Source organism: Asticcacaulis sp. P2_C5 (genome assembly GCF_056404555.1).
This window is the reverse complement of sequence record NZ_JBFUDU010000010.1, coordinates 229,708-270,729: the sequence shown is the minus strand read 5'-3', so window position 1 is coordinate 270,729 and position 41,022 is coordinate 229,708. Positions and strand designations below refer to the sequence as shown.

The window sequence follows — 41,022 nt, the reverse complement described above, 5'->3', positions numbered from 1 at the left end:
GGGTATCGTAAGCCCCCCCAGACTCGTTGGCGACATAGAGCCCGCTATAGGTTCCGCTGTTGGCGTAGGTATACAGGATCTCGGAACCGTCGGCGGCATAGCGCGTGATTGTACTGGGGTATTGATTGCGCGTTCCGCTCAACGAGCCGACATGGCGCTGATAGCTTTCCTGCCAGTCATTGGCCGTGTAGTTGCCGAGGCTGTTATAGGTATTGGTGATGACGTCGTCCGGCCCCTTGCCGAGCAGCATCTCATCCTGGCTCTGGATCACCAGATTGCCCGTCGCGGCATTGACCGTCACCCGGTTCCCCGCCTGCCCCAGCAAGGCCGTACCCAGTTGTCCCTGGGATCCCAAAAGCATGGCAGAATTACCGATAAGCCCGCGCACCGCACCCGTTACAACTGCAACCATGACAAATCCCCTCAACCCGCCGGCGCTGCGCCGGACTCTGCTCTGTTCAAAGACTCAATCGGAAGATTTTGGAATTTGTTTAGCGGGCAATTTGCGAATTTAGGCAATATTTTGTATAAATAATTGAATATATTGTATTAATTTATTTTTATTTATTTTTTTGAGATAGCCAGGCAAGCCATTTTGTGCCCCCATCATAAATGCGTTATGGCCGTTGCCCGGCGAATCCGCTTTATCTATGATACGTTCACCGGCCAGCAGCGGCCGGACCATGCACACAACCAGGGGGCCGTGCCGTGAGTTTTTTTTCCAAGCAGTTTATCGATATCCTGCAATGGCCGGATCCGGCACGCGACGTCCTGGCGGCGCGCTACCCCATGGAGGGGCAGGAAATCCAGACCGGCGCCAAGCTGGTCGTGCGCGAGACCCAGGCGGCTTTGTTCCTCAATGAAGGCCGCACGGCGGATAACCTCGAAAAGGACGGGCTGGGCGACGTCTTCACCGCCGGCACCTATACCCTGACCACCCAGACCCTGCCGATCCTCACCTACCTGATGAACTGGGACAAGGGGTTCCAGTCACCTTTCAAGTCCGACGTCTTCTTCTTCAATCTGCGCGAACAGCTGGACCAGAAATGGGGCACCACCCAGCCGGTCACCGTCCGCGACAAGGAATTCGGTCCCCTGCGCATCCGCGCCTTCGGCAGCTATGCCTACAAGATCAGCGACCCGAAACTGTTCTGGACGCGCTTCTGCGGCAGCGGCGCGCAGTTCCGCGTCGCCGATATCGAAGGCCAGCTGCGCACGGCCATACTCACCGGTATGGCCAGCAACCTGGGTTCGGCAGGCATCGCTTTTGTCGACATGGCCGCGCAGCAGGGCGAGTTCTCGAAACTGTTGCAAACCGCCCTGTCGCCGACCTTTACCGAGATGGGCCTGACCCTCACCACATTCTACGTCCAGAGCCTGTCTCTGCCGGAAGAGCTGGAACGCCACCTCGATCGCGCCAGTTCACAACGCATCGTCGGCAATCTCAACGACTATACCCGCTTCCAGGCCGCCGAAGCCCTGGGCACTGCGGCCGCCGGTGGCAATAGCGGCCTGGCCAGCGAAGGCGTCGGCCTGGGTGCCGGCCTGGCCATGGGCCAGATGATGGCCGGCGCACTGGGACAGGCACTTAATCCGGCCGCAAGCACCCAACCGGCCGTGGCCAATGCGCCCGATCCCATGGCTGTGCTCGAAAAGCTGGGTGACCTGTTCCAGAAAGGCATTTTGACCGAGGCCGAATTTACCGCCAAGAAGGCCGAAATCCTCAGCAAAATTATCTAGATGACGGACCTTGCCTGCCCTTCGTGCGGCGCGCCTGTCCGGTTCCATTCCAGCCTGTCGGTGTCCGCCGTCTGTCCCTATTGCCAGACCCTCGTCGTCCGCAAAGACGCCGATATCGAAGCCATGGGCAAGGTGGCAGCCCTGCCGCCGGACATGACCCCCTTTCAGATCGGCAGCCAGGCGCATGGTAAAACGACCATCACACTGGTCGGCCGCATCCGCATGGCCTGGGCCGACGGCTTCTGGAACGAATGGTATTTCATCGGCGATGACGGCCGCCGGGGCTGGCTGGCCGAGGCCCAGGGCACCTATGCCGTGTCCCACGAGCTGGAAACACCGCTCGCCCCCCAGACCAGCACGGCGCTCGATCGCTGGGCGGCAAGCCATGCGCAACGCCAAAGCCTGGTCGGCCAGGTCCTGACGTTCGATGACAGGCCTTACGTCTTGACCGACGTCAAGCTGGCCGATTGCGTCGGCTGCGAAGGTGAATTGCCGCTGATCAGTCCGCGCGGCCGCCGTTCGCTCAGTTTCGACTTCATGGGCGAACCCGATGAATTTGCCAGCGTCGACATCAGTGACGGCGAACGACGCGTCTTCACCGGCCGCTATGTCGAATGGAAGGACCTGGCCGCGACCAATCTGAGATCCATCGAGGGCTGGTCATGACAGGCCCCCCCACCCCTTTTGGTCAGCGCCCGGCGGTAGAGTCGGTGCGCGCCTTCGCCTGCCCCAGCTGCGGCGGCCCTATCGAGCTGCGCGCGCCGGGCATCACCGTGACGGCCATCTGCCGTCAGTGCAGCACCATAATCGACACCGCCCATCCCGACCTGCGCGTCATTCAAAAGGCGCGGACGGCAGCCTATGAAACCTTCATCACGCTGGGGTCTCGCGGCGAACTGTTTGGCCACCTGTGGGAAGTGATCGGCCATACGCGAAAGTCGGTCGTCAACACCGAATATAACTGGGGCGAATATTTGCTGTTCAACCCCTGGGAAGGATTCCGCTTCCTGTCGGCGTCGAACGGCCATTGGACCTTTTTCAAACGACTGAACCGCGACGTCGCCGGTATTGGGCAGCGTAATTCGCTTTTCATGGACGGCAGGACCTACAACGTCTTCAGTCAGGATCAGGTCCAGGTCGACGGTGTCCAGGGCGAATTCTACTGGCGTGTCAAGCAGGGCGACCTCAGCCGCGGCACCGACTATATCTGCCCACCCTACATGCTGAGCTGCGAAGAAACGAACGACGAGCGCAACATCTCGCTGGGCACCTATGTGCCCGTCGATCAAATGCGTCGGGCCTTTCCGGATGCACGCCTGCCTGTACCCAACGGCATTGGCGCCTGCCAGCCCGCGCCGATCCAGACATCAAAGATCGTCAGGTTGGCCTGGATGGCTGCGGCTGCCGCGATCGTCCTCCATATCTGCGTCACCATTGCCATGCCCAGTCAACAGATGCTCGACCTGGCCAACCAGACCATCAAGGTCAAACCCAGTGCCGAGGCCGGGCTGTCGGCTTCCAAATTGTCCAAGTCCGCTGCGCGCAAGCCTTCTACTCACAAATCCCGCGCATCCAGCTCCGCTGCCGCCCCCCAACCCGCCGGTGAGGGAACATGGAACAGCGAAAACGCGGGCCAGAACGCGGGCCAACCGGTCGTGACCGAATCCTTTACCCTGCCGCGCGCGGGCAATATCGTGATCGATATCGCGACGCGTCTCGACAACAGCTGGGCAGATTTCGACCTGACATTGGTCAACGAAGTCACCAACGCTACCTATCCGATGCAAACATCAATCAGCGAATATCACGGCTACGACGATGGCGAGAGCTGGAGCGAAGGCCACAACTCCGCCCAGACCGCCCTGGCCAGCGTACCGGCCGGCCGCTACCATCTGTTGATCGACGCCGAATCCGAGGTGCTTGGCAAGACCGGCGCCCTGCCCTTCTCGCTCACTCTGCGCCGTCAGGTGACGGAACTGACAAACCTGCTCTTCGCCCTGTTCCTGCTGCCCTTTTACCCCTTCTACGCCATCTACCGGCGCTGGTCGTTTGAATCGGCGCGCTGGGCCAATTCCGATTATTCACCTGGCAATGGAAAGTCCGACTCATGAAAAATTTTCCCGCCGGTTTTTCCCTGTTCTGCCTGGCCGTCCTGGGCGGTCTCGCGGCTGCCGACATCATGGGCTACGGAATGGCCAGTTCGGCCGGCACGGCCAGCGCGCGCCAGGCCTCGCATCAGGCTTCGCATTTTGCCACTCATTACCACAAATAGGATCCCGACATGTCGAACCTGATTGATATGCATTATGTCGTCGCCGCCGTTGTTTTCGCCGTCATCGGGCTGGTCGTCTTTGGCGTCGCCTTCCTGTTGCTGGAAGTTCTGACGCCCAAGGTCGCCGTGTGGAAGGAAATCGTCGAGAAGCAGAACATGGCGCTGGCCGTGCTGGTCGGCGCCTTTGCGCTGGGCATCGCCTACATCATCGGCTCCGCTATTCACGGTTAGTTTTGGACACGGCTAGAATCAGTTGCAACGCCTGTTACTTATCTCCGTCTTCGTCATTGCGACGTGCGGCCTGATCTACGAACTGATTGCCGGCACCCTGGCCAGCTACCTGCTGGGCGATTCGATTACCCAGTTTTCGACCATCATCGGCTGTTACCTGTTCGCCATGGGCATAGGTTCGTGGGCGTCGGCGCGCGTGGACAAGAACCTGCTGGCCTTCTTCGTGCGCATCGAAATCCTGGTCGGCCTGGTCGGTGGCTCGTCGGCGGCCCTGCTGTTCCTGCTGTTCGACCAGGTCGCGTCATTCCGTTTCCTGCTCTATTTCATCGTTACAATCATCGGCATACTGGTCGGGATCGAAATTCCCATCCTGCTGCGCATCCTGAAGGACAGGCTGGAATTCAAGGACCTGATCTCGAAGGTCTTCACCTTCGACTATATCGGCGCCCTGTTCGCCTCGATCCTGTTTCCACTGGTCCTGGTGCCGCATCTCGGCCTGATCCGCTCCAGCTTTATGTTTGGCATTTTCAACGTCCTGGTCGCCCTGTGGCTGCTCTATTCGCTGAAGGAGCCCATGCCGTGGGCGCGCCTGCACAAGGCCGCGGCGATCGTCGTCCTGATCTTCCTGACCCTGGGCTTCGCTGCGTCCGACAAGATCACCAGCCTGGCCGAGTCCAACAGTTTTGCTGGCCACGTCGTCTTCGCCAAATCGACGCCGTACCAGCGCATCATCATTACCCGCCAGCAGGACGATATCCGCCTGTACCTGAATTCCAACCTGCAATTCTCGTCGCAGGACGAATACCGCTATCACGAAGCCCTGGTCCATCCGGTAATGAGCGCGCTGAAGGCCCCGAAACAGATACTGATCATCGGCGGCGGCGATGGCCTGGCCCTGCGCGAAATCCTCAAATATAGCAGCGTCCAGCACGTCACCCTGGTCGATCTCGACCCCGCCATGACGCGGCTGTTTAGCAAGAGCCCGATGCTGCGCCAGTTGAACGACGACTCGCTGCATTCACCCAAACTGACCGTGATCAATGCCGATGCCTTTATGTGGCTGAAAGCGCAACGCAGTAAACCACCGCATTTCGACGCTATCTTTATCGACCTGCCCGACCCGTCGAACTTCTCGATTGGCAAACTGTACAGCACGTCCTTCTACGGCCTGCTGCATTCGGTCATGGGGCCGGACAGTCTGGCCGTGGTCCAGAGCACCTCGCCCTTCGTGGCGCGCAAATCTTTCTGGTGCGTCAACAATACCCTCCAGGCCAGCGGCTTTGTCACCGCGCCCTATCACGCCCTGGTGCCAGCCTTCGGCGACTGGGGCTATGTCATTGCCGCCAACCGCCCCTACACCGTGCCCACGCAGTACCCTGCCGGCCTGCGCTTTATCGATGCCGCAACCGCGCGCGACATGTTCAGCTTCCCGCCCGACATGGGGCCGGTCGCCACCAAGATCCAGCGCCTCGACGACCAGGCCCTCATCCATTATTTCGATGAGGAATGGGCGAAGTACCTGATCTATTGATGACACCGACACGCCGCCAGTTGCTGTACGGATCGGGCGCGGCGGCCCTTGGGCTGGCTGCCGTCTCGCCGTTTCTGTGGGATGCCATAAAGCCGAAAAAGGCGATCCCGGGCGGGATTGTCGGCGCCAATGCAGCGCGCGGCCATCGGCTGCGTCAGAGCGCCTTCCCACGGTCGCAAGACGCCGGCCACCACGACGTGGTCATCATCGGATCGGGCATTGCGGGCCTCACCGCGGCCTATCATCTCAATAAAATGAGCGTGACGGATTTCCGCCTTCTCGAACTGGAAGACCACAGCGGTGGCAATGCCCATAGCGGTCAAAACGCCGTCAGCGCCTATCCGTGGGGCGCGCACTATGTGCCCCTTCTGAGCAGCGAGTGCGACCACATCAAGGACCTGTTTCGCGACTTCGGCATCATCACCGGCGAACAGGACGGCCTGCCGATCTATAACGAAGACTATATCCTCAACGATCCGGATGAGCGCCTGTTCCTCGAAGGGCGTTGGCAGGAAGGCCTGTTGCCGACTCTCGGCGTCAAGGACGACGACCTAGCGCAGTACAAGCGCTTCCTGGCCCAGATGGACGCCTTCAAAGTCAAGCGCGGTGGTGACGGCAAACGCTGGTTCGCCATTCCGATCGACGACAGCAGCGATGACGCCGAGGCCCGCGCGCTGGACAGTCTCACCATGAAGGTGTGGATGCTGGCCCAGGGCTATGCGTCCGACCCCCTGCACGCCTTCGTCAACTACGGCTGCCGTGACGATTTCGGCGTCTGTCACGACCAGATCTCGGCCTATGCCGGTATCCATTATTTCGCCGGCCGCGACGGCAAGGCCGCCAATACGACACCGGATGCGGTGATTACCTGGCCGGAAGGCAATGGCTTCCTGGCCCACAGGCTCGCCGAGCCTGTGGGCGACCGCATCGTCACCAACGCTTTGGTCCACAATATCGCCGAGACAGCGGACGGCGTCACGGTCGACTACTGGGACGGCGAGATCAGCCATCGCCTGACGGCACGCGCCGCTATCATCGCCACACCACGCTTTATCGCCGGGCGTTTGATGCCGGCGCTGGCCAGCGGGGAGTTCACCTATGCGCCGTGGGTGGTCGCCAACCTGACCCTCGATAAACTACCCGAAGGTCCAGGCGCCGATCTCGCCTGGGACAATGTCATCAAGGACAGCCAGACCCTGGGCTATGTCGTGGCGACGCATCAGATTCCGCAGATGCAGCCGCTGAAAACCGTCATCACCTATTACTGGCCGCTGACCCACACCACACCCGTGGAAGCGCGCAAGGAGGCCCTGGCGCGATCCTATAGCGACTGGCAAAAGCTCTTCCTGACCGAGCTCTACCGCCTTCATCCCGAACTGGTTGGCCAGGTGGCTCACATGGATGTCTGGCTGTGGGGCCATGCCATGGTCCGGCCCGTGCCCGGCCTTATCTGGGGCCCGGCGCGCGCTGCTGCCCTGAAACAGACCCCGCCGGTCTTTACCGCTCATTCCGACATGAGCGGTATTTCGATTTTCGAGGAGGCCTATACCCATGGCCTGAAGACGGCGCAGGCGGTAAAGGCCTATCTCGCATGAGCCAGCCCTATATCGCCAATGCCCGTTTCGACCTCGCCTTCATCATCGGCCCTGCCTTCGTCGTGACCGCGGTGGCGGTGCTGGCCGCGCCTTGGGCGAAAAGCCTGGCCGAGTTTCCGGTCTGGCTGTGGATTGCACTGATCCTGTGCGTCGATGTCAGCCACGTCTATGCCAGCCTGTTCCGCACCTATCTCGATCGCGACGAACTGCGTCTGCGCCCACGCCTGTATCAGCTGACGCCCCTGCTGCTGTGGGTCATCGGCGCCATACTGTACAGTTTCGACGCCATGGTCTTCTGGCGCGGCCTGGCCTATCTCGCCATCTTCCATTTCGTCCGCCAGCAATACGGCTTCATGCTGATCTACAGCCGGCGGGAAACCGGCAAAAAATGGCTAGACAAGGCGGCCATCTACGGCGCCACGATCGTGCCGCTGGTCTACTGGCTGAGCCATGCGCGCACCTTCAACTGGTTCGTCGACGGTGACGTGATCAGCCTGCCTTTGCCCTTGTTGTTCGCGGCCGCCGCCATCGTTTACGGCCTGATCCTGCTGGCCTATCTGTGGCAGGAGGTGCAGCGGTGGCGCGCCACGCGTGAAATCAACTGGCCGAAAAACCTGTTGCTGCTGGGGACCGGCCTGTCATGGGGCGTCGGGATTGTCGCGTTTAACAACGATATCGTCTTTACCGCCACCAATGTCGTGGCGCACGGCGTTCCCTATCTGGCGCTCAACTGGCTGTACGGCGAAAATCAAAAGACGGTTCGACCGGGCAACACCTATGTCTGGCCGACCATAGCCTGGCTGTTCCGCCCGGTCATGATCCCTGTCTATGTCGTGATCCTGATCGTCCTGGCCTTTGTCGAGGAGGGTCTGTGGGATGGCCTGGTGTGGCGCGAACATACCGGACTGTTCGCCGCCTTCTCGCATCTGCCCGCCATAACCGATCCGCTGCTGCTTATTTGCCTTGTGCCCTTGCTCAGCCTGCCGCAATCAACCCATTATGTGCTCGACGCCTTTATCTGGCGAAAGGATGGCAATGTCCCTGATTTCAGCCGCATCCTGTTTGGCGCCCGCCATGACTGAGGTGGTTCCGCCCGGCCTGCACCTGCTGATCGATTTTCGCGGCGCGCGCCATTATCGCGACGCGGCGCGCATCGAAACCGCCATGCGCGAAGCCGCCGAGGCCTGCGGTGCCACGGTGCTGAAGGTCATGCTGCACGGTTTCGGTGACGACGCCGGCATCACGGGCGTCGCGCTATTGGCCGAATCCCATATCAGCATTCACACCTGGCCCGAACTTGACTATATGGCGCTCGACGTCTTTGTCTGCGGCGGTTGCGATCCCTATCTGGCGCTCGATGTGCTGCGCCGGCATTTCGAACCGGCCGGTGAGACCGTGACAGCCCAAACGCGCGGCCGATAAGGAGGCGGCGGTAATGTGTGAACTGCTGGCCATGAGCGCCAATGTCCCGACCGATATCCGCTTCAGTTTCGCGGCGCTGTCGCAGCGCGGCGGCGCGACCGGACCACATACCGACGGCTGGGGGATCAGCTTCTACGAAGACAAGGGCTGCCGCACCATTCACGACCCGAACCCCAGCGCCCAATCGGAACTGGCGCGTTTTGTCCGCGCCTATCCGATCAAGAGCCGCCTGGTCATCGCTCACGTCCGCAAAGCCAATCGCGGCCGCACCTCGCTGGAAAATACCCATCCCTTTACCCGCGAGCTGTGGGGCCGGCGCTGGAGTTTTGCCCATAATGGCCAGTTGAAGAGCGTCAAGAAACGCGAATTGACCCACTGCGCGCCGATCGGAACGACGGACAGCGAACACGCCTTCTGCTGGATCATGGATCGATTGCGCAGCCTGTATCCGCAACGTCCGTCGGAATCGGTCCTGGCCCGGACGATTGCCGAACTGTTCGGCGATCTGCGAAAACTGGGCGTGTTCAACGCCCTGCTCGGCGATGGTCGGTCGCTTTATGCCAGTTGCTCAACAAAACTATGCTATATCGAACGCCGCGCCCCGTTCGGCCAGGCCAGCCTGATCGACGAGGATTTGGAGGTCGACTTCGCCCAGGAAACCACGCCCGACGACCGTGTCACCATCGTCGCCACGCGGCCATTGACACGCAACGAAACCTGGACTCTGGTCAGGGAGAACACGACTCTGGTGCTGCAGGCAGGCCAGGTTGTCAGGACGTTCGAGCCGCCAAAGGCACAAATCTTGCAGCGCAGCAAATTAACCTAAACTTAACTCAAAACAGGCCGAAAACACCATGTCAGGCGGAAATGTCATCGCGATAGCCAATGAAAAAGGCGGCGTTGGTAAATCCACCCTGGCGGCGCATATCGCCGTGCAGTTGCTGCATGACGGCAAGCGCGTCGCCTGGCTCGATCTCGACCGGCGGCAAGCATCGCTGCGGGTGTTTTTCCATAACCGCCGCAAAAGCGGTTTCGCCGTGGCCCAGGCCGATGAACTGGATTTCGAACCGCCAACTGGTGATTCCGCTGGCGGACAGGCCATGCTCGAAGCGTTGCTGAACACGGCGCGCGGCAGGTTCGACCACGTTATGGTGGACACGCCGGGCCAGGCTAACAACCTGCACAAGACCTTGCTCAGGCACGCCGATGTCGTGGTTACACCGGTCAATGACAGCTTTATCGATCTCAGCGCCCTGACCCAGGCGGACACGGGCTCCACACCCTATGCCAGCGTCATCATGCGCTACCGCCGCGAACGCCAGCAGGCGGGGGGTGGCGATCTGGCGTGGTCGATCGTCCGCAATCGCCTGTCGTCAGCCGAACCGCGCAACCGCAAACGTTTCGACGCCGAATTGCAGGCCTTTGCTGCCAAGGCCGACTGCCGGATACTGCCGGGCCTGCGCGAACGGGTCATCTTCCGTGAACTGTTTCCCCTCGGGTTGACGGTGACCGATCTCAGCCGTGAGGTCCGCCCGCTGCCAGTTAGCCTGTCGCATATCGCCGCCCGAGCCGAAATCGCCCGGCTGGTTGCGGATCTGCATCTTGTGACGCAAAGCCGAACCGCTTTTTGACGCAATTCAGGCCGTTTGTTACGCCCTTGCAGCGTCGTGTCACGGCGGTAAAAACCGCGACTTATTAGCGCCAGTCTCGTTTCCCATGGTCCCGCCATCGCGATCCAACCGGAAACAGACTCAATGCGCACACATGCCCGCCTCACCGCCACGGCCATCGGCCTCGTTCTCGGCGGGATGACGGCCACCGCCCACGCCGCCACATCCGTCACCTCAGCCACCACCGTGCCGCTGGCCACCAGCACGGCCGGCGATGTCTCCGTCACCTCAGACGGCAGCATCACCCTGACCAGCGGCACCGCAATCACGGTCGACAGCGACAATAGCCTCAATTTCGACGGCACCATCACCATGACGGCTTCGGACTCGGGATCGACCGGCATCCTGATCGGCGACGTCGCTAACCGCACCCAGGCCCTGACCCTGTCGGGCGTCATCACCGTCACTGACGACTATACGACGGCCGACACCAATGACGACGACGTCATCGATGCGCCGTGGGCGGAAGGCTCCGGCCGCTATGGCATCCGATCCGCGGGGACAAATCCATTCGTCGGCGATGTATCGATCGACAGCACGATCAGCGTGCAAGGCAATCAATCGTGGGGTGTCCGGTTCGAGAACCTGATCGACGGCGACTTCACCTTTGACGGCTCATCGACCGTGATCGGTGATGAATCGACCGCCATCGCACTGGACAGCGGCGTCACCGGCAATGTCTATCTGTCCGGATCGGCTAGTGTCCTGGGCAAGAACAGCCGGGTCGTCACGCTGAACGGCGACATCGGCGGATCGCTGATCATCGACGGCAGTTATGCAGGCACAGGCTATTCGACGACCTATTCGATGGATGCCGATACCTTGGCCGGGCTCGATCCGGCACTGAACCTGCTACAGGCGGGACCGACCGTCACCTTGTCGGGCAATATCGCCCATGGCGTCCTATTCGGATCGGCAGTGACCAGCACGGACGACGACAATACGGACGAGGACGGCGACGGCGTGACCGACTCGACCCAAACCACAGCCAGCATTACACAATATGGCGGCGCCCCGGCCCTTCTGGTGGGTTCTTCAACCGAAGACATCACCCTGGGCGGCCTGACCTATGGTTCGACGGCGATCGATCCACCCACCGTAGCCTATGGCCTGCTTAATCGCGGCACGATCAGCGCGTCGGGCATCTATTCCGGTGTCGACACGACCGCCATCCAGTTGGGCGGGCTGGGTCACGCCGTGACCATCGACAACGGCATCGGCATAGCCGGCACCGTCTCGGCCACCGCCTACGGCGCCAATTCGACGGCCATCAATCTGCTGGACGGCGCCAACACACCGCGCCTCGATGTCACCGGCTATATCACGGCGTCAACCACAACGGCGACGACCTCGACCACCACGGACAGCGTCACCACCTACACGACAGTCGGCGCCGGCACCACGGCGCGGGCGGTCGACATCGCCGCCGGGGCCAGCCTGGGCACGATTTCGGTCGCCGAGAGTTCCAGCCTGACCGCCTCCGCCATCGGGTCGACGGCCAATGCCACGGCCATCCGTGACCGCTCCAATACCCTGACCCAGATCACGAACAGCAGCACGATCAGCGCCACCGTCACGGCCAGCGACGATGACGGCGACGACGTGGCCGACACCATCACCGGCTCGGCGATCGCCATCGACGCCAGCACCAACACGGCCGGCCTGACCCTGACCCAGACTGACTCTGCGCCCGACGACGATGATATCTCGGCGCCCTATATCTATGGCCAGATCCGGCTGGGGTCGGGCGACGACCATATCACGTCCTCCGGCGGCTATATCTACGGCGCCATCGACTATGGCACCGGCCTGGGCAGTTTCACCCTGACCGACGACGCCGTCTTTGCCGGCCAGATAACCTCGACCGGCGATATCGCCATGGATATCGACAGCGGGGCCAATGCCTATCTGCTGGCCGGCAGTTCGGTCAAGCTGAGCACGCTGCACGTCGGCGCCGACAGCAAACTGGCCCTGACCCTGGACGTCGACGACCCCACGACCCCGGTCCTTTTCGGTTCGGGTTCGGCCGTCTTCGATGACGGCGCCGAGCTGGACCTGGCGCTCAGCCGGATCGTCACCAGTCCGGTGTCGTTTACGGTGATGACGGCGGCCAATATCAGCCTGGGCGATATCACCACCTCGACGCGCGACGGCTATATCCCGTATCTCTACCATGCCGATCTGGAGACCGACGACGCCAAGACCGCGCTCTACGCCAATTTCCGCCTGAAAACCCAGGCCGAGGCCGGCTATTCCAGCAACCAGTATGCCGCCCTCTTGCCCGTCCTGGTGGTCGTCGCCCAGGAGTCGGGCGCCCAGTCATCCTTGCTGGGAGCGACGGACAAGGCGGGCTTCGATGCCGTCTATAACCAATATCTGCCCGACTATTCCGGCGAAAATCTGCTGACACTGTCGCACGGCGCACAATCCCTGACCCGGTCGCTGGGCAATTTGACCTTCATTCCGACCGGTGACGGCGGCCAGTACTGGCTGCAGGAATATGGCTACGGTACGACGCGTGAGACCGGCGACGTGGCGGGATTTACCTCAACCGGATTCAGTTTTGCCGGCGGCCGCGAGCGTCAGGTCTATGGTAACCAGATGCTGGGTGTCTATGCCAGTCTGACCACAGCCTCTCCGCAGGACAAATTCGCCAGCGGAACGGAGACCTCGTCGGTGACGGAATACAGCCTGGGCGGCTACTGGCGGCTGAACAGCGGCGCCTTCAAGACTTGGGCCCATGCCGGGGCAGGCTATGTCTCGCTCAACACGTCGCGCAGCATCCTGACGGCCTATGTCGCCCACACCTCCGAAGCCAAATGGAGTGGCTATTCGCTGAGCGCCGGCGCCGGCGCGTCGGTTGATTACCGTGTCGGTAAGCTGTCGCTGATCCCTGAGGTCACGGCCGACTACTACCGGCTCAACGAAGCCAGGCACAGCGAGAGCGGCGGCGGGGATTATTTCGACCTAAGTGTGGGTCAGCGTTCGGGCCATCTGCTCAGTTCGGCGGCCATCCTGCGGGCGCGCTACAACGCGTCGTTTATTCGCCCCGAACTGTGGATCGGCTATCGGCAGAACCTTTCGGTGCAATTGCCCGATACGGTGGCCAGCTTTGCCGGTGGTGATGCCTTTACGCTCACCGCCGGCACGGTCGAGGGCGGCGGACCTGTGGCCGGCTTCCGTTTCTCATTGGATAATGACTACAGCTATCTGGCGCTGGAAGGCGAATATGAAAAGGTGGGAGAGACAACGGGGAGCAGTTTGAGCCTGCGGACGCGATTCCAGTTTTGACGGGACGGCGAATGTAGCTTCTTCTTTGCTCGTGGTCTCCTGAACGGGGAGTGGCGGATAAGGCTGTCAAGGCGGTGTGTTGACAGGGTTTTCGTTAACGTGCTCAATGGAGCGCTAACGGCTCGAGGGGGCTTTTCGATGTATTTCATTATCTGGCGCGGCTGGGGCATTCTGGTAATTCCCCTAACCTTTCTCGGGGCACTTCCCGGCATTGCGGCGGCAATGGGCCTGAAGGCGATCGGCGCGCCAGAGTCGTGGACCTTGGTCATTGCCGCTCTTGTTGCGACCTGCGGCAGCGCCGCCGCCATCTGGTATACGGCGAAGGCCCTATCCAGCGGGCCGGTGCGGCGACTGGTCGATCAGAACACCGGCGAGCAGTTCGAGATCCGGCGCGACGCCGGCAGCCTGTTCTTTATTCCGACGCGCTACTGGGCCTATATGGTGCTGTTCGTGGGTTTGCTGGGCACCGCTTTCCTGACGGTCGGCGCCTTTGCGCCGCACAGTTCAGCGACGGTCGAGACGCAGTCGGAGACGGCGGAGTCGTTGTAGGCGGCGGCGGAGGCAGGGGTTTGTCGTGAGAAGGCTATTGTTGGTCATTACGCGCCATTGAGGCGACCACATGGGACTGCGCCAAATAGTTTGTGCAATTGATAAGGTGTCCATTAATTTGTCACCTTAATTCAGCGTTCATTTGCGGAGTTGGCATGGAACGAAGGAGAATGTCTTTAACCTGTGCCTGACAGGGTTCTCGGGCACAACTACGGTTAATTGCTTTTAATAAATAATTATGGTTGTATTGCTCAGCGCAACTGAATGGGGTGTGTCATGGGTTTGCACGAATATGTGGCGGCGTGGTGTGACGAGGCCTTAAAGCAAGTACTTGTGGGGCGCAAAATACTGCACAATTTCAACAAGCGGCGCGACGATGACATTTCTACTTTGAAGGCATTAGTCGCGCGTGCAAAAACTGATCCTGTTTTCGCCGATAGGGGCCTTGTCCGCCAAGGCGTTGCGGCTACTTTAGGAGAGTTCGAGCAATCAGTCCGGGGTTGCTTGGCGTATGAAAATTTCAAGGAGCACGCACAATTTCAAAAAACCCAAGATGCTTTTGGTACCCGTGTAAGTGGAAGAATTTATAATTCGTCCTCCCCAGGGAAACTCCTGGTCGGAGCAAACCAAGGCGAGTACCGATTTGGTTATGAAGTAACTCAAAGTTTAGTAACTTCTGAAAAACTTATTTCTTATTTTGATAGCCTGGCAGATGAAATTCGCAACACTCGCGAAATCATTCGGGATGCGTCAGAGGATAAAATTACGCAACTTCAGCAAACAAGCTTACCCGAATTGCTGGATATGGTGAAGGGCGCCGCAGCAACTCCCCCAGCGACGCAGGTAGAAAGGCCATCACTCTATGTTCCAGAGGCAAAACGGGGTAAGCGAGTAGGCACGGCACTTTGGACATTGGGAATATTGTTCGTCGCCGCTCTAATATTTCATTTGATTGGTTGGTTTGTATTTGCCGGTGCCTTATTATTTTTTGTCGTATCAGCAGTTGTTACCTCGAACACAGATTTAGAAGAGGAAAATTCGAGGGTAGAGCGAGCGAACAGAGATAAAGCGCTAAAGGATAATATTGAGAAATTGGATTTGCGCGCTCGTGAGTTAATGTCTGGTACTCTCGCGGAGATAATCGATCGCCTCAATGGGGCTTCAGAAGTCGCGACTGATCTTGGCAGGGTATTGCGAGGAATTGCATCGGAGACGGTTCAAACAAAGCCTCCTACCGCAGACGTTGTTTTTGGTGAATGTACGATCTCTCCTTTGATTGACCACGTAACAAGAAAAGAAGGTAATCCCGATTTCGCAGATTACGCTGACCCAGAATTCTATCTCAAATGCGTTCAAGAAAGGCCGCACGTTATAGAGGATTGTCTGGCGCACATGCCTTTGGGCGAGTGCGACGAGATTGACGTAGTTGTTGCTCAAGATGACAGCCAATATGAGGTTGGTCGCTATCTCACTTCTGCAATTCTTATGGCTTCTCAGCCAGGGCAAGCTCGCTTTATGTTTGTCGAACCTGGGCGATTGGCAGAGGCTTACCGTGTCTTTGGCGCACTTAATGAGTCGGCCGCCACGCGCCTAGCGGACCGCCTATATATTACCCAACTCAATGAATTGGCTACGGCTGTTGATTCCTTGCGAACCTTTGTTGGCAGAACAAAGGAGGCGATGACACGGCAGGCTGATGCCAATCGAAGGATCACAGATCAAGAAGTGGGCAACAAGGGCACTATCCTACTTCAGCGCGCTATTGTCGTTTTGGATGAGACGCAACGGTCACATTGGCCGCAAAAAGATCAACGCCGCGTGTTGGAATATTACGATGAGATAAAAGCCCTAAGCCAGGTTGGAGCACGGGAAGGTAGCGTACTCTTAATTCGATTGCGCCAGCCAGTGGGAACTCCAGAAGCTGATTTACCTGTGACCTCAGAACGCACAATCCGCGTTAATGCCAGCAGTTCTTGTTTCACATTCTCAGGCGATATCAGGGCCGCGTTCAATGACGCTGAAAGCGCCGCTTCGATTGCGACCGCATGTGACTTGTGGGCCAAGGCTGCTAAAAAAGCCGACTCTACTTTGCATCAGACCGGGGCCACACTTGACTGGTCAGATAAAGAATTGTCCGATAGTCGTTATGGCTTGGAAATCGACATCGGTCGGCACGGCGCAGATCGTTCCGCTCAATTCATTCTTGGTCGTGAAGGCGCGCACCATGCGATTTGCATAGGTCGAACCGGGTCAGGCAAGACCAATCTATTTCATGTGATTATCAGTAACCTCGTGCGTCGTTATTCGCCAGACGAACTTGAACTTTACTTGTTGGATTTTAAGGAGGGGGTAGAATTCGCCGTTTACGCAGACCTAGCTCTCCCACATTGTCGAGCCGTTGCTATCGATGCTGATCGCGGATTTGGCCTAAGCGTATTGACTCACTTAAAACGCGAACTGAATCGGCGCGCGAACATATTCAAAGCAGCCGGGGTCGGTATTGCGAGTCTTGAGCGATATGAGGAAGCCACCGGCAACAACATGCCTCGCATAGTCCTTCTCATAGATGAGTTCCAAGTTCTCTTGCAAGCAGGGGAACGTACACCAGGAGCAGCATCAGGGGCAGCCGCAGCAGCCTTGGAAGACCTCGTTCGCCGGGGGCGCTCGTTTGGTCTACATGTGATCCTTGGCTCGCAAACCCTGGCGGGGCGCGAATTAACAGCGGCAACGCTCGGCCAGTTGGCAATGCGGATCGTACTTCCCTGCAGCGCTCCTGATGCGGCCATGTTGCTAGGAGATCAACCGATTTCAAATCAATTGCGGGCCCCCGGAGATGCCATAATTTGGCGAGCCGGCCAAGGTGAGGTTTCAGATTCTCATTTGGCAAAGATTTTCGCCGCCGACCTAGATGATTTGCCTAAGTTGGCGGCTACAAGCCGTGACCACGCGTCAGCAGATGGCCGAACACCACCCGTTCCATTTGTTTTTCGCGGAAGCGGTCAAAACGAATTGACCGAAATGATGCCGCACTTAAAGGCAGTGAAGGCGGAGCAGCGTGATGCTAATGCCGGTATCTTCGCATTGGGCGCACCAACCACATTCGGTGATCGGCCTTTTGGCGCGTTACGTAACACTAGAGCGCGCAATGTTTTGTTTGTTCACCGCTCGGATGACACTCGATCCGGATTTTTTTATTCAGCAGTCGAATCATTATTAGCGCTTCAATCTGATTGCCAAGCTGTCATTTGCGATCTGGAGCAATCAACTGATTTCAGCAATGTACCACTCGTAGAGAGTCTAGCAAAGGCGTTCAATGGTCGGGTTCGAGTCGTCCAGCCGACAGAACTCGAAGCGGAAATAGAAAAGCTAATTGTTAATCTCTCGGCACCGCACACTGGCCTGCGGACGGTGTTTGGCATTGCGGGTGCTGGTCGAACTAATCTCGTCCGTTCGGCTGCCTTTTCAAAACTCCTCAAGGAAGGATCGGAATTCGGCCTTCATGTGATCGCCACATGCGACGGTGTGAAGAATATGGAACGTCTCATAGAACGCTCAACAATAACGGAATTCGGCATACGCGGGCTAGGCTCGTGTTCCGCTTCAGATTCCCAAAAACTCTTAGACACCAATGATGCCGAATCACTGAGCGCCGAGCATCAATATTTGATATTGGATGATATGGTTCCGGGCCGCCTTATGCGGTTGCAAGTTCTAACGCCATCGCTTCAATCGGATACAGTGGCAATTGTCAGCGAATCGGAGGCCGCTAATGCCTAGCTTAGTTCACGGTGACTTAGACTCGATGATGCGGCTCAAAGTCGGGCTCGTCACATCCGCCAATAAATATGCAAGCGAAGCTAGTCTGCTACGCAGCGCCGCGAACGGGTTGGAACAAGCATCTGAAACCAACACGCATGACCTAGCCGTCGAGCAGGCACTTGAGATGGCCAGTCGGTTGGAAACTCTGGGAGCCGCGATTGATGCAATAGCGGATGGCCTGACTCCAGAAATAGAGCGCTTATCAGCACTTGTAGAACTTACTCGAAAGGTTTGACCTGTGAGCGAAATCCATTTTAATGTCGAAGCTGTTGAAGAGTTTTGCGGTAAGCTCACGGCAAGACGTGAAGCGCTAGCTGAGCGTCTGGGAGATGAACGTGTGTTGTACGAAGCAGTCTTTGATAGCTGGCGGGACCACCGTGCTCAAGGGATTCAGGGCCGCCTTGAAGAACTCAAGCGAGTCACAGAAACTATTGCTTCCGATATGGACGATCTGACGGCCGCACTACGTCGTCAGGTACGTGCTGCGCAGGAATATTTAGGCGGTTCCGAAACTTGGTAAATGGTACAAAATGTCAGGCCCTTCTAAAAGACTTTGAATAACTTACTTCTTTCGGACGGCTGTCCTCGAAGCGATAGGTCACCTCGGGCGGGCCACCGCTAACCTGAATGTCGATAGGGCTGACGATGCCACCTTCCCCACTCTCGGGGGAGTATAAAAATTGTATAAATACGTTCTCCTAAAATTCAGGCTTGCCAAGCCTTCTGCTGGCGCAACTGCACTGCACGATGACCTTCTACTTGCCGGCGGCATCAAGCGCAGGAATAAGGGAAACGGGAGCAATATTCTCGCTTTTATCCGAGCGTTCTGATTGGGATTCCGCCGTGCAGTGTCGACACGTTGGGCAGTACTCCTCCTACCCCCTACCCCGTTTCCTTGGACGCCAGGATTGTCAGCCCTGGAAGATATGATGCCTGCCGCGCAAATCGCCTGACAGGCAGACGTGCCGATTGCGGATCATGAGAGATGATTTGCAACAGAGCTCGATAATCTCCATGACTTTTCCGCTGAAACAGTCTAGCCATATGTCAGACAAATAAGATCTGCAAAACCTGGCAGGGAAGATGCTCAAACGTACACTGGGCTGCTCGGTAATGGGGACGCGACATGACGCAGTATGAGGGGCGGATCGATCGCCGGCGCCTGTTGGGCTGTGCGGCCGCTAGCGGGATGGCAGCGATGAGCGGTATTGCCTGGGCCCGGGCAAAGTCCGCACCAGATGACCGGCTGCCGGACGGCACGGCCTTCGCGCTCTGGGAACAGCCGCTCAGCTTCTCGAAGACCTATTATGTCGATAGCAGCTCGGCCGCCGCCGACGATAGCGGGCCGGGCGACCAGGCGCGGCCCTTCCGCACGATCAACCAGGCGGCGCAGGTGCTTCAGCCGGGTGAACGCGTCGTTATTGCTACCGGCACCTACCGCGAATGCGTGCGGCCGGCGCGCGGCGGCGACGATCCCTCGCGGATGATCAGCTATGAGGCTGCCCCGGGCGCCAAGGTCCTTATCAAGGGCTCGGAAATCCTGAGCGATGGCTGGCACCAGGAAACCGTCACGGTCGGTTTCCGCCCGCCTGGCGCCCCCTCCCCAACCGAAGGCGGCGTGACCACCTGGCGCCACGTGCTGGACGGCGCGCTGTTTCCCGACGCCTACAACCCCTTTGCCCTGCCGAGCCTTATGGGCCAATGGAACTGGCTGGACCCGACCAAGGTCGATATGGGCCCCTATCTGCGTCGCCGCGGCCTGGTGTTTGTCGACGGAAAGCCACTGGAGCCCGTAGAGCAGCTTCGCGAACTGGCGGCGCCGGCCCTGACACCCTTTCCGGATTTCACCAAGCCGGCTGCGCCGCAGAACGGGCTGCCCGGACGACGGCGCGGCGGCCCGATCATGCAGGAGGTCGGCGGCGTGCCCGATGCCCGGGTCTGGGTGGACCCGTCCGGCACGGCGATCCAGATCCGCCTGACGTCGGGTACCCCTGCCGACCATGTGATCGAGGTGACGACACGCCAGCACGCTTTCATTCCGGCGAGCAGCGGGCTGGGCTATATCCGCGTCAAAGGTCTGACCTTTCAGCAGGTCAGTAATGCCTATCCCTTTCCCCAGTACGGTATGGTTTCACTGGCCGGCGGCGACCACTGGATCCTGGAGGACAACACCCTAGAATGGGCCAATGGTCTCGGCCTCGACATCGGCTTCGACGGTAATAGCGCGGGCGCGCTCAAGGCCGGAGTCTCGCAAGTCGTGCGCGGGAACACGATCCGCTATTGCGGCGTCAGCGGCATTGGCGGCATGGGCACGACCGATACCTTGATCGAGGACAACCTGATCGAATGGTGCGGCTGGGCCGACGCCGAACGCGGCTGGGAGGCGGCCGGCGCCAAGTTTCACCGCGCCAGAAACATGATGTTCCGACGCAATGTCATTCGCCATATGCGCCATGCCAATGCCGCATGGTGGGACAGCCAGGACGCCAATTGCCGCATCACCGGGAATATCTTCGCCGATGTCCTGACCGTCAGCGCCGCTGTGCATATGGAGATGAACCGGGAAGCGAACCAGATCGACAACAATATCATCTGGGACGTGCGCAATGCCGAGCCGGGAACGCCCGGCCAGAGGGGTTGTGCGGGATCGGGTCTGTTTATCAACGCCACCGACAAGTTAATCGTGGCGCAGAACCTGATCGGGGCTTGTGACAATTCGGGGATATTCGCCATCACGCGCCCGGACCGTACCGGCGCGGGACAGGCGCGCGACAACACCATCGCCAACAATATCTTCGCCCGGTGCGGTGCTTCGGCCATCGTCTTTCTCGACCCGAAGAACACGGCCGACGGAAATGTTTATGTCGATATGCCGGCGCAGTACCTCGGTTATTACGAAGGCGATGCGAAATCCTATCTCGACCTGGCGGCCTGGCGCACCGCCCACGGTTGGGACCGGACGTCTGTCGAGGCCGATTTGCATGTCGAGTTCGACCCCGCTACGCTAAATCTGACACTATCGAGTACCCGGCCCTTGCCAAAGGTGGCCTCCGTCAATGGCATTCAAGGCGACCTTCTGGGTGCACGGACAGGGGAGACGCGGGTCGCCGGACCGCTGGCTAATCCGTCCGCAAGGGAAACCTGGATGGTTGATCCTCGACGCAAAACAAGCATCTAGCGGGGTGTTGCGAACCGTGGCTCCTGCACAGTCTTTCACTCACAGCCATTGCCCTCGAATTTGGCGGATTTAACCACACCATCCTTGATCGTAAAGGTGGCCACACAATCCGACGAAAGGATCTTTGTCGGATCATAGCTGGTTTCATCGTAAGGAACCTGACGCGTCATGGTTACGCCATTCACGACATAAGATTCCGTACGTTCTTTTCTGGTCGTCGTCGCTGGTGCCTGATCGCCTATAGTGGCTTGCTTTGTCGTGCGATACGTCCAGACCTCGGAGCCGTCGCTCATCATCGCCTTATTTTCCGAGACTCCCCATTCCTGGATTACGGATGCGGCCTCCTTTCCTTCCCACTGGGTGTTTTTCTGGCTCAGGCCTTCATCGGTCGTCGCGCATCCCGAAAGTACAATGGCGGCAATTGTTACCAAGCCAAGAGCGACTTTATTTACAATCTTGGGAGTCATCAGCAACCCACCCCTTCCATGAATTTGTATCACCGCAATATACCGCAGAACCAGCACAAAGCCTTCACAAATAAAATTGAATTTTACATGTGAGTTGTCAACAGATAATAGAAGTGGTGCGTGCTCGACCTTGCCGACCGGCAACCGGACATTGACGGGCGATAAAGTACCCTATGGTACCCAGGGCCTCGGGCGTCGCAGGCAGCGAAACCTTTTAGCTGCGAGACATAATAAAAAGGGCCTGTTCTGGCCTGACTTTCGGCCGGACCTCGTCTCTGCGGTTCAATCGCTAAATACCTAACCTACGACAGGATAGCGCACTTCCCATGCTGAAAGACCTCGACATCACCCGTGTGGATGAACGCTCGGACGTCACCGCAGAAAGCTTCGCCCGCGATATCATGACAGCGGCGCGTCCTGTGCTGCTCAAGGGTTTGGTGGCGGACTGGCCGGCTGTCGGTCACGCCCGGAAATCCCTGCATGCGGTGACTGACTATCTCAAGGCGATGGACACGGGGCATCCGGCAAGCGTTCTGGAAGCCGACAGTGATGTCAAAGGCAGATTCGCCTATGGGCCCAATGTGCCCGACTTCAATTTCAACCGTCAGCGAAAATCGGTGTCGGCAAGCATCGATCAGCTCGTAGCTCTGGCCGATCACCCAAACCCGACCTCGCTCTATGTCCAGTCAACACCGACAGCCCAATACCTGCCCCGCTTCGCCGCAGAAAATCCGAACCCCTTGCTGTCATCACAGATCGCGCCGCGCATCTGGATCAGCAACCGGACGACGACGCCAACGCACAACGACAATGACTACAATATTGCCTGCGTCGTCGCCGGCCGCAGGCGCTTTACGCTCTTTCCACCCGACCAGGTGACCAATCTATACATCGGTCCTCTTGAACACACGCCGTCAGGCCGCGCTATCAGTATGGCCAGCCTCGAAGACCCAGACTTTGAAAAGTTCCCGAAATTCCGCGACGCCCTCGCCGCGGCGCAGGTCGCCGAGCTTGAGCCGGGCGACGCACTGTACATACCGCGTTACTGGTGGCATCACGTCCAGTCTCTGGGCGCCTTCAACGTCCTGATCAACTACTGGTGGGGCATGCCGGTCAATCCTCTGGAGAACCCGGTCCTGTGCTACTTTGACGCCATACTGGCGTTGAAAGAATTGCCCGGAGCTGAACGCGCCTACTGGAAGACGATGTTCAACCATTATATCTTCCACAGCAACGGTGACCCCATCGCGCACATACCGGAAAAGCACCAGGGAGCGCTCGGCCAACACACGCCTGAGATTCGCAAGGGATTTATGAACGCGCTGCAACAAGCCTTCTTCGGCCGCAGCTAGGCTGTCATTGAGATTGGGCGCTCTTTACCATCAAGGAACCATGCTTTCTCAGGTAGTCGTCGTGACTGACCAAGGTGTTGACCCCGTTTCGAATAAGGCCTTTCATCGTACGCATGGCATCTCGGGCTTCATTTTCCGGGATTTTGTCGGCCTGCGGATCATAACCCTGGGGTATCAGTCCCTGGCCCAGCAGGACAGCACTCCAGCTTTCCACCGTAAACAATTCACCGGCGTCCAGAAGCAGGCGACCCAGATTGGCAAATACCTCCATACGGGCGGCCAGTGTGTCCGGAACACTCATGTCGCGCACCTGACGCCAAAACGGCGTGTCGTCCCGTCGGGTTTGCTTGTAATGCAAAATCACGAAGTCCCTGACATATTCGTATTCGGCGGTCATTCGCCGGTTATAAAGATCGACCTCGGCCTGAACGATCCCGCGCGACGGAAAAAGCGACTTCAGGATCGCAACGCCCCGCTGCACCAGATGAATGCTGGTCGATTCCAAAGGCTCGACGAAACCCGATGCCAGTCCCAGTGCGACGACGTTCTTGTTCCAGGTGAGACGACGCCGGCCGGTCGTGAACCGCAGAGGTCGCGGTGTCGCCAGGGCCGGACCGTCGAGATTGCCCAATAAGTCCGCTTCGGCTTCCTCGTCGCTGATGAAATCGCTACAATAGACATGGCCGTTGCCGATGCGATGCTGCAACGGGATGCGCCACTGCCAGCCCGCGCTTCTGGCCGTGGAACGTGTATAGGGCTCGGTTGGACCCGTTATCGCACTCGGCACCGCCAGTGCCCGGTTCATCGGCAGCCAGTGTGACCAATCAATATACCCGGTCTTCAGGGCGTCCTCTATCAGGAGGCCTCGAAAGCCCGAACAATCGATAAAGAGGTCCCCCTCCAGAATCCGGCCGTCAGACAACTGCAAGGTTTCGACAAATCCCGTCTCGGCATTAAGATTCACCCCCGTAATGCGTGCGTCGATATGCTTCGCCCCGTTTTTAACCGCAACGTCGCGAAGAACTCCCGCATAAAGCGTCGCGTCGAAATGCAGAGCGTGGCACATTTTAGACAGGACCTGACCTGGGTAGTCTGTCGGCCGGCCGAACCGCCCGGCATGCGCCGCCACAGCGGTCAGCGCATAGTCGGAAAACGCGCCCTCACGTGTTCGCAGCCAGTGATGGTGGAACGGCACCCCGCCCAGGTCATGGCCGATTTCTCCGAACGGATGGAAATACCGGTCGCCCAGGGCGCCCCAATTTACGAATTCGATACCCAGCTTGTAGGTGGCTTTCGTCCGTCGAACCACCTCGTCCTCGTCCAATCCGAGCATGAAGTTAAGCTGACGGATTGGCGGAATCGTCGCCTCACCGACGCCAACCGTGCCGATTTCCGAGGACTCCACGACGGTCACAGAAATACTCTGCGGCGTGAGACTCGCCGAAAGGACGGCGGCCGCCATCCAACCGGAGGTCCCACCGCCGACGACGACGACATTTCTGACTTGCTGCATGAGTATTTCATTCCCCGGTATTCAGCAGGTTTAGAGCGCAATCCGATAAAGTGGATGCCACTTTTCGGTTAAATTGCGCGACAAAGCAAAAACTTAGAGCGGAATGACGATTCTACCTAAAGTCATTTCGCTCTAGATCAATATGCGTGGGTCTGAGTCCTCGCTGCCACTTCAGGCGTCACGGGGATTGCAGCCGTACGCGCCAGCAAAAAGACTTTCCAGTTTACGGAGGCATGACAACAATTGCATAATTGCAACCCAACGAAATGACTCTGCGGCCCCAGCTCGGCGACCCTATCTTGCGTCGCTTTGGGCCGCACTTCGACACAGGATGTTGCGGCCATATTGCGTCTCCAGGGCACAGATTGCCAGCCGCGCGATAGGCGGCTGCCACCGCACAGCGATCTACTTCTTGCCAACGGCTTCGAGCATGGCATCCAGGCTGGCCTGATCCTTGACGACCAGGGTGCGGCGGTCGATGAGACCTCCGGTATCCCATACGAAGGGCAGGACGCCGGCGGTCAGCGCCGTCTGCGTATTGTACTTCATCCAGTAGGTCACCGCAGCATTGTGCGTGGCCATATCGGCCGGGCCGGAGCCACGGCGGAAGGCGCCATATTCCCCCATCAGGACCGGAATACCGGCGCTGGTGTAATGGTCCTTCATCGCCGTCATCTGCTGTGAGATATAATCCTCTTCGCCCCACGTGGCGTTGCGATCCGGTTCAATCGTCGAGTGATGGCCGTTGCCCCAGTAGTAGAACATCTTGCCCCACGATGCGTCTTCACTCAGCGCCGTAAACTGGAAGGGCGTATAGTTGTGTACTTCCAGCATCAGTCGATTGGCCACTGTATCGGTCGGGAGCTTCTTAACCAGTGATACCGCATACTCCGTGCTGGTGTTCGGCGCCTGCAATACCAGAACGCGATAGGCGTTTTTGCCGCCAGTTGAACGAACGGCATCAATAAAGGTCTGATGATAAGCCAGCAGGATGTCCGCCTCAGCCGCGTCGTCGGCGTTGGGCTCGTTGGCGCTGGCAAACATCAGGCGTTCGTCGAAATCGCGCAGATGCGTGGCGATCTGTTCCCAGAAGGCTTTCTGCTTGGCGATGACAGCGTCCTTGCTGACAGCGTTGACGTGATTTTCAAGCCAGCCGCCGTCCCAGTGGATGTTGAGCAGAACGTAGAGATTGGCGTTGATGCAGTACTGCACGACGTCCTTGACGCGGTTGAGCCAGCTGTCGGAAATCTTTGCGGTCGTCTGATTGGCGTATTGATCCCACGCACAGGGCAGTCGTATCGCATCAAAGCCCAGGTCTTTGCCCTTGGTAATCAGGTCCTGGGTGATCATGGGATTACCCCAGTTGGTTTCGCCGCCGCTGGCTTCCAGAGTATTGCCAATGTTCCAGCCAAGCTTGATGTGGCCGGCAATATCTACCGCCGTGCTGGTCATGCCGGTGGAATCGGCTGCGATCGGGCTCGTATTGTAGCTTGGGTAAAGGCCAGAAGAGGAAGAGGAAGACGACGAAGACGAAGACGATGAAGAGGACGACGACGATGATGAAGAAGACGATGACGAACTGGACGAGCCACCACCCGACGAACCACCGCTGCCGCCACCGCCGCCACAGGCCGTACAGACTGCGGCCATTGCCACCGACGAAAACATGAAATGACGCCTACCAAGTTTCATACGCAATCCTCACTGGTCTTGTTCTTATGGTTACAGGTGCTCACGTGCCGGCCCGCATCGAAACTGCCGGCAGCCCATCGCCCCCTATTAAAACTATTTGGTTTTGGAAAATTTACAAGTAAAATAATTATTCGCGAATGAAACGAATTTGGCGCCGGAAACGGATCGGAATGGAGGTCCCGTTAAGGGAACTTCCTACTTCGATACGGTCGCGTCGCGCCAGGCTGGCTTGACGAAGCCTACTGTTCCATAATGAATGCCGCCAGGGTCTTTCGATCCTCCGCGCTCAGGGCGTCGAAGGCCGGCATGGCGTGTTCCGAGCCCCACACGCCCTGGCTGCCTGCGGCGATGCGGCCTGCCACATAGGCGACCGCGTCCGTCCGGCCTTTGTACTTGGCCGCGACCTTGGTATAGGCCGGACCGACCGAATCTTCCTTCAACTGGTGGCAGGACAAGCATGTGTTGGCGTCCATCAGGGCCAGGGCGGGTGACGCCGCCACAGCCGGCGCCGCGGCCACGGCCTTTGGCTGTTCGCCCGGGCGGAAGACGATGCGGTACAGGCCTGACGTCGGGTTGGGGGCATTCCATTTCGGTCCATAGGCCAGCACGTACAGATGGCCGTCGGGGCCGAACATCATATCGATCGGATCGTCGATGGCGATATTGCTCGACAGGTCGGAGATCTGGCGGACATGGCCTTGACCGTCGAAATCGACGACCTTGATATAGCTGCGGACAAAGTCGGAGATAAACAGCTTGCCGTCGTACCAGGCAGGCAGGTTGTCCGCCGTCGCGGCTTTCGGGCGGTGGTAGATGCCGCCGGCCACCGCCGATCGGCCGCCGGTGCCCAGTTCGGGGAAGTCGGTCGACTGGTTATAAGGGTACCACACCAAGGCAGGACGCGCCGCCGGCAGGACCCTGGCGCCGGTATTGCGCGGTGAGGCATTGACCGGGCGGGCCGGATCGAAGGCGGCCCCTTCTCTGCCCGTCACATAGTCATGCGCCAGATACGGCATGTTGTTGCCGATGAACAACGGCCAGCCGTAGTTGCCCGGACTCTTGACCTCATCGATCTCATCCTGGCCGCGTGGGCCGCGTGTCGCGTCATCGACCGAGGAATCCGGACCAACGTCGCCGATATAGAGGTAGCCGGTGACAGGGTCTATGGCCAGGCTGTACGGATTGCGGAAGCCCATGGCGTAGATTTCCGGCCGCCCGGCGCGCGGATCGCTAAAGAGGTTGCCCTTGGGGATGGTGTAACCACCCGCGGCCTTAGGCACGATGCGCAGCACCTTGCCGCGCAGGTCGTCGGTATTACCCGACGAGCGCAGGGCGTCGGTTTCCATGGCGTCCGGTCGGTTGTCGATGGGCGCGAAGCCGTTGACCTCCTTGTTCCACGGATTGGTGTTGTCGCCGGTCGTGATGAACAGCTCGCCGCGCGCGTTGAAAGCCAGGCCGTTGCCGGTGTGGCAGCAATTGTCCTCGATGGGGATGTCGATCAGGGTGTCGAGCGGGACCAGGCGTTCGGTGCCGGCTTCGATGCGGAATCGTCCGACGCGGTTCTGCATCTTGCCGGCGGCGCCGCGCTTGGAAAACTGGACATAGATGATGCGGTTGGTGACGAAGCCGGGGTCGACCACGATGCTGAAGGCGCCGTGTTCGGCGTTGGACTGGTCGGTGGCGACGACACCCAGGACCTTGCGCGTGCCCCATGTGGTGTCGACCTTGATGATGTCGCCGCCGCGCTGGACAATCAGGACATTGCGATCGGGCAGGAAGTCGAAGGCGACCGGTTCGTTCATGTCGGTGGTGACGGCTTCGCTGACCAGGCGCCCGGGTTCGGGACGGATACGGCCATAGTCACGTGCGCGAGGTCCTGCCGCAAAGGTCAGGCCTTCGATCATCAGCCGCCGCATCGCAGCCAGGTCGTAATCCTCTTCGCGGTGGCCGAGGCCGATATAGTAGGCGCGGCCGCCGTCGAAGAGGTTGGACCAGACCATCGGATTGATCGTGGTCGCCGCGGCGTCCTTATAGGAGGCGCCGTCGATATCCAGGATGCGGTGGATGTTGGGATTGACGTTCTCGAAATTGTACCATTCGTCCATCAGGCGGAAGCCACCGGCCTTGATCAGGGCAGGATCGGCGGCCAGGGCCTTGTCCTGCGGATCGGCGACGACCAGGCGGGCTTCGGCCTGGGCAGGGTGGGACTTGAAATTGGCGCCGATCAGCTTGATGAACCACGGCCAGTTGCCGTCGTGTTCAGTATCGGTCGCCGAATGCAGGCCCAGAAGCCCACCGCCCGACTGGATGTAGCGCTCGAACGCAGCCTGCTGGGCAGGATCGAGGACGTCGCCGGTGGTGTTGAGAAAAACAACCGCGTCATAGGTTTTCAGCACCTCGTCGCGGAACAGGGCCGGATCTTCGCTGAGCGTAACCGAAAAGCCGTCCTGCTTGGCCAGGGCCTGGAGAGTCGCCTGGCCTTTTTCGATCGAGGCGTGGCGGTAGCCGGCGGTCTTCGAGAAGACGAGGATTTGGGCGCCTTTCAGGGAGGTGACGGCCGGAGTTGGCGGCGAGGCCGGGGCCGTCGCGTGGGCGCGCGCCTTGTGACGTTTGGCGCCGTGGCGTTTCTGGGCGCTGTGGGCCGCCATGACCAGGGCCAGGGACAGGACGGTAGCCAGGATTACGGCCAGGAGCGCGAACGGCCGGTGCCGCTTGAGGATAGTCGACATGTCAGTTCCCTGTAATATTTTTAGAAAGCGCCGTAGAGGCTGATCATGGCATGACGACCGCGCGCGCGGAAGCCCGATATGGTTTCATAGCGCCCATCCGACAGATTGCCGACCTTCAGCGCCAGGCTGACGCCGTTCTGGAAACGCCAGCCGGCGGTCAGGTCGCTGATCAGATAGGGTTTCAGGTCCTGCGCCCCGGTCGGTATCGAGCTCGACTGGCGCTTGCCGACATAGCGGCTGTTGAGGGCCAGGGTCAGGCTGGGCGTCGCCTGCCAGGTCAGGTCGACCGCCGCCGTCAGGTTGGGACGGTGCAGCAGGCCGCCGTTGGCGCCGTTGACTTCGTGGTGCAGCGACGACAGCCGGACATCGTAGGTCAGTTGCGGGGTCGCTGCGCCGCGTAAGGACAGATCCAGGCCGCGAATAGCGACTTCGCCGCGATTGACCAGTTTGAACGTAGCGAAATCGAAGTCGATCAGGTTGCAATAGGTAGCGCTGTGGGCGGTCAGGCTAAGCTGCGCCGCGCCAAGGCGCCAGCCGGCCGTCAGTTCACCGCCCGCGCTTTCCTCATTGCGCAGGTTGGGCGAGCCGACCAGGGGATCGCCCAGGGCATAGAAGCTGGGCACTTTCAGCGAGCGGCCCCAGGTACCGCCGAAACTCGCGCGTTCGTCATCCGAGCGCCATTCGATGGTGGTCCGGGCGCTCCAGTCAGGACGGGCGCCGTCGCGGCTGTCAGCGCGCAGGCCGGTGCGCCATTGCCAGCCGCGACCGAGGCGTACCTGGCCTTCGCCGAACAGCCCGACGGTATCGCGGCTGTGCTCGAAGCCGGCGGGCAGGACGAAGCCGCCGCCGAAATCGAGCTCGGCATCGACTGTGCCCTGCTCGCGCATCAGCTCGAGGCCTGCACTGTAGTCGAGGTTATCGCCTTGCGCCCGGTAGATGGCCGTGGCCTGGACGCGGTCGAACCGGCTGACCTGCGTCGTTGCCGGGGTGCCGCCAAAGACGCCGTCGGGATTAGCGGGGGTGAACAGGTTTTCGTCGCGTCGGAAGACCGACAGGTGCAGGTCGAGACGGCGACGATCGTCGACAGCCTGGGTCAGCCTCACGCCCAGCAGGCGGTCGCGATCGCGCGTCGTTTGATGGTCGCCGGTCGCGCTATAGAGCGGGCCGCCGCTGGCCACGTCGAAACCTTCGCGGTCGCTGTCGGCGGCACGGGCGAAGACGGTCAAGGTGCGGTTGTCGGTCAGCTTTCCGCTCAGTCTGGCGCTGAGGCTGGACAGGTCGCGCCACTGGCCGAGACTCTTGTCGCCATCGGCACCGGTTCGGGCCAGACCGGTTAGCGACCAGCCGGCCGCCGGCGTCGCCCGGCCGCCAAGGCTAATAGCATATTCGTCATCGCCCGAGGCGGCGATCCGGTAGCTGCCGTGGCCCGTGCTGGGAAAGGCAAGTCCGAGATTGACGACGCCGGCCAGGGCGCCCGAGCCATAGAGCGCGGACAAAGGCCCCTGCCCCAGGGTAATCGATGCGATCTCGTCGCCGGCGACGGTGGAGAAATCATAAGCACCACCGCGCGAATCGCCAAGGTCGTTGACCGGCACGCCTTCGATCAGGACGGCGGTGAAGTTGGCGTCGGCACCGCGGACATAGAGTTCACTGCGCGAACCCGATACGCCCGAATCCAGCACGACGACACCCTGCACCTGTTCGAGGATCGCCCGCATGTCCTGGCCTTCGTGCGCTGTGCGGTATTCGGAATTGGGCAGGACGGAGCGCAGTCGGGTGCTGACAACAGTGACTTCGGTCGCGGCCTCTTGCGCCGTTACCGGCTGGGCCAACAAATACAGGCCGCCCATAGCGATTGTCGATAGACCTAACCTCACGCCCCACTCCCTGACTCTTAACCCATCAGGAAGAGGTAGAGGGAGTCCGCGCCCGGCTCCAGATGTTTATTGGATCGCGATCAGCCGTTGCCAATATCCTTGCGCGCTGAAATAGTGGTGACGATAAAACCGCCCAGCACGTCCAGCGCCGTCATGATCATCAGCAGAAAGAAGGTCGAGGTTGCAAACGGATGCAGCAAAAGGAATTCGACCAGGCAGACGATGAAGACGATCATCGAAAATGTGTGGTTGAGCAGGATCGTATTGCCGGAACCGGTCGATTTGAGAACTTCGAAAAACAGGCAGACCAGACCGACAAACAGAACGATGTCGCCGACACAGACCACCCACAGCGAACCATGAGACGGCATGGCCAAGCTGAACAACTTCTGTTGCATGAACAACAGGCTGTCGGTCGTGGCTGAATGACCGAACCGCGAGACCAGGGCGATGAAGTTGTAAATGGCTACCGGTATCAGTAAGAGCGGAAAGCTTTTAAGCACCGAAGGCTCCTTGCTGCATCCGTTATGGCCGATGGCCGGAAAGGCCGTCGTTGCGATAAGGGCTCGCTGTCGGGAGAGGTTAACACAGGGTGGCGCGGTTTGAAAATGTCCGGAGTAGGTGTCGTTTTATAAAGATAAAGTTGGTTTTAGTTGGTCGGGCAGGAATTTCAGCGCTTTTAAATGCCCATGGTTTTCAGCGTCGCGCGTAACCACGTAACGGCTTGGTCGTTTGCCTTGCGGGGATGCCAGGCCATGGCGATCTTGAAGGACTGCCGCGGCAAAGGCAGGGCGAATTGCCGGATGGCGTATGCGGTTTCAAAATGGTCCGCGACCGTCCGCGCGATGCACATGATGCGGTCGCTGCCGGCGATCAGGGCCGGGGCGGCCGCAATCTGGGGCAGGTAGGTATCGATCCGGCGCGCCAGGCCCTTGCCCTTCAGCCAGGCGTCGACCATGCCGGTGCTCTCTCCGACCGGTGATATCAGGACATGACGCTCAGCCAGAAAGGCGTCGAGGGAAGGCGCGGAGGTGACCCGCGGGTGGTCCCGGGCGCAAATCCCCGTCAGATCGTCCTCCCCTATGGGCTCGCGCCAAGGCCAGTCGCGCAGCGCCCAGTCGTCGCGGATCGCCAGGTCGTAATCGGGATCGTCGAGACGCGCCGTGAACCGGTCTTCGAACGGCAATATCTCCAGCGAAGCCTGCCAGTGCCGGGCCTCGGCCAATGCCAGGAAGCGGATCAGCACCGTGGTGACGGCATAGTCGTTGGCGAGGATGCGAAAGCGTCTGGTCTGCTGGGCCGGGTCGAAACCGGTTTCCGGATTCAGCGCCGTACCGATATCATCGAGTATGGTGCGGATTCGCGGCAGCAAGGTTTCGGCGAAGGGCGTGGGGTACATGGCGTGGCCGCGACGAACCAGTAGAGGGTCGTTCAGCGCAAGCCTGAGCCGGGCCAGGGCATTGCTGGTCGCGGGCTGGCTGAGACCGACGACCGTCGCCGCGCGCGACACGCTGCGATGTTCAAGCACCGCCGCCAGGACCGTGAGGAGATTGAGGTCGAAAGCCCTTATATTCACCATGTGAATAATATTAGTTCTGAATATCCATTTGAACAATAGTGTGGCCTCACCAAAATACAGGCGACCGAAACATCCCGGAGACACATCATGACCCGATCGCGTTTTACCTTTGCCAGCCACGGCGTCGACCTGGTCGGCGACCTGTATACACCCACATCTCAACCAAAAGGCCTGGTCGTGACCACTGGCCCCCTGACCTCCGTGAAGGAGCAGGCCGCCGGGGTCTATGCCCGGGCCATGGCGGAACTCGGCTATACCGCTTTGGCCTTCGACCATCGTACGTTCGGTGAGAGCAGCGGGCTGCCGCGGCAATTCGAGAACCCCTATGCCAAGGCCGAGGACATCCAGGCAGCGGTTACGGCCCTCCAGGAACGCGATGGCCGGGCGGACCTCAAGGTCTTCGGCGTCGGCATATGCGCCGGTGGCGGCTACATGGCGCAGGCCGTGGCGAATGATACACGATTCAGCGGCTTTGCCGGTGTCGCCGGCGTCTATAGCGACCGTGAGCAGACGCGGGCCTGGATGGGCGACGGCTATGCCGCGGCCAAGGCGCGCGCCCAGGCCGCGCTGGAGCGCTTCAATGCTACCGGTGAGGTCGAGACGATTCCGGCCGTCGCGGCCGATCTCGGCGATGTCGCCATGCCTTTGCTGGAGGCTTATGAATATTACGGGACACCGCGCGGCCAGGTTGCCAACTATGTCAACGGCTTCGCCGTCCAATCGCGACTCTATACGCTGGATTTCGACGTCCAGACTTTAGCGCCCGCCATCAAAGTGCCGACTCTGGTTGTTCATTCCAAAAATGCTCTGGCGCCCGGCCTGGCGGAAGCTTTTTTCGCCCGCCTTCCCGGCCCGAAAGCTGAACTTTGGCTGACCTCCCAGGGCCAGATCGATTTCTACGACGATCCGCATCTGATCGAGCCGGCAACCGACGCGATTGACAGGTTCTTCTCAAACCTGGGTTAAGCCGAAGCAGGTCCCGGGTTCCTCCCTCCTCCCTGTGCGAAGCTTGGGGAGGTGGCGAGCCCGCGAGCCGGAGGGGTATCTTCTGCCGGTCAAGTATTTCCAAACGCCTGAAAAGCTGACAAGTCGATGCAATGCCCCTCCGTCTCGCTTCGCTCGCCACGCCACGGGGCGCCCCGCTCCCCATTCCCTTCGCATGAGCTTCGGGAACAGGGAGGAGGGAGAAAACCTTGCCAACGACCCGTGGTGCAAAGCGGGAATACGCAAGGTTTAAAACAACGTCTTCATAGAGTCGGTCAGGTCGAACTCTGGCATTGTACGGCGAACACTCGCTAGTTTGCTGACATCCGCCACGATATAGGGCGGGTCGGAGGGGCGGTCGGGGATTGCGCCAAAATCGCACCTCAGGCGGCCGCCGCTGGCCAGGTTCACGGTCTCGGCCAACTGGCGCAATGTAATCGCGTGACCCGAAGCCATATTGACCGGACCGGAAAGGTTAGATGAAACCAGATCGGCCAGCCAGGCGCCACAGTGGGCCGTGTCGAGAAAGTCGCGGACCTGTAGCCCCGACGTACAGCGCGCCACCACGCCGGTTTTGGCGCATTCGACAAGATACGGCACCAGGCGGCGGGAGTCCTCCCCCGGACCGAACAAAAAGAACAAACGTGCCCAGGCGTGGCGCAGGCCATGGGTCGCGGCAAAGGTGGCCAGCCAGTGGAACAGGTCGAGCTTGGCCTGGCCGTAGGGCGTCGCCGGGAGGCAGGGATCGCGTTCGCGCCACGGCGTGGCATCGCTGCGGTTCCAGTCGTATTCGGCGCAGGTGCCGAGCGCGACAATATCCGTCCCGCCGGCGGCCGCGAAGGCTTCGAACAGGCGCTGGCTGGCGATAATCCAGCGCGCGTTGTCGGGCGATGCCCAGTACTGGCCGTGTTCGGTGACCCAGGCACAATGCAAAAGGTGCGTCGGACGTATGGCCGCCATCAGCCCATCGGTGGGTTGCTCGAGCAGATCGTGGCTGTGCCAGATGACGCCCTGCACGTCGGGTGGAGTCCGGCACAGGCCGTGGACCTCAAAACCCAGGTCGATCAGAGGCGCCAAGGCCTGGCGGCCAACAAAACCCGACGCGCCGGTGACCACGACCTTACGCATCGTCTCCCCATTCGGCGTCCTTGGCTGACATGACCGCAGGTACCGCCGGCCAGTCGATGGCGAAGCGCGGGCTGTTCCAGCGCACGCCCGACGCCAGGCCCGGCACATGGGCCGTATCGATCAGGTAGAAGACTTCAGCGGCGTCATTGAGCGTCAGGAATCCGTGGGCGCAGCCACGCGGGATAAACAGGGCGTTGCCGGCCTCGGCCGAGAGGGTAAGGCCGAACCACTGGTTCAGGGTCGGGCTGCCGGGGCGCAGGTCGACAGCCACATCGAAGACCTCCCCACGCGTACAGCGAACCAGCTTCTGTTCTTCGGCCGGCGCCTTCTGGATATGCAGCCCTCGCAGAGTATGGCGGGCGTTGTTGGTCGACAGGCTTTCCTGCAATGGCTGGAAATCGAGCCCGGCAGCGGTGAATTCGTCGCGACACCAGGTGCGCGAAAAGGCGCCGCGATCGTCGCGGATCGGTTGCTGATCGACCACAACCACGCCGGCAATCGGTGTCGCGGTGAAGCGCATCAGGGCCAAACCGTCAGTTCGGGAATTGCCGTGACGAAGTGCCCTCCCCACTCGGCAATGGCGGCGGCTTCAGCGCGGATCTCGGCCTGCAGGTTCCACGGCAGAATCAGCAGATAGTCCGGGCGGGCGGTGAACAGGCGTTCCGGGGCGACGATCGGGATATGGCTGCCCGGCAGGAACAGGTTCTGCTTGGCCGGGCTGCGGTCGACGACAAAGGCAATGTCGAGCGCCGTTACACCGGCAACGTTCAACAATGTATTGCCCTTGGCTGCAGCGCCCCAGGCTGCCACCGTCTTGCCCTCGGCGCGAGCACCGGCCAGGAAGGCTTTCAGGCCGTCGGTAATGGCGCGGACGCGGACCTCCATGCCGTCATAGCCTTCGGGCGTATCGAGTCCGGCTTCCGTTTCGGCGGCCCGGACGGCGGCCAGGTTATGGTCGGCTGTGGCTGTCCGCGGATCGTCGGCGTGGCAGGCAAAGAGACGCAGCGAACCGCCGTGGGTGGGCAGGGTTTCGACATCGAACAGGCACAGGCCGTGTCGGCCGAAGACGCGTTCCAGAGTGTAGAGCGAGAAATAGCTGTAGTGTTCGTGATAGATGGTGTCGAACTGGACGTGGCGGATCAATTCGAGAACGTGGGGGAATTCGACGGTCACCGTACCGCCGGTCGCCAGCAATGCTTTGAAGCCCGCGACGAAATCATTGAGGTCGGGGACGTGGGCCAGGACATTGTTGGCGGCGATCAGGTTGGCGGCGCCGTGGCGATCGTGCACATCGCGTGCAGTGTCGACGCCGAAGAACGCGACTTCGGTCGGAACGCCGGCGGCAACGGCGGTAGCGGCGACATTGGCGGCGGGTTCGATGCCGAGGCAGGGAATGCCGGCGGCGACGAAGTTCTTCAGCAGGTAGCCGTCATTGCTGGCGATTTCGACGACAAAGGACTGCGCATCAAGATCGAGGCGACGCGTGATTGTCTCGCAGTAGCGGGCGCAGTGGGCCAGCCAACTGGTCGAGACGGAGGAGAAATAGGCATAGTCGCTGAAGATGTCTTCCGCCGGAACGACCGGCTGCGCCTGGACCAGCAGGCAGGCATCGCAGACATGGACGATCAAAGGATAGACGGGCTCTGGGTTTTCCAAATCGGCGGCGCTGCGATAGCTGTTGGCCAGTGGCGTTTCACCCAGGTCGAGGAACAAATGCGTCAGGCGCGCGCCACAAAACCGGCAGGGGACGAGGCTATCAGGATTGGCCATGGCGGTTCACATAGTCCTCGATCTGCGCGTTGGTCAGGGTCTTGGGGGCCTGGTCCTGAGACCAGCCGAGATACCAGGCGGCGGCCCAGCCTATGGCCTCGCGCTGGCTCAAGCGGTTATGCAGGCCCAGTTGCGTGCGGCCGAGCGCCGTGTCCAGTTCCAGCCGCGTCTTTTCCGGCCGGGCAGCGTCGGGCGCCAGGGATGACGGCACCGCACGACCCAGGGCCGAGAGAAAGGCAGAGACCGCCTCCCCCACCATCAGGGCGTCATCGTCGGGACCGATATTGACCGATTTCGGCGTGGTATCCGGCGCCTCATAAAGATGCTGCGCATAGGCGAGATAGGCAAAGACGACGTCCAGCACATGCTGCCACGGACGCGTCGCTTCGGGATGGCGTAGGACCAGCGGCTGATGGGCGGCGTAGGCGCGCCAGGCGTCGGGCAGCAGGCGGTCGGCCGAGAAATCGCCGCCCCCGATGACATTGCCGGCGCGTGCGGTGGCAAGGTTCAGCCGACGTGCGTCGGCAAAGGCGCGCACGGCGATTTCGCAGGCGGCTTTCGAGGCGCTATAGGGGTCATGGCCGCCTAGCGGGTCGCCCTCGCGGAAGCGCTGCCCCAGGTCGTCATTGCGGTAAACCTTGTCGCTGGTCACGACCAGGATGGCGGCTTCGGGCGCGATGTCGGCGACGACATCGAGCAGGGTCAGGCTGCCCAGGATATTGACGTCGAACGTGTCGAACGGCGCGTCGTAGGACCGTCGGACCAGCGACTGCGCCGCCAGATGCAGGACGATGTCCGGGGCGGCGGTAGAAACCGCACGACGGACCGCGTCGCGATCGCGGATGTCGCCGATATGGCTGTCGGCGGTTTTTAGCGGCGTAATCAGGTTATACAGGCTGTCACCCGCTTCGGGTTCCAGCGCCAGGCCCGTGACGCGCGCGCCAAGATGGCTGAGGACGGCGCACAACCATGCCCCCTTGAAGCCGGTGTGGCCGGTGACCAGAACCCGGCGGTCTTGCCAAAAATCATTGACCGCTTCCGTCACCACAGTTTCCACGGCGCCTGGCCGCTGTCCCACAGCTGTTCCAACTGCATCTTTTCGCGCAGGGTATCCATGGGCTGCCAGAAGCCGTCATGATGGAAGGCCCCAAGCTGGTTTTCGGCGGCCAGGCGCTGCAGCGGTTCCTTTTCCCACACCGTGTCATCGCCATCGATATAGTCGCCGATGGCGCGCGACAGGACGAAGAAACCGCCATTGATATAACCGCCGTCACCCTTCGGCTTTTCGAGAAACTGCGACACGCGGCCATCGACGATATCGAGCGCGCCGAAGCGGCCCGGTGGCTGGACCCCCGTGACGGTTGCCAGGAGGCCGGCCTTTTGGTGGCTGGCGATGACGGCGGAGATGTCGATGTCGCCGACACCGTCGCCATAGGTCAGGCAGAAGGTGTCGTCACTGCCGATAAACGGCAGGGCGCGCTTGACACGGCCGCCGGTCTGGGTGTCGTCGCCCGTCTCGACCAGGGTGATCGTCCAGTCCTCGACCTCGGCGGCGTGCAGGGTGACGTGATTGTCGCGCAGGCGGACCGTCAGGTTGGCGCGATGCTGCGCGTAGTTGCAGAAGAAGTCCTTGATCATATAACCCTTGTAGCCCAGGCAGATGACGAAGTCGGTGACGCCATGGGCGGCATAGATCTTCATGATGTGCCACAGGATGGGCATGCCGCCGATCTCGATCATCGGCTTGGGTCGGGCATTGGACTCTTCCGAAATACGCGTACCGCGGCCTCCGGCCAGGATCATCGCCTTCATGTTTGGGCTTTCATATTTGGGCCTTCATGACAGTACATCCGTAATGGTCTGGTAGAAGGTTTCGGCGAAGCGTTCGGCCTGGCCCAGCGGGCTGTCCTTGACCTGCTGGCGCAGGTTCGTCCGCATGTGCTGACGTAACGGGCGATCACCGGCCAGGGCAACGGCCTTGTCGATATAGTCCGCGACGGTAAAGGTGCACAGGTCGCCAAGACCGGCATTGCTCAGGTTGGAATAGCTGAGCCGCTCGAAGAAGGCCGGACCGACCAGGGTGACGACCGGCACACCCATCCAGATGGTTTCACAGGTCGTGGTGCCTCCGACGTGCGGGAGGGTATCCAGCGCGATGTCGATATCGTTGTAGTGCGTCAGGTGGGCCCCGCGCACGGCCGTGAACATCAGGCGGTCGGGCGAGATGCCGTGAACTGCGAAGGCGCCTTCGGCATTGGCGCGGAACGCGTCCACCTTGCCTTCCGGACGGACGAACAGGAAGCGCGAATTGGGCACGCGATTCATGATGGCTGCCCAGGCCGCAATGCCCTCACGCGTGTATTTGTAGGGATTGTTCATCGTCCCGAAGGTGATGAAGCCGCGCCGGGTTTCGGGAATCTCGGGATTGATCGGCATTTCGACAAAGCCGCCCTTCGATACCGTGACCCAGGTTTCCGGCACTTCGAGCGGCTTTTCGATCAGCAGGCGCGGGTCGGACGGCTTGAGGAAAGGATCGACCAGGATGTAATCGATCGACAGCAGACCGCTGGAATGCGGATAGCCCAACCAACTGACCTGGACGGGCGCCGGACGGTAGGCCATGGCCTCGAAGCGCTCCATGGTGGTCGCGCCCATTTCGATCAGGATATCGAGGCGGTCGTCGGCCATGCCCTGGGCGACGGCCAGTTCCGAGGCGCCGGGCCACACCCGGAACCCGTCGACCAGGGTCGCCATATGTTTTTGAACGTCGTCGGCTTCGCGCGAGAAGCAGCTGTATCCGAAAACCTCGAAGCGGCTCTTGTCGTAGTTCTGCAGCAGCGGCAGGGCGAAATAACCGACGGGGTGGTTGCGCAGATCGCTCGAGAAAAAGCCAATGCGGATCTTTTCGCGCGGACCGCGCGGCGCGCGGGTGATGGCGTCGGGCAGGCGCGCCGCCGCGACCTTCTCGCCCCATTTGCGATGGTAGTTGAGCAGGTCGATCCGGTCGTCGAGGGTGAGGACCCGCGCCAGTTCCTGGTGAAAGGCGCCGGCATTGCCTTCGCGCAGCCAGGCGTCCCACATGACGTGCTTGTCGCCCAGTTCGTCGACTCTTTCGAAATCGAGGCAGCGTATCAGGGTCGCCTTGACGTCGTCCGACGGCGTGACATTGGTCACCTTGTAGCTTTCGGCCAGCTCGCAGGCCACGGAATAGGCTTCAGCAATATGCTCGGCCTCGTCGCCATAACGGCTGCGCACGAGGTTGCCGCAGAAGGCATTGAGGGCACGCATCGACTTGCGGTCGATCTGAAGGGCGCGGCGGAAGCAGGCATTGGCCTTTTCGCGGTCGGTTCGGCTGACAGAGCGGCCGAACTGAATCCAGCCGTCGATATCGTTGGGCTCGAGCATCAGGGACGCTTCGAAAAACCGCATCGACTCCGCCGGCCGACCCATCTTCGACAGGAGATCGGCAGCAGCCCGCATCAGTTTCGGGTTTTGCGGAAAGGCTTCCATTTTTTTGGAAATGAAGTCGAGCGCTTCGCCGGGGCGGTCGGCGCGGAACAGCGCCAGGGTCAGGTCCGCCATGGCGTTGAACAGCTTCGGGTTCATCATCAGGCAGCGGCGCAGGGTCGCGACAGCCTTCAGGTTCTGCCCCTGCACCTGCTGGCTGCGGCCGAGCAGGCGGACATATTCCGCATTCTTCGGATCCATGCGGCAGGTTTTCTGGTACATCTCCTCGGCACGGACGCCGTCCAGCATGTCCATATAGACATTGCCGGCATTGATCCACGGGCCGAGCGCCTTGGGGTCCAGCTTCCCCGCCAGGCGGTACTGGGCCAGGGCATCCTCAAAGCGGCGCTGACGCTTGAAGATCACCCCCATCAGATTGACCAGGGCGTATTCCTTGCGGCTGGTCTCGAGACGGGCCGCCGTCACCTCGGCAGCCCGGTCGAGCTGGCCGCTGTCCATCAGCGCCATGACGTAGTCGACGAAGTTGATGGTCGTCATCGGGCCCGCCGCCAGGGCGCGTTCGTACCACGGCGCGGCCTGAGCCGGCTCGCGGCGCTGAAGGTACAGCCGGGCAATGTCGGTCAGGAGTGCCACCGACGCCTCCCCGCCCCGCTCACGTTCGAGCAGGCCGGGTAGTGGGTCGATTCCTCCGGGCGTGGCCGTTGCGGCCTTATGTGTCGTTGTCGGCGTCGTCATGGGCCTGCGTATCTGATAAAGATGTCTGCTCTGAAAGACGTAGTTGGGCGAAGCATCACGGTGGCATAGTGCCGCCATCCGGCGCAAGGTCTTCGACAAAAAGCGTCCACAGCGACCATGCGGCAGCTTTAGCAAATGACCGCGACGCCGTCACCCTGTGAAAATTCGCCTCACGCGAATAATAAGCAATTTGGAATGACAGCCCTTCCCTTTTGGTAAGTCTTGTCTTGTATAGCTTTGGGTTGTTAATCAGGCTCCAACCGGCAAAATGGCGGTGAAACGGCGATGAAGCAGGCAATCTTGATATTGGGCATGCATCGCAGCGGTACATCCGCCTTGACGGGCAGCTTCACCCTGATGGGCGCGACCGGTCCAAAGACGCCGATCGGTGCCAATGACAGCAATCCCAAGGGTCATTTCGAATCCGTCC

The 41,022-nt window shown here is 60.2% G+C and carries 35 protein-coding genes (1 of these 35 only partly in view); 20 read left to right on the top strand and 15 right to left on the bottom strand.

The window, feature by feature from the left end; translation table 11 throughout:
- On the bottom strand, window positions 1–412 hold a 412-nt coding region (locus tag AC1DXO_RS18695), incomplete at its 3' end, for a hypothetical protein (protein ID WP_476979697.1).
- Window positions 413–511: 99 nt separating this feature from the next.
- Window positions 512–685, bottom strand: a complete 174-nt coding sequence (locus AC1DXO_RS18690; protein ID WP_476979696.1) for a hypothetical protein — start codon at window positions 683–685, stop codon at window positions 512–514.
- 23 nt (window positions 686–708) lie between these two features.
- Here AC1DXO_RS18690 and AC1DXO_RS18685 point away from each other — a divergent pair, with 23 nt between their 5' ends.
- The 17 genes from AC1DXO_RS18685 to AC1DXO_RS18605 all read left to right on the top strand — a co-directional run bounded on the left by AC1DXO_RS18685 (window position 709) and on the right by AC1DXO_RS18605 (window position 21,298).
- On the top strand, window positions 709–1,740 hold the full coding sequence (locus AC1DXO_RS18685) for an SPFH domain-containing protein (RefSeq protein ID WP_476979695.1): 1,032 nt from the start codon (window positions 709–711) through the stop codon (window positions 1,738–1,740).
- Complete coding sequence (locus tag AC1DXO_RS18680) at window positions 1,741–2,406, top strand: DUF4178 domain-containing protein (protein WP_476979694.1); 666 nt, start codon at window positions 1,741–1,743, stop codon at window positions 2,404–2,406.
- Window positions 2,403–3,851 (top strand): DUF4178 domain-containing protein, encoded by a 1,449-nt coding sequence (locus tag AC1DXO_RS18675; RefSeq protein WP_476979693.1) that lies wholly within the window; start codon window positions 2,403–2,405, stop codon window positions 3,849–3,851. Before AC1DXO_RS18680 ends, AC1DXO_RS18675 begins: the two co-directional genes overlap by 4 nt.
- Window positions 3,848–4,012: a hypothetical protein gene (locus tag AC1DXO_RS18670; RefSeq protein WP_476979692.1), complete on the top strand. Its 165-nt coding sequence runs from the start codon at window positions 3,848–3,850 to the stop codon at window positions 4,010–4,012. Before AC1DXO_RS18675 ends, AC1DXO_RS18670 begins: the two co-directional genes overlap by 4 nt.
- A gap of 9 nt (window positions 4,013–4,021) precedes the next feature.
- Complete coding sequence (locus AC1DXO_RS18665; protein ID WP_476979691.1) at window positions 4,022–4,243, top strand: DUF350 domain-containing protein; 222 nt, start codon at window positions 4,022–4,024, stop codon at window positions 4,241–4,243.
- 22 nt (window positions 4,244–4,265) lie between these two features.
- On the top strand, window positions 4,266–5,774 hold the full coding sequence (locus AC1DXO_RS18660) for a polyamine aminopropyltransferase (protein WP_476979690.1): 1,509 nt from the start codon (window positions 4,266–4,268) through the stop codon (window positions 5,772–5,774).
- The gene (locus AC1DXO_RS18655; RefSeq protein ID WP_476979689.1) at window positions 5,774–7,369 is read left to right on the top strand and encodes an FAD-dependent oxidoreductase; all 1,596 of its coding nucleotides are present in this window, start codon (window positions 5,774–5,776) and stop codon (window positions 7,367–7,369) included. Before AC1DXO_RS18660 ends, AC1DXO_RS18655 begins: the two co-directional genes overlap by 1 nt.
- The gene (locus AC1DXO_RS18650; RefSeq protein WP_476979688.1) at window positions 7,366–8,451 is read left to right on the top strand and encodes a hypothetical protein; all 1,086 of its coding nucleotides are present in this window, start codon (window positions 7,366–7,368) and stop codon (window positions 8,449–8,451) included. Before AC1DXO_RS18655 ends, AC1DXO_RS18650 begins: the two co-directional genes overlap by 4 nt.
- Window positions 8,444–8,791: an adenosylmethionine decarboxylase gene (gene speD, locus AC1DXO_RS18645; RefSeq protein ID WP_476979687.1), complete on the top strand. Its 348-nt coding sequence runs from the start codon at window positions 8,444–8,446 to the stop codon at window positions 8,789–8,791. The genes AC1DXO_RS18650 and speD overlap by 8 nt, the downstream gene beginning before the upstream one ends.
- A 13-nt stretch (window positions 8,792–8,804) precedes the next feature.
- Window positions 8,805–9,617 carry a class II glutamine amidotransferase gene (locus AC1DXO_RS18640; RefSeq protein WP_476979686.1) on the top strand — a complete coding sequence of 271 codons (813 nt, stop codon included), beginning with the start codon at window positions 8,805–8,807 and terminating at the stop codon, window positions 9,615–9,617.
- A gap of 28 nt (window positions 9,618–9,645) precedes the next feature.
- Entirely contained in the window at window positions 9,646–10,422 is a 777-nt protein-coding gene (locus AC1DXO_RS18635; protein ID WP_476979685.1) for a division plane positioning ATPase MipZ, read from the top strand.
- A gap of 123 nt (window positions 10,423–10,545) precedes the next feature.
- Window positions 10,546–13,752, top strand: coding sequence for an autotransporter outer membrane beta-barrel domain-containing protein (locus AC1DXO_RS18630; RefSeq protein WP_476979684.1), 3,207 nt, complete (start codon window positions 10,546–10,548; stop codon window positions 13,750–13,752).
- A gap of 138 nt (window positions 13,753–13,890) precedes the next feature.
- Window positions 13,891–14,301 (top strand): hypothetical protein, encoded by a 411-nt coding sequence (locus AC1DXO_RS18625; protein WP_476979683.1) that lies wholly within the window; start codon window positions 13,891–13,893, stop codon window positions 14,299–14,301.
- 276 nt (window positions 14,302–14,577) lie between these two features.
- The gene (locus AC1DXO_RS18620) at window positions 14,578–18,078 is read left to right on the top strand and encodes an FtsK/SpoIIIE domain-containing protein (protein WP_476979682.1); all 3,501 of its coding nucleotides are present in this window, start codon (window positions 14,578–14,580) and stop codon (window positions 18,076–18,078) included.
- Window positions 18,071–18,355, top strand: a complete 285-nt coding sequence (locus AC1DXO_RS18615) for a hypothetical protein (protein ID WP_476979681.1) — start codon at window positions 18,071–18,073, stop codon at window positions 18,353–18,355. Before AC1DXO_RS18620 ends, AC1DXO_RS18615 begins: the two co-directional genes overlap by 8 nt.
- Before the next feature lie 3 nt (window positions 18,356–18,358).
- Window positions 18,359–18,640: a hypothetical protein gene (locus tag AC1DXO_RS18610; protein ID WP_476979680.1), complete on the top strand. Its 282-nt coding sequence runs from the start codon at window positions 18,359–18,361 to the stop codon at window positions 18,638–18,640.
- A 606-nt stretch (window positions 18,641–19,246) separates the two neighbouring features.
- Window positions 19,247–21,298, top strand: coding sequence for a right-handed parallel beta-helix repeat-containing protein (locus AC1DXO_RS18605; protein ID WP_476979679.1), 2,052 nt, complete (start codon window positions 19,247–19,249; stop codon window positions 21,296–21,298).
- Between the two features lie 35 nt (window positions 21,299–21,333).
- On the opposite strand, the gene AC1DXO_RS18600 is transcribed toward AC1DXO_RS18605, so the two are convergent.
- A complete protein-coding gene (locus AC1DXO_RS18600; protein ID WP_476979678.1) occupies window positions 21,334–21,765 on the bottom strand; it encodes a hypothetical protein in 432 nt (143 codons plus the stop codon).
- Window positions 21,766–22,091: 326 nt separating this feature from the next.
- Between AC1DXO_RS18600 and AC1DXO_RS18595 the strand changes: the two genes are divergently transcribed.
- Window positions 22,092–23,117: a cupin-like domain-containing protein gene (locus AC1DXO_RS18595; RefSeq protein WP_476979677.1), complete on the top strand. Its 1,026-nt coding sequence runs from the start codon at window positions 22,092–22,094 to the stop codon at window positions 23,115–23,117.
- A gap of 4 nt (window positions 23,118–23,121) precedes the next feature.
- Here the strand turns inward: AC1DXO_RS18595 and AC1DXO_RS18590 are convergent, their stop codons facing one another.
- The 6 genes from AC1DXO_RS18590 to AC1DXO_RS18565 all read right to left on the bottom strand — a co-directional run bounded on the left by AC1DXO_RS18590 (window position 23,122) and on the right by AC1DXO_RS18565 (window position 32,507).
- Window positions 23,122–24,630: a tryptophan halogenase family protein gene (locus tag AC1DXO_RS18590; RefSeq protein WP_476979676.1), complete on the bottom strand. Its 1,509-nt coding sequence runs from the start codon at window positions 24,628–24,630 to the stop codon at window positions 23,122–23,124.
- A 405-nt stretch (window positions 24,631–25,035) separates the two neighbouring features.
- Window positions 25,036–26,322: a glycoside hydrolase family 5 protein gene (locus tag AC1DXO_RS18585; protein WP_476979675.1), complete on the bottom strand. Its 1,287-nt coding sequence runs from the start codon at window positions 26,320–26,322 to the stop codon at window positions 25,036–25,038.
- A 239-nt stretch (window positions 26,323–26,561) separates the two neighbouring features.
- The gene (locus tag AC1DXO_RS18580; RefSeq protein ID WP_476979674.1) at window positions 26,562–29,051 is read right to left on the bottom strand and encodes a ThuA domain-containing protein; all 2,490 of its coding nucleotides are present in this window, start codon (window positions 29,049–29,051) and stop codon (window positions 26,562–26,564) included.
- A gap of 20 nt (window positions 29,052–29,071) precedes the next feature.
- Window positions 29,072–30,928 (bottom strand): TonB-dependent receptor plug domain-containing protein, encoded by a 1,857-nt coding sequence (locus tag AC1DXO_RS18575; RefSeq protein WP_476979673.1) that lies wholly within the window; start codon window positions 30,926–30,928, stop codon window positions 29,072–29,074.
- Window positions 30,929–31,008: 80 nt separating this feature from the next.
- Window positions 31,009–31,431, bottom strand: coding sequence for a hypothetical protein (locus AC1DXO_RS18570; RefSeq protein WP_476979672.1), 423 nt, complete (start codon window positions 31,429–31,431; stop codon window positions 31,009–31,011).
- A gap of 176 nt (window positions 31,432–31,607) precedes the next feature.
- Window positions 31,608–32,507: a LysR family transcriptional regulator gene (locus AC1DXO_RS18565; RefSeq protein ID WP_476979671.1), complete on the bottom strand. Its 900-nt coding sequence runs from the start codon at window positions 32,505–32,507 to the stop codon at window positions 31,608–31,610.
- Window positions 32,508–32,594: 87 nt separating this feature from the next.
- On the opposite strand from AC1DXO_RS18565, the gene AC1DXO_RS18560 reads away from it, so the two are divergent.
- Complete coding sequence (locus AC1DXO_RS18560) at window positions 32,595–33,473, top strand: alpha/beta hydrolase (RefSeq protein WP_476979670.1); 879 nt, start codon at window positions 32,595–32,597, stop codon at window positions 33,471–33,473.
- A gap of 267 nt (window positions 33,474–33,740) precedes the next feature.
- On the opposite strand, the gene AC1DXO_RS18555 is transcribed toward AC1DXO_RS18560, so the two are convergent.
- The 6 genes from AC1DXO_RS18555 to AC1DXO_RS18530 are packed head-to-tail and all read right to left on the bottom strand — an operon-like array spanning window position 33,741 to window position 40,592.
- On the bottom strand, window positions 33,741–34,619 hold the full coding sequence (locus AC1DXO_RS18555; RefSeq protein ID WP_476979669.1) for an NAD-dependent epimerase/dehydratase family protein: 879 nt from the start codon (window positions 34,617–34,619) through the stop codon (window positions 33,741–33,743).
- Entirely contained in the window at window positions 34,612–35,139 is a 528-nt protein-coding gene (gene rfbC / locus AC1DXO_RS18550) for a dTDP-4-dehydrorhamnose 3,5-epimerase (RefSeq protein ID WP_476979668.1), read from the bottom strand. Before rfbC ends, AC1DXO_RS18555 begins: the two co-directional genes overlap by 8 nt.
- Complete coding sequence (locus AC1DXO_RS18545; protein WP_476979667.1) at window positions 35,139–36,389, bottom strand: class I SAM-dependent methyltransferase; 1,251 nt, start codon at window positions 36,387–36,389, stop codon at window positions 35,139–35,141. Before AC1DXO_RS18545 ends, rfbC begins: the two co-directional genes overlap by 1 nt.
- Window positions 36,376–37,467: a CDP-glucose 4,6-dehydratase gene (gene rfbG, locus AC1DXO_RS18540; RefSeq protein WP_476979666.1), complete on the bottom strand. Its 1,092-nt coding sequence runs from the start codon at window positions 37,465–37,467 to the stop codon at window positions 36,376–36,378. The genes AC1DXO_RS18545 and rfbG overlap by 14 nt, the downstream gene beginning before the upstream one ends.
- The gene (gene rfbF / locus AC1DXO_RS18535; protein ID WP_476979665.1) at window positions 37,431–38,201 is read right to left on the bottom strand and encodes a glucose-1-phosphate cytidylyltransferase; all 771 of its coding nucleotides are present in this window, start codon (window positions 38,199–38,201) and stop codon (window positions 37,431–37,433) included. Before rfbF ends, rfbG begins: the two co-directional genes overlap by 37 nt.
- Window positions 38,202–38,225: 24 nt before the next feature.
- Window positions 38,226–40,592 carry a tetratricopeptide repeat protein gene (locus tag AC1DXO_RS18530; RefSeq protein WP_476979664.1) on the bottom strand — a complete coding sequence of 789 codons (2,367 nt, stop codon included), beginning with the start codon at window positions 40,590–40,592 and terminating at the stop codon, window positions 38,226–38,228.
- Between the two features lie 285 nt (window positions 40,593–40,877).
- Between AC1DXO_RS18530 and AC1DXO_RS18525 the strand changes: the two genes are divergently transcribed.
- Window positions 40,878–41,022, top strand: the 5' end (the start) of a protein-coding gene (locus AC1DXO_RS18525; protein WP_476979663.1) for a sulfotransferase family protein. 905 nt of this gene lie beyond the right edge of the window; only the first 145 of its 1,050 coding nucleotides appear in the window; its start codon is at window positions 40,878–40,880; the stop codon falls past the right edge of the window.

Excerpts from the sequence above, each read along its gene's own strand:
- AC1DXO_RS18690 (WP_476979696.1), bottom strand. The coding sequence starts at position 685 with ATGGTCCGGCCGCTGCTGGCCGGTGAACGTATCATAGATAAAGCGGAT.
- AC1DXO_RS18680 (WP_476979694.1), top strand. The coding sequence starts at position 1,741 with ATGACGGACCTTGCCTGCCCTTCGTGCGGCGCGCCTGTCCGGTTCCAT.
- AC1DXO_RS18675 (WP_476979693.1), top strand. The coding sequence starts at position 2,403 with ATGACAGGCCCCCCCACCCCTTTTGGTCAGCGCCCGGCGGTAGAGTCG.
- AC1DXO_RS18670 (WP_476979692.1), top strand. The coding sequence starts at position 3,848 with ATGAAAAATTTTCCCGCCGGTTTTTCCCTGTTCTGCCTGGCCGTCCTG.
- AC1DXO_RS18665 (WP_476979691.1), top strand. The coding sequence starts at position 4,022 with ATGTCGAACCTGATTGATATGCATTATGTCGTCGCCGCCGTTGTTTTC.
- AC1DXO_RS18655 (WP_476979689.1), top strand. The coding sequence starts at position 5,774 with ATGACACCGACACGCCGCCAGTTGCTGTACGGATCGGGCGCGGCGGCC.
- AC1DXO_RS18650 (WP_476979688.1), top strand. The coding sequence starts at position 7,366 with ATGAGCCAGCCCTATATCGCCAATGCCCGTTTCGACCTCGCCTTCATC.
- speD (WP_476979687.1), top strand. The coding sequence starts at position 8,444 with ATGACTGAGGTGGTTCCGCCCGGCCTGCACCTGCTGATCGATTTTCGC.
- AC1DXO_RS18640 (WP_476979686.1), top strand. The coding sequence starts at position 8,805 with ATGTGTGAACTGCTGGCCATGAGCGCCAATGTCCCGACCGATATCCGC.
- AC1DXO_RS18635 (WP_476979685.1), top strand. The coding sequence starts at position 9,646 with ATGTCAGGCGGAAATGTCATCGCGATAGCCAATGAAAAAGGCGGCGTT.
- AC1DXO_RS18630 (WP_476979684.1), top strand. The coding sequence starts at position 10,546 with ATGCGCACACATGCCCGCCTCACCGCCACGGCCATCGGCCTCGTTCTC.
- AC1DXO_RS18625 (WP_476979683.1), top strand. The coding sequence starts at position 13,891 with ATGTATTTCATTATCTGGCGCGGCTGGGGCATTCTGGTAATTCCCCTA.
- AC1DXO_RS18620 (WP_476979682.1), top strand. The coding sequence starts at position 14,578 with ATGGGTTTGCACGAATATGTGGCGGCGTGGTGTGACGAGGCCTTAAAG.
- AC1DXO_RS18615 (WP_476979681.1), top strand. The coding sequence starts at position 18,071 with ATGCCTAGCTTAGTTCACGGTGACTTAGACTCGATGATGCGGCTCAAA.
- AC1DXO_RS18605 (WP_476979679.1), top strand. The coding sequence starts at position 19,247 with ATGACGCAGTATGAGGGGCGGATCGATCGCCGGCGCCTGTTGGGCTGT.
- AC1DXO_RS18600 (WP_476979678.1), bottom strand. The coding sequence starts at position 21,765 with ATGACTCCCAAGATTGTAAATAAAGTCGCTCTTGGCTTGGTAACAATT.
- AC1DXO_RS18595 (WP_476979677.1), top strand. The coding sequence starts at position 22,092 with ATGCTGAAAGACCTCGACATCACCCGTGTGGATGAACGCTCGGACGTC.
- AC1DXO_RS18590 (WP_476979676.1), bottom strand. The coding sequence starts at position 24,630 with ATGCAGCAAGTCAGAAATGTCGTCGTCGTCGGCGGTGGGACCTCCGGT.
- AC1DXO_RS18585 (WP_476979675.1), bottom strand. The coding sequence starts at position 26,322 with ATGAAACTTGGTAGGCGTCATTTCATGTTTTCGTCGGTGGCAATGGCC.
- AC1DXO_RS18580 (WP_476979674.1), bottom strand. The coding sequence starts at position 29,051 with ATGTCGACTATCCTCAAGCGGCACCGGCCGTTCGCGCTCCTGGCCGTA.
- AC1DXO_RS18565 (WP_476979671.1), bottom strand. The coding sequence starts at position 32,507 with ATGGTGAATATAAGGGCTTTCGACCTCAATCTCCTCACGGTCCTGGCG.
- AC1DXO_RS18560 (WP_476979670.1), top strand. The coding sequence starts at position 32,595 with ATGACCCGATCGCGTTTTACCTTTGCCAGCCACGGCGTCGACCTGGTC.
- AC1DXO_RS18555 (WP_476979669.1), bottom strand. The coding sequence starts at position 34,619 with ATGCGTAAGGTCGTGGTCACCGGCGCGTCGGGTTTTGTTGGCCGCCAG.
- rfbC (WP_476979668.1), bottom strand. The coding sequence starts at position 35,139 with ATGCGCTTCACCGCGACACCGATTGCCGGCGTGGTTGTGGTCGATCAG.
- AC1DXO_RS18545 (WP_476979667.1), bottom strand. The coding sequence starts at position 36,389 with ATGGCCAATCCTGATAGCCTCGTCCCCTGCCGGTTTTGTGGCGCGCGC.
- rfbF (WP_476979665.1), bottom strand. The coding sequence starts at position 38,201 with ATGAAGGCGATGATCCTGGCCGGAGGCCGCGGTACGCGTATTTCGGAA.
- AC1DXO_RS18530 (WP_476979664.1), bottom strand. The coding sequence starts at position 40,592 with ATGACGACGCCGACAACGACACATAAGGCCGCAACGGCCACGCCCGGA.